The 56,852-nt window shown below is 65.1% G+C and carries 46 protein-coding genes and 6 pseudogenes (1 of these 52 running past the window's edge); 18 read left to right on the top strand and 34 right to left on the bottom strand.

Translation table 11 applies throughout. From position 1 onward, the window contains the following. The 5 genes from AC1Q6V_RS33355 to AC1Q6V_RS33335 form a co-directional block, all read right to left on the bottom strand. Positions 1-429: the 5' portion of a 2-hydroxychromene-2-carboxylate isomerase gene (locus tag AC1Q6V_RS33355; protein ID WP_011615384.1), read on the bottom strand. 171 nt of this gene lie to the left of the window's left edge; only the first 429 of its 600 coding nucleotides appear in the window; it begins with the start codon at positions 427-429; its stop codon lies beyond the left edge, outside the window. Beyond that, positions 426-1,733, bottom strand: a complete 1,308-nt coding sequence (locus AC1Q6V_RS33350) for an MFS transporter (protein WP_011615383.1) — start codon at positions 1,731-1,733, stop codon at positions 426-428. Before AC1Q6V_RS33350 ends, AC1Q6V_RS33355 begins: the two co-directional genes overlap by 4 nt. 355 nt (positions 1,734-2,088) lie before the next feature. Then, entirely contained in the window at positions 2,089-2,841 is a 753-nt protein-coding gene (locus AC1Q6V_RS33345) for an aldolase (RefSeq protein WP_010812098.1), read from the bottom strand. 199 nt (positions 2,842-3,040) lie between these two features. After that, complete coding sequence (locus tag AC1Q6V_RS33340; RefSeq protein WP_058698774.1) at positions 3,041-3,913, bottom strand: LysR family transcriptional regulator; 873 nt, start codon at positions 3,911-3,913, stop codon at positions 3,041-3,043. A gap of 173 nt (positions 3,914-4,086) precedes the next feature. Further along, complete coding sequence (locus tag AC1Q6V_RS33335; protein WP_439671755.1) at positions 4,087-4,323, bottom strand: hypothetical protein; 237 nt, start codon at positions 4,321-4,323, stop codon at positions 4,087-4,089. Between the two features lie 152 nt (positions 4,324-4,475). On the opposite strand from AC1Q6V_RS33335, the gene AC1Q6V_RS33330 reads away from it, so the two are divergent. Further along, positions 4,476-5,807, top strand: coding sequence for a mechanosensitive ion channel family protein (locus AC1Q6V_RS33330; protein ID WP_010812095.1), 1,332 nt, complete (start codon positions 4,476-4,478; stop codon positions 5,805-5,807). A gap of 14 nt (positions 5,808-5,821) precedes the next feature. Here AC1Q6V_RS33330 and purT read toward each other — a convergent pair whose 3' ends face one another. The 6 genes from purT to AC1Q6V_RS33300 form a co-directional block, all read right to left on the bottom strand. Further along, on the bottom strand, positions 5,822-7,027 hold the full coding sequence (purT, locus tag AC1Q6V_RS33325; protein WP_010812094.1) for a formate-dependent phosphoribosylglycinamide formyltransferase: 1,206 nt from the start codon (positions 7,025-7,027) through the stop codon (positions 5,822-5,824). A 262-nt stretch (positions 7,028-7,289) separates the two neighbouring features. Beyond that, positions 7,290-8,534, bottom strand: coding sequence for an MFS transporter (locus AC1Q6V_RS33320; RefSeq protein ID WP_010812093.1), 1,245 nt, complete (start codon positions 8,532-8,534; stop codon positions 7,290-7,292). A 181-nt stretch (positions 8,535-8,715) separates the two neighbouring features. Beyond that, positions 8,716-9,708, bottom strand: coding sequence for a Bug family tripartite tricarboxylate transporter substrate binding protein (locus AC1Q6V_RS33315; RefSeq protein ID WP_011615377.1), 993 nt, complete (start codon positions 9,706-9,708; stop codon positions 8,716-8,718). Between the two features lie 118 nt (positions 9,709-9,826). Next, on the bottom strand, positions 9,827-10,591 hold the full coding sequence (locus AC1Q6V_RS33310) for a crotonase/enoyl-CoA hydratase family protein (RefSeq protein ID WP_011615376.1): 765 nt from the start codon (positions 10,589-10,591) through the stop codon (positions 9,827-9,829). 43 nt (positions 10,592-10,634) lie between these two features. Continuing rightward, the gene (locus AC1Q6V_RS33305; protein ID WP_010812090.1) at positions 10,635-11,399 is read right to left on the bottom strand and encodes an SDR family NAD(P)-dependent oxidoreductase; all 765 of its coding nucleotides are present in this window, start codon (positions 11,397-11,399) and stop codon (positions 10,635-10,637) included. A 39-nt stretch (positions 11,400-11,438) separates the two neighbouring features. Continuing rightward, positions 11,439-12,617: a thiolase family protein gene (locus AC1Q6V_RS33300; protein WP_010812089.1), complete on the bottom strand. Its 1,179-nt coding sequence runs from the start codon at positions 12,615-12,617 to the stop codon at positions 11,439-11,441. A 216-nt stretch (positions 12,618-12,833) separates the two neighbouring features. Between AC1Q6V_RS33300 and AC1Q6V_RS33295 the strand changes: the two genes are divergently transcribed. Further along, complete coding sequence (locus AC1Q6V_RS33295; RefSeq protein WP_010812088.1) at positions 12,834-13,649, top strand: IclR family transcriptional regulator; 816 nt, start codon at positions 12,834-12,836, stop codon at positions 13,647-13,649. A 32-nt stretch (positions 13,650-13,681) separates the two neighbouring features. Here the strand turns inward: AC1Q6V_RS33295 and AC1Q6V_RS33290 are convergent, their stop codons facing one another. Next, entirely contained in the window at positions 13,682-14,479 is a 798-nt protein-coding gene (locus AC1Q6V_RS33290; protein WP_010812087.1) for a crotonase/enoyl-CoA hydratase family protein, read from the bottom strand. A gap of 298 nt (positions 14,480-14,777) precedes the next feature. On the opposite strand from AC1Q6V_RS33290, the gene AC1Q6V_RS33285 reads away from it, so the two are divergent. Further along, complete coding sequence (locus AC1Q6V_RS33285; RefSeq protein ID WP_058698768.1) at positions 14,778-16,937, top strand: PQQ-dependent dehydrogenase, methanol/ethanol family; 2,160 nt, start codon at positions 14,778-14,780, stop codon at positions 16,935-16,937. Positions 16,938-16,952: 15 nt separating this feature from the next. Here AC1Q6V_RS33285 and AC1Q6V_RS33280 read toward each other — a convergent pair whose 3' ends face one another. Together AC1Q6V_RS33280 and AC1Q6V_RS33275 are read right to left on the bottom strand one after the other, a co-directional pair. Continuing rightward, positions 16,953-17,906 carry a Bug family tripartite tricarboxylate transporter substrate binding protein gene (locus tag AC1Q6V_RS33280; protein ID WP_011615374.1) on the bottom strand — a complete coding sequence of 318 codons (954 nt, stop codon included), beginning with the start codon at positions 17,904-17,906 and terminating at the stop codon, positions 16,953-16,955. A gap of 68 nt (positions 17,907-17,974) precedes the next feature. Further along, the gene (locus AC1Q6V_RS33275) at positions 17,975-19,402 is read right to left on the bottom strand and encodes an amidase (protein WP_011615373.1); all 1,428 of its coding nucleotides are present in this window, start codon (positions 19,400-19,402) and stop codon (positions 17,975-17,977) included. Positions 19,403-20,048: 646 nt separating this feature from the next. Between AC1Q6V_RS33275 and AC1Q6V_RS33270 the strand changes: the two genes are divergently transcribed. The 7 genes from AC1Q6V_RS33270 (at position 20,049) to AC1Q6V_RS33240 (ending at position 26,795) form a co-directional block, all read left to right on the top strand. Beyond that, complete coding sequence (locus tag AC1Q6V_RS33270; protein WP_010812082.1) at positions 20,049-22,853, top strand: monovalent cation/H+ antiporter subunit A; 2,805 nt, start codon at positions 20,049-20,051, stop codon at positions 22,851-22,853. After that, positions 22,853-23,221: a Na+/H+ antiporter subunit C gene (locus AC1Q6V_RS33265; protein ID WP_011615371.1), complete on the top strand. Its 369-nt coding sequence runs from the start codon at positions 22,853-22,855 to the stop codon at positions 23,219-23,221. Before AC1Q6V_RS33270 ends, AC1Q6V_RS33265 begins: the two co-directional genes overlap by 1 nt. Continuing rightward, positions 23,218-24,759, top strand: coding sequence for a monovalent cation/H+ antiporter subunit D (locus tag AC1Q6V_RS33260; RefSeq protein WP_439671752.1), 1,542 nt, complete (start codon positions 23,218-23,220; stop codon positions 24,757-24,759). Before AC1Q6V_RS33265 ends, AC1Q6V_RS33260 begins: the two co-directional genes overlap by 4 nt. A gap of 3 nt (positions 24,760-24,762) precedes the next feature. Next, positions 24,763-25,266, top strand: a complete 504-nt coding sequence (locus AC1Q6V_RS33255) for a Na+/H+ antiporter subunit E (protein WP_010812079.1) — start codon at positions 24,763-24,765, stop codon at positions 25,264-25,266. Next, the gene (locus AC1Q6V_RS33250; protein WP_010812078.1) at positions 25,251-25,523 is read left to right on the top strand and encodes a K+/H+ antiporter subunit F; all 273 of its coding nucleotides are present in this window, start codon (positions 25,251-25,253) and stop codon (positions 25,521-25,523) included. The genes AC1Q6V_RS33255 and AC1Q6V_RS33250 overlap by 16 nt, the downstream gene beginning before the upstream one ends. A gap of 10 nt (positions 25,524-25,533) precedes the next feature. After that, positions 25,534-25,878: a Na+/H+ antiporter subunit G gene (locus tag AC1Q6V_RS33245; RefSeq protein ID WP_010812077.1), complete on the top strand. Its 345-nt coding sequence runs from the start codon at positions 25,534-25,536 to the stop codon at positions 25,876-25,878. 89 nt (positions 25,879-25,967) lie between these two features. Next, on the top strand, positions 25,968-26,795 hold the full coding sequence (locus AC1Q6V_RS33240) for a class I SAM-dependent methyltransferase (protein WP_439671751.1): 828 nt from the start codon (positions 25,968-25,970) through the stop codon (positions 26,793-26,795). Positions 26,796-26,879: 84 nt separating this feature from the next. On the opposite strand, the gene AC1Q6V_RS33235 is transcribed toward AC1Q6V_RS33240, so the two are convergent. Beyond that, on the bottom strand, positions 26,880-27,116 hold the full coding sequence (locus tag AC1Q6V_RS33235) for a hypothetical protein (protein WP_454750682.1): 237 nt from the start codon (positions 27,114-27,116) through the stop codon (positions 26,880-26,882). Positions 27,117-27,186: 70 nt separating this feature from the next. Between AC1Q6V_RS33235 and AC1Q6V_RS33230 the strand changes: the two genes are divergently transcribed. Continuing rightward, entirely contained in the window at positions 27,187-28,830 is a 1,644-nt protein-coding gene (locus tag AC1Q6V_RS33230) for a c-type cytochrome (RefSeq protein WP_454750683.1), read from the top strand. 6 nt (positions 28,831-28,836) lie between these two features. Here the strand turns inward: AC1Q6V_RS33230 and AC1Q6V_RS33225 are convergent, their stop codons facing one another. From AC1Q6V_RS33225 to AC1Q6V_RS33205, 5 genes are read right to left on the bottom strand one after another with little or no spacing between them, the layout of a single operon-like run. Further along, positions 28,837-29,928: a nitroreductase family protein gene (locus AC1Q6V_RS33225; protein WP_439671749.1), complete on the bottom strand. Its 1,092-nt coding sequence runs from the start codon at positions 29,926-29,928 to the stop codon at positions 28,837-28,839. Beyond that, positions 29,849-30,958 (bottom strand): GNAT family N-acetyltransferase, encoded by a 1,110-nt coding sequence (locus AC1Q6V_RS33220; protein WP_011615365.1) that lies wholly within the window; start codon positions 30,956-30,958, stop codon positions 29,849-29,851. Before AC1Q6V_RS33220 ends, AC1Q6V_RS33225 begins: the two co-directional genes overlap by 80 nt. Next, positions 30,955-32,178 (bottom strand): hypothetical protein, encoded by a 1,224-nt coding sequence (locus tag AC1Q6V_RS33215; protein WP_454750684.1) that lies wholly within the window; start codon positions 32,176-32,178, stop codon positions 30,955-30,957. The genes AC1Q6V_RS33220 and AC1Q6V_RS33215 overlap by 4 nt, the downstream gene beginning before the upstream one ends. Positions 32,179-32,181: 3 nt before the next feature. Further along, positions 32,182-33,066 carry a HesA/MoeB/ThiF family protein gene (locus AC1Q6V_RS33210; protein WP_439668995.1) on the bottom strand — a complete coding sequence of 295 codons (885 nt, stop codon included), beginning with the start codon at positions 33,064-33,066 and terminating at the stop codon, positions 32,182-32,184. After that, positions 33,063-34,016, bottom strand: a complete 954-nt coding sequence (locus AC1Q6V_RS33205; protein WP_454750685.1) for a hypothetical protein — start codon at positions 34,014-34,016, stop codon at positions 33,063-33,065. Before AC1Q6V_RS33205 ends, AC1Q6V_RS33210 begins: the two co-directional genes overlap by 4 nt. Positions 34,017-34,445: 429 nt before the next feature. Here AC1Q6V_RS33205 and AC1Q6V_RS33200 point away from each other — a divergent pair. Both AC1Q6V_RS33200 and AC1Q6V_RS33195 read left to right on the top strand, forming a co-directional pair. Beyond that, positions 34,446-34,586: pseudogene (locus tag AC1Q6V_RS33200) on the top strand (IS5/IS1182 family transposase); the annotation flags it as partial. Between the two features lie 157 nt (positions 34,587-34,743). Continuing rightward, positions 34,744-35,019, top strand: a pseudogene (locus AC1Q6V_RS33195) (PDDEXK nuclease domain-containing protein); the annotation flags it as partial. Between the two features lie 213 nt (positions 35,020-35,232). Here the strand turns inward: AC1Q6V_RS33195 and AC1Q6V_RS33190 are convergent. After that, positions 35,233-36,324 carry an acyltransferase family protein gene (locus AC1Q6V_RS33190; protein ID WP_010812067.1) on the bottom strand — a complete coding sequence of 364 codons (1,092 nt, stop codon included), beginning with the start codon at positions 36,322-36,324 and terminating at the stop codon, positions 35,233-35,235. A 448-nt stretch (positions 36,325-36,772) separates the two neighbouring features. Here AC1Q6V_RS33190 and AC1Q6V_RS33185 point away from each other — a divergent pair, with 448 nt between their 5' ends. Beyond that, complete coding sequence (locus AC1Q6V_RS33185; RefSeq protein WP_454750686.1) at positions 36,773-38,029, top strand: right-handed parallel beta-helix repeat-containing protein; 1,257 nt, start codon at positions 36,773-36,775, stop codon at positions 38,027-38,029. 54 nt (positions 38,030-38,083) lie between these two features. Here the strand turns inward: AC1Q6V_RS33185 and rfbA are convergent, their stop codons facing one another. The 11 genes and pseudogenes from rfbA to AC1Q6V_RS33130 all read right to left on the bottom strand — a co-directional run bounded on the left by rfbA (position 38,084) and on the right by AC1Q6V_RS33130 (position 51,893). Next, positions 38,084-38,971: a glucose-1-phosphate thymidylyltransferase RfbA gene (gene rfbA, locus AC1Q6V_RS33180; protein ID WP_454750687.1), complete on the bottom strand. Its 888-nt coding sequence runs from the start codon at positions 38,969-38,971 to the stop codon at positions 38,084-38,086. Next, positions 38,968-40,254: an oligosaccharide flippase family protein gene (locus AC1Q6V_RS33175; RefSeq protein WP_010812064.1), complete on the bottom strand. Its 1,287-nt coding sequence runs from the start codon at positions 40,252-40,254 to the stop codon at positions 38,968-38,970. The genes rfbA and AC1Q6V_RS33175 overlap by 4 nt, the downstream gene beginning before the upstream one ends. A gap of 23 nt (positions 40,255-40,277) precedes the next feature. Then, positions 40,278-41,561, bottom strand: coding sequence for an oligosaccharide repeat unit polymerase (locus AC1Q6V_RS33170; protein WP_010812063.1), 1,284 nt, complete (start codon positions 41,559-41,561; stop codon positions 40,278-40,280). 13 nt (positions 41,562-41,574) lie between these two features. Then, a complete protein-coding gene (locus AC1Q6V_RS33165; protein WP_454750688.1) occupies positions 41,575-42,849 on the bottom strand; it encodes a glycosyltransferase family 4 protein in 1,275 nt (424 codons plus the stop codon). Then, positions 42,831-43,943, bottom strand: coding sequence for a glycosyltransferase family 4 protein (locus tag AC1Q6V_RS33160; RefSeq protein WP_058698753.1), 1,113 nt, complete (start codon positions 43,941-43,943; stop codon positions 42,831-42,833). The genes AC1Q6V_RS33165 and AC1Q6V_RS33160 overlap by 19 nt, the downstream gene beginning before the upstream one ends. Before the next feature lie 12 nt (positions 43,944-43,955). Beyond that, on the bottom strand, positions 43,956-44,999 hold the full coding sequence (locus AC1Q6V_RS33155; RefSeq protein WP_454750689.1) for a glycosyltransferase family 2 protein: 1,044 nt from the start codon (positions 44,997-44,999) through the stop codon (positions 43,956-43,958). Positions 45,000-45,023: 24 nt separating this feature from the next. Then, positions 45,024-46,034 (bottom strand): glycosyltransferase, encoded by a 1,011-nt coding sequence (locus tag AC1Q6V_RS33150; RefSeq protein ID WP_058698751.1) that lies wholly within the window; start codon positions 46,032-46,034, stop codon positions 45,024-45,026. A 40-nt stretch (positions 46,035-46,074) separates the two neighbouring features. Further along, entirely contained in the window at positions 46,075-48,285 is a 2,211-nt protein-coding gene (locus AC1Q6V_RS33145) for a GNVR domain-containing protein (RefSeq protein WP_058698750.1), read from the bottom strand. Between the two features lie 43 nt (positions 48,286-48,328). Further along, positions 48,329-49,531: a polysaccharide biosynthesis/export family protein gene (locus AC1Q6V_RS33140; RefSeq protein WP_010812057.1), complete on the bottom strand. Its 1,203-nt coding sequence runs from the start codon at positions 49,529-49,531 to the stop codon at positions 48,329-48,331. Beyond that, positions 49,512-50,105: pseudogene (locus AC1Q6V_RS33135) on the bottom strand (sugar transferase); the annotation flags it as partial. The gene AC1Q6V_RS33140 and the pseudogene AC1Q6V_RS33135, both read right to left, overlap by 20 nt. 258 nt (positions 50,106-50,363) lie before the next feature. Further along, positions 50,364-51,893, bottom strand: a complete 1,530-nt coding sequence (locus tag AC1Q6V_RS33130; protein ID WP_058698748.1) for a mannose-1-phosphate guanylyltransferase/mannose-6-phosphate isomerase — start codon at positions 51,891-51,893, stop codon at positions 50,364-50,366. Positions 51,894-52,437: 544 nt separating this feature from the next. Between AC1Q6V_RS33130 and AC1Q6V_RS33125 the strand changes: the two genes are divergently transcribed. The 4 genes and pseudogenes from AC1Q6V_RS33125 to AC1Q6V_RS33110 form a co-directional block, all read left to right on the top strand. Continuing rightward, positions 52,438-53,481: a GlxA family transcriptional regulator gene (locus AC1Q6V_RS33125; RefSeq protein ID WP_010812054.1), complete on the top strand. Its 1,044-nt coding sequence runs from the start codon at positions 52,438-52,440 to the stop codon at positions 53,479-53,481. Between the two features lie 20 nt (positions 53,482-53,501). After that, positions 53,502-54,305, top strand: coding sequence for a 2OG-Fe(II) oxygenase (locus AC1Q6V_RS33120; protein ID WP_011615356.1), 804 nt, complete (start codon positions 53,502-53,504; stop codon positions 54,303-54,305). Between the two features lie 83 nt (positions 54,306-54,388). Continuing rightward, positions 54,389-55,249: pseudogene (locus tag AC1Q6V_RS33115) on the top strand (phosphomannomutase/phosphoglucomutase); the annotation flags it as partial. Positions 55,250-55,352: 103 nt separating this feature from the next. After that, positions 55,353-55,589 (top strand): annotated as a pseudogene (locus AC1Q6V_RS33110) (NAD-dependent epimerase/dehydratase family protein); the annotation flags it as partial. 121 nt (positions 55,590-55,710) lie between these two features. Here the strand turns inward: AC1Q6V_RS33110 and AC1Q6V_RS33105 are convergent. Beyond that, entirely contained in the window at positions 55,711-56,007 is a 297-nt protein-coding gene (locus AC1Q6V_RS33105; protein WP_058698745.1) for a hypothetical protein, read from the bottom strand. Positions 56,008-56,423: 416 nt separating this feature from the next. Next, positions 56,424-56,852 (bottom strand): annotated as a pseudogene (locus tag AC1Q6V_RS33100) (ISNCY family transposase); the annotation flags it as partial.

Here is a 56,852-nt window from a genome sequence, read left to right as displayed (position 1 = left end):
CTCGCCATCCAAGTCCAGCGAGCGGGCGATGGTTTGCAGCGTCTCTGGTGAGGAGATGTCCTGGTCCTCCAACCATTCGGCATGAAGAATCGCTTGGGCCAAGGTGCCTTCGCAAAGTCCCGCGTGCTTCGCAGAAATGACCATGCACGAAGCGAGATCACCGTTTGGGCACATGTATCTAGGCTGCGGATTGACCGGAATCCCTAGCCGCTTGCACCAACGGGCGAGTTCGGTGATCCGGTAAGCCTGCCTTTCCTGAGAGCGCTGCCCAAGCAAAATGCCCCCCGTCTGCGAGTAAACGTACGGCAGGTCCACAGGCATATAGTTGATCGCGGCGCCTTGGCGTTTGGCAAGTTCCACAAGACGGCCGTGTCCGAGATAGGCCCAGTCCGAATTGATCCAAAAGTAATAGTCAATTGCCTTGGTCATTGCTCAGTTGCCTTCATGCGAGATACACAGAAGATCGACAAGCACCCCAGGGCAGTGAGGTAGCCGGCGAGATACAGCGGACTACCTTGGCCGAGCTTAAGCAGCCAGGTCGCCACCAGCGGGGCCAGTCCGCCACCGATAGCACCCGAGACTTGCACGGCAAGGGAAATACCACTGTAGCGAACTTCCGGGGGAAATTGCACAGAAAATAGGCTACCTTCGGGGCCGTACAGCATGGCGTAGATAAGGCCGATGGCGATCACCATGGCGAGATATACCGCGCCGACGCTTCCCGAGCCAAGAAGCTTAAAAAACGCGAACCCGAAGAGGCAAATTCCGACCGATCCGACCACAAAGATCTTCCTATGCCCGATCTTATCCCCGAGCAAGCCAGTGAGAGGCATTGTGAACAGTGCGACGGCAGCACCCGCGATCACGGCATTCAGCATCATCGTCTTGGGTAAGCCAAGTGTTACCGTACCGTAGGTCAGGGCAAAGGTAGCGACCGTGTAGAACCACGTGACTTCCGCCATCCGCGCGCCTGATACCTTGAGCAACGACAACCAGTGGTGTTTGACGACATGGACCACCGGCACCTCGACCTCATGGCCTCTTTGCTTGACCTTTTCAAAGTCAGGGGACTCGGCGACGCGGATGCGGATGAACCATCCGACAGCCAGAAGCAACACACTGGCCAGGAACGGAAGGCGCCAGCCCCAACTCAACATATCCGCCTCAGGCAGTCTCGCAACGCTTGCCATTGCCAACGATGAGAGGATAAGGCCAGGAGCGACGCCGGTTTGAGGAAGGCTACCGAAGAAGCCTTTCTTACCTTCGGGGGCATGTTCCACGGCCATGAGAACGGCGCCGCCCCATTCGCCACCGACGGCGAGCCCCTGGAGAAGGCGCATCAATACGAGGATCACGGCGGCCCAGTAACCAATTTGCTCATAGGTCGGAATGAGGCCGATGATGATGGTCGGGATACCCATCATCATCAACGTGATCAGCAGCATGGATTTTCGCCCAACCTTGTCACCAAAGTGGCCGAAGACAATGCCTCCAAGGGGCCGGGCGAAGAAGCCGACGGAGTAGGTCGCGAACGCGGCGAGGGTCCCGCTGATCGGATCGAAGCTGGGAAAGAAGATCTTGTTGAAAATTAACGCGGCGGCAGTTCCGTAAATGAAGAAGTCGTACCACTCGATAGTCGTGCCGAGCATGCTGGCAATGCCTGCGACGGTGTGCTGCTTGGCCGTCCCGGCATTTGCGCTGGCGATGCCTGCTTGTGAATTGGCGGGATACATAGAATGCCTCTGTGACTTGCTTGATGGGGGCGATGTGCTCGAGCGTGGTCACTCAAATGCACGCTTCTTTGCTGGGGGGATATGTACTGCGCCGGTGGTGGTCGATGTTTGCCTTACGGGGTTATTCATTGCGTCTCCGGTGGTGACTAGCGGCATCTGTGCGTGCCAATCTCGGTATGACCCTGTCCCGCTTCCGAAGGACCAGCCGCTCGCTACCGAAAAAAATCGGGTTGGCTGGTAGTGCCAGTCGGGCCAAGATGGCCATGGGAACACTTGCCACCTTTGCTAACGGGGCAAAATCATGCTGGAGGTCGTCGGCTCGTCTTTTGGGACCGAAGGCTGAAGGTGGTGCGACTCAACGCTCCGTCTGACGGCACCAGTAATCAAAAGTACCGTTGACGATCGAAGGCTTGAGCAGGTAGTCGTGAGCTTCACGGGCGAGATCGTCGGGTAGCGAGGTAAGCGGCCCGAAGGTGCGGGCGCGCACCTGCATGCGGGCAGCGCGCTCCATGTAGACAGAAAGATAGGTCGCTTCTTGCACGCTACAGCCGGTGCTCAACTGACCGTGGCTGGCCAGCAGGATCGAGCGGTTGCTGCCCAGAGCGCCGGATATGATCACGCCCTCCTGGTCAGCGATGGGAACGCCAGGCCATTCCGCAAGGAACGCGCAATCGTTGTGAAACGGCGTCATGTCCATTTGCGAGACGATTAGCGGTTGCTTGGCCGCGGCAAGTGCCGACACATACGGAGAATGCGTATGAATGATGCTATGGGTGTTGGGGCGATCGGCATAAACCCACAGATGGAACCGCGTTGCCGGATTAGCCATCCCAGTGCCGCTGAGGGTATTCAGGTCTTGGTCGACTTCTATAAAGTCGGCTTCGGTGGCTTCGTCAAAACCCAGACCGAAGCGCAGGGTCCAGTAGGCGCCTGGGCGCTCCGAGCGTGCACTGATCTGGCCAGCCAAGCCAGCTTCCTGCCCGGTCATGGCCAGGATGCGGCAAGCATAGGCCAGCGTTTGCTGCAGCGTGCGCTTGCGAGGCTTGAGATGGGCACGCATCTCCTGCGTTGCGCGTTCGTCGAAGTATTCCTTAGAGCGAAGTTCCATTTTGTTTCCAGTCGTATTGGTTGCCGGGCGTAGACTGGGCCCGGCGACTCCAGAACGCCTCTGCTGCCCCCCGTGGGGAGCACACTTTGGCGCCATCCCGACTTGGCCGGTGGGATGTCGGTACGACTGGATTATGGGAAGTCAGAAGGGGCTGAGATAGCGCGGAGCGCTCATACTTCCTATGACTGGGCGTACTACCTCAGACTGTTTGAGCGATCTTCAGCATGTGTTTTATCAGCGCTGTTTGAGCTCTTTCTCGCTTGGTAATGGCGACAACGCGCCGACTGAGACGAGGGTTTATTATGCGCACTCGTGACAGCCCATAGTTCTCGAGCAGTTGCGTCGGTACTCGGTCTGGCAAAACGCACTGACCGCCGGTTGATGCGACGAGCCTGAGCATCGCATCGACCGTGTCCACTTCCGCCACGACATTTGTGTCCAATCTCTTCCTGTGCAGCATTCGTCTTAGCGCATAGTGCTCAGGAAAAGCGACAAGCGGTACTCTTTGCGCCTCTAGGTCGACCCCTTCGAGTGCGGCCAAGGGCGAATTTTGGCTGACGATCAACGTCATGACATCGTCGAATAGCGGCACGATTTCCACGGCATCCGAGGCTACCGCTACGTCGTAAACAAAGCCTATATCCGCTTTGCCCGTCTCCACCAGCTCTACAACTTCCGGTGAACTCCGCCCCATGAGCGAGACGTTGGCATTTGGGCGCTGGCTCATGAATCGGGAGACAACATCTGGCATGAAGTAGTAGCTGAGGGTATGAATAACAGCCACTCGGAGGTTGCCTTGGCTGACTCCCTGCTCCTCGCACAACTGGAGAATCGTATTGTCGATAACGTCATATGCGGTCTGGGCGGCAGCCTGCAGTTTGTGGCCTGCGTCAGTAAGGGCGACCCCGCGCCCGTGGCGTTCGCACAATTTTTGACCTACTGCTGCCTCGAGGTGGGCCAGCTGACGGCTTAAGCCGGATTGGGTTAGACCAAGCGTCATTGCAGCGCCTGAAATGGAGCGGGCCTGCGCTATCGCCAGGAATAGCCTTATCTGAGCATCTAAAGCCTTCATAATTTTGGGGGTGTCCCTCTTCGGCTAGTTATGACGTTCAACCGTTCCGCCATTTCGAACCGACGTGGCTTCAGCGCTTTCCCGGTCGGAGCCCGCCATCCACCAGACTTTGGGCGTCAATGGATCCCGCTGTGGAGATCTTGCTGGATCCATCGCTCAACAGGCATCCGGCATTAACGCAAGTTCCGCACCATATGTGTATTGGTACTATGCCCGGTTTGATAGTCGACGACGGCGATGTATCCCGGCATGTTCCATTCCTTGCCGTTCGATCCGATCAAGGACTTCGTGCCAGTCGGCATCTTCGTCATTGCGCCGATGGTAGTGGTCGGGCCCGGCTCGCCCATCGCCAGCTTCAAGGGCATGCGCGCGAACGCCTCTGCCTTGCGGCCGTGCAGCAGCGCATGCATGCCTACTGCGTCGAGCCGAGCAAGCTGACGGGGGGCCGCGAGACACGCCGTGTGCGGGGCGATTCGCGGTGCCGGTAGAGGCGGAACGAGCAGGGTGTCAGGCGCGTTTTGTACACTATCAGGTCGATTCACCCGGCTGCAGACGCCCCCCTATGAGTTTCGATGCCCTGCTGGAGTTGTTCCAGCAACGTATTCCAGCCCATCCGTGGGCCCAGATTGCCTCGTACCTGCTGGTGCTGGTGCTGATCGCCGTGGTCGCGCAGTGGCTGTTCGGCCACGTGATGTCGCGCATCGCCCATCGCTTGCTGACGGTCTGGGGCAAGGCGCCCTGGAGCAAGGCGCTGACGCGATATCGTGCCTATCGGCGCTTCGGCTATGCGGTCGGGTTCGGGGTGATCACCGTCGGCATCGGCGAAGTGCCGCACATGGGCCGCTATGCGCTGGCCATCGAGCGCCTGGCCCATGCCGGCCTGTGGATCTGCTTCTTCCTGATGCTTGGCGGCGTGCTGAGTGCCTGGCAGGACGTATACGCCAGCAGCCGCCAGGCGCAGACGCGCTCGATCAAGGGCTATATCCAGGTGGGGCGCCTCGGGCTGGGGCTGGTGTGCTCGGTGCTGGTGCTGTCGATCCTGATCAACCGCTCGCCGCTGTGGATGCTGTCTGGCCTGGGCGCGCTGTCGGCGGTGCTGCTGCTGGTGTTCAAGGACACGCTGCTGTCGCTGGTGGCCAGTACTCAGCTGACCTCCAACGACATGCTGCGCATCGGCGACTGGATCGAGATGCCCCAGTGCAATGCCGACGGCTACGTCAAGGACATCGCGCTGCATACCGTCAAGGTGCAGAACTGGGACAACACCGTGACCACGGTGCCGACCTACAAGCTGTTCTCCGAGAGCTACCGCAACTACCGGCAGATGTTCGAATCCGGCGCGCGGCGCATCAAGCGCACGTTGCGGCTGGATGCGGGCAGCGTGCGCTTCCTGGAGGACCGGGAAGTGCAGGCGCTGATGCGCTTCCGGCTGCTGCACGACTACCTGGAGGAGAAGCAGGCCGAGGTCGACGAGGCCAACCGCCTGCTGATTGCCGCCGGCAATGACCCGGTCAACCGGCGCCGGCTGACCAATGTCGGCACCTTCCGCGCCTATGGCATTGCCTACCTGAAGGCGCACCCGGAGATCCACCACGATCTGCTGCTGAACGTGCGCATGATGGAGCCCGATTCGCAGGGCATCCCCGTGGAGATCTATTGCTTTACCGCGCTGACCGCGTGGATGGACTATGAGCGCATCCAGGGCGATGTCTTCGACCACCTGCTGGCGATCCTGCCCGAGCTGGGCCTGCGCCTGTACCAGGCGCCTTCAGGCGCGGACCTGACCGGCGTGCGCATCTCGCCGGTGCTGGCCGCGGCGCAGGTGGCGGCGGCACAGGCCGCCGTCCATCATGCGCCTGCCCACGGCGCCGCCGCGAGCAGCCATCCGATCTGAGCTGCGCCTGACGCTCAGCCGACCGCGCGCGGACGCACGCGGCTGGCGGCTTCCTTGGCGCGGGTGCGGGCGGTGTCGACATCGTCGGCGTACGCCAGCGCCACGCCCATGCGGCGCTTGACGAAGCTCTCGGGCTTGCCGAACAGGCGCACCTCGGTCTGCGGCACGCTCAGTGCCTGGTCCACGCCATCGAAGACCACCCCCTGGGCATCCACGCCGCCGTAGATCACGGCGCTGGCGCCGGGGCTGCGCAGCGTGGTGTCGACCGGCAGGCCCAGGATGGCGCGGGCATGCAGCTCGAACTCGTTCTGCCATTGCGTGGCCATGGTGACCATGCCGGTGTCGTGCGGGCGCGGGCTGACTTCGCTGAACCAGACCTGCTCGCCCTTGACGAACAGCTCCACGCCGAACAGGCCCATGCCGCCCAGGTCTGCCGTGACCGCCTGCGCGATGCGCTGGGCGGTTTCCAGCGCGGCGGGGTGCATTGGCTGCGGCTGCCAGCTTTCGACGTAGTCGCCGCTGACCTGGACGTGGCCGATCGGAGCGCAGAACTGCGTTTCCACCTGGCCGCTGGCGCCCATGGCGCGCACGGTCAGCAGCGTGATCTCGTAGTCGAAATCGATAAAGCCTTCCACGATCACGCGGCCGTGGCTGACGCGGCCGCCGGCCATGGCGTAGTCCCAGGCCGCCTTGACGCCCTCGGGGCCGTCGATCTTGCTCTGGCCCTTGCCGGAGCTGCTCATCACCGGCTTGACCACGCACGGGTAGCCGATGCCGCCGTCGATGGCAGCCTGCAGTTCATCCAGCGAATCGCAGAACTTGTACGGGCTGGTGGGCAGGCCGAGCGATTCGGCGGCCAGGCGGCGGATGCCTTCGCGGTCCATGGTCAGGCGCGCGGCGCGGGCGGTGGGGATCACACGCACGGTGCCGGCGGCTTCCAGGGTTTCCAGCATGGGCGTGGCGATGGCCTCGATCTCGGGCACGACCAGGTGCGGCTTTTCCGCCTCGATCAGCGCCTTGAGCTGGTCCGGGTCGCTCATGGCGATGGTGCGCGCGTGGTGGGCTACCTGCTGGCCGGGGGCATTGTCATAGCGGTCGACGGCGATGGTTTCCACGCCCAGGCGCTGCAATGCAATCAGCACTTCCTTGCCCAGCTCGCCGGAGCCGAGCAGCATCACTTTGGTGGCAGAGGGGGAGAGAGGCGTTCCGAGTGTGGTCATGGCAGCGGATGGGGCGGGAAGGAAAGCCGAGATTGTACGTGTTAGGGGACTGTCTTTGGCGCCGGCGAGCGCGCATATTGGTATGGGCCAGGGAAGGGCGCCTGGCGCGCGTGCCACCCAATTCAGCGACGAACCATAAAAAAACCCGCGCGGGGGCGGGCTTGAAAAGGCCTGAGGATCCAAGACCGGACCGCTCAGTGTTCATGCTAGGTGCTAAGCGCGCGCTCCGCATCCCCCGTTCGGGGCGGCCCGGCACAGTGTTTCAGGACGTGGCCATCAGCGGCGGGCGCCGCCGCGTGGCCACGGCAAATGCAATTTGCGCCAGACCCGCGGCCAGCCCCAGCGTCACGCCGACCTGCCACGCCACGGTGTAGGAACCCAGCGCGTCGTAGACCAGCCCACCGCCAAAGGCGCCGAAAAAGCTGCCGATCTGGTGGCTGAAGAACGCCACGCCGCCCAGCATGGCCTGCCAGCGCAGGCCGAAGGTCTCGGCGATCCAGCCCGATACCAGCGGCGCCACGCCCAGCCACAGGAAGCCCATTACCGCGGCGAACACCAGCGTGCTCTGCGGCGTGGGCGCGGACGTGAAGTACCAGGTCAGCGCCAGCGAGCGAATCGTATAGATGCCGCCCAGCAGCATCAGCTTGTTGAAGCGGCCGCCGGCCCAGCCGAAGAAGATGCTGCCCAGCACGTTGAAGCCGCCGATCACGCCCAGCGCCTGCGCGCTCAGCATCGGGTCCATGCCGCACACGTCCAGATACGACGGCAGGTGCGTGGTCAGGAAGACCAGCTGCATGCCGCAGACGAAATACGCCAGCGCCATCACCACGAACGGCGCGTGCCGCAGCGCGGTGCCCAGCGCTTCACGCGCGCTGTCCTGGCCGCGCCCTGCGGGCGACACCAGCGGCAGCCGGTCCACGCGCCCGGCAAACCACGCCGCGGGCAGCATCACCAGCGCCAGCAGCACGAACGCTGCCAGCCCGGCGCGCCAGCCGTAGGCCTGCGTCACCATCTGCCCGATCGGCGCCGCCAGCAGCGCGCCCAGCGAGCCCGCGCCAGACACCAGCCCCAGCACCGTGCTGCGCAGCGCCGCCGACACCGGCCGCGCCGCCACCGCCATCGCCAGGGCGCTGCCGGTGCAGGCCATCGACGCGCCGATGGCCACGCCCGCGCCCAGCGTGACGCCGACCATGCTGTGCGCGGTCGCCAGCAGCACCAGTCCGGTCACATAGAGCAGCGAGCCGGCCAGCATCAGCGGCCGGAAGCCGATCCGCGTGGCCCAGGCCCCGGCCAGCGGCTGCAGCAGGCCCCACGCCAGGTTCTGTACCGCGATGGCGATGGTGAAATCCGATACCGAGATGCCGATGTCCCGCGTCAGCGGCGGCATGAAGATGCCAAGGCTCTGGCGCAGGCCCATGGCCAGGCTGAGCATCACGGAGGCGCCGATCAGGATCGGCAAGGCCGGGCGCAGGGCTTCGTAGCGGGAAGGCGCGGTGGGGGTAGGCACGGTGTGGTCTCGTCGCTTGTCGTTATCGTTGTGAGCCCCGGGGCGCTTTCCATGTCTTTACATTTAAGCGTGCGCTGAATATACCGCAGGGTAGGGCGAGCGTATGCGCCAGGCCCAACCGTGTCAATTTGGCTTTGGGCGGGTCCGCCTTCCGCTTTGCCAAAGGCGGCCCCACACCTCGCTAGTCCAGACTGACCTTGGATGCCCGGATGGTCTCGCCCCAGCGCTTGATGTCGCCGCTGACCAGCGCGGCGAACTTCGGCTGCGGTTCGCCGCCAGGGATACCGCCCATGTCGCGGAACCTGGCCACCACCTCGGGGTCGCGCATGGCCTTGCCCAGCGCTTCCTGCAGCGTGGCGGCAATGGCCGGCGGGGTCCTGGCCGGCGCAAAGAAGCCCAGCCAGCCCATCACCACGAAATCCTTCACGCCGGCCTGCGCCATCGTCGGCACGTCCGGCAGTGCCGGCAGGCGTTCGGCGCTGGTCACCGCAAGCGCGCGCAGCTTGCCGGCGCGGATCTGCGGCAGCGCCTGCGTCAGGTTGTCGAACATGAAGGTGGTTTCGCCCGCCAGCACCGAGGTGGTGGCGGGTGTCGACCCCTTGTATGGCACGTGAATTACTTCGGTGCCAGTGCGCAGCCGGAACAGTTCCGCCGTCAGGTGCGTGGTCTGCCCGATGCCGGCCGAGGCGTAGGAATACTTCCCCGGGGACTGCTTGAGCTGCGCCACCAGCTCGGACACGCTGCGCACCGGCGCCTGCGCGCCGACCACCAGCACGTTGGCGAACGAGATCAGGTCCGTCAGCGGCATGAAGTCCTGTGGCTGGTAGGACAACTGCTTGTAGGCGCTGTAGTTGATTGCGTGCGAGCCGGTATTGCCGACCAGCAGCGTGTAGCCGTCCGGCGCCGCGCGCATGAAGGCCTGCGTGCCGATGATGCCGCCGCTGCCGGGCTTGTTGTCGACCACCACCGGCTGGCCCAGGATGGCCGACAGCTTCTGCGCCACCAGGCGCGTCGGGATGTCGGTGGTGCCGCCCGGCGCGCCGGGCACGATGATGGTGATGGGGCGCTCAGGCCAGGACGCGGCGCTGGCGGGCAGCGGCAGCGTGGCGGCGGCGGTCGCCAGCAGCAGGGCCGCGGACGTGTTGAACAGCGATTCTGGCAGCTTGTGTTTCATGGGTCTCCTCCATGTTCTGGTCTGTGTGCTGCTTGGCATGTGCGAACGGCCGGCTTGCGGCCGGCCGTTCTCTAGCCCAGGGCGGATGACATCGATGCCCTCGGTCTGGCGTGGGCCATCACTTGCCCGTCCACACCGGCCTGCGCTTCTCGGCGAATGCGGCGGCACCCTCGCGGGCATCGGCCGAGGTGAACACCGGCGCCAGCAGCGGGCGCTGGCGCTCGAACATCTCCTCGGCGCTCCAGTCGGCGGACTCGGCCACGATCTGCTTGCTGACCGCAACCGCCAGCGGGCCGTTGGCGCCGATCTCTTCGGCCAGCGCCAGCGCGCCTGCCAGCGCCTGGCCTGGTTCGGTCAGGCGGTTGATCAGGCCATAGGCGTGGGCCTGTTCGGCGCCCAGCATATTGCCGGTCAGCGCGTATTCCATGGCGATGTGGTACGGCACGCGGCGCGGCAGGCGCATCAGGCCGCCGGCGCCGGCCACCAGCCCGCGCTTGACTTCAGGCAGGCCGAACCTGGCCGCGTTCGACGACACGATCAGGTCGCACGCCAGCGCCAGCTCGAAGCCGCCGGCCAGCGCATAGCCTTCGACGGCGGCGATCAGCACCTTGCGCGGCGGCTTCTCGGTCAGCCCGCCAAAGCCGCGGCCAGGCAGGCTGGGACGCTTGCCTTCCAGGAAGCCCTTCAGGTCCATGCCCGAGCAGAAGGTGCCGCCCGCGCCGGTCAGGATGGCCACGCTCAGGTCGTCGCGGCTTTCCAGCTGGTCGATGGCGGCGGCCAGCGCGGTCGCGGTCTCGAAGTCCATGGCGTTTTTCGCCTGGGGCCGGTTCATGGTGATCAGCAGCGTATTGCCGCGGGTTTCCAGTTGCAGCGTGTCGCTCATGCGGGATTCCTTGTCAGAAGTCGGTATCGGTGCAGCGCGCGGCTCAGCGCGGTGCCATGCGGATGGCGCCGTCCAGGCGGATGGTTTCGCCGTTGAGCATGGGGTTCTCCAGGATGTGCAGCGCGGTGGACGCGTATTCATCCGGTGCGCCCAGGCGGGGCGGGTGCGGCACCATGGCGCCGAGCGAGGCGCGCACGTTCTCCGGCAGCTTGGCCAGCAGCGGGGTGTCGAACAGTCCCGGGGCGATGGTGCAGACGCGGATCGCGCGCTGTGCCAGGTCGCGCGCGGCCACCAGGGTCATGCCGACGATGCCGGCCTTGGCCGAGGCATAGGGAATCTGGCCGATCTGGCCTTCGTAGGCGGCCACCGACGCGGTCAGCACGCACGCGCCGCGCTCGCCGTCGATCAGTTCGTTCTTGGCCATGCGCGCGGCCCCCAGGCGCAGCGCGTTGAAGGTGCCGATCAGGTTGATGCGCACGATCGACTCGTACTTTTCCAGCGAACCCGGCGAGCCGTCCTTCTCGACCACGCGCACCGGGCCGCCCAGGCCGGCGCAATGGATCAGCGCGCGCAGCGGGGCAATGGCTTCGGCGGCGTCGTAGACGGCGTTCATCTGGTCGGTGTCGGTCACGTCGGCCTTGAGGAAGCGGACCTTGCCGCTGAACTCGTCGACCGCGGCATTGCCGCGCTCTTCCGACAGGTCGGCGATCACGACGTCGACGCCGCGTTCCACCAGGCGCCGCACGCAGGCCAGGCCCAGGCCGGAAGCGCCGCCGGTCACGACGGCGGACATATTGGTCAGTTTCATGCTGTGTCTCCTTGACTGGATGTCTGGTTCAGGCGCCGCTTACAGGCGCTCGATGATGGTGGCGTTGGCCATGCCGCCGGCCTCGCACATCGACTGCAGGCCATAGCGCTGGCCGCTGTCTTCCAGTGCATGCAGCATGGTGGTCATCAGCCGCACGCCGGAGGCGCCCAGCGGATGGCCCAGCGCAATGGCGCCGCCGCGCGGGTTCAGGCGTGCCGGGTCGGCGCCGAGCGCGCGCTGCCAGGCCAGCGGCACGCAGGCAAAGGCTTCGTTGATCTCGTAGTGGTCGATCTGGTCCAGCTTCAGGCCGCTCTTCTTGATCGCGCGCTGGCTGGCGGGGATCGGGGCGGTCAGCATCATGACCGGATCGTCGCCGCACACGTCGAACGCCACGAAGCGAGCGCGCGGCTTCAGGCCCAGGCGCTGCGCCATGGATTCGCTCATCAGCAGCATGGCGGAGGCGCCGTCACTGATCTGCGAGGCATTGCCCGCGGTCACGTTCCAGCCGATCTGCGGGAAGCGGGCGCTGAGTTCGTCATTGCGGAACGAGGCCTGCAGCGTGCCCAGCTTCTCCACCGAGGTGCCCGGGCGGATGGTTTCATCCTGCTCGACCAGCCCGTTGGGCGTGCTGATGCCCAGGATCTCGCGGCGGAAGGCACCGCTTTCGCGCGCGGTGGCGGCCAGCTCGTGCGAGCGGGCCGAATAGCTGTCCATGTCGTGGCGCGACAGTTCGTACTTGGCGGCCACCAGCTCGGCCGCAACACCCTGTGACACCAAACCCGGCGCATAGCGCGCTTCCATCGACGGGCCGTACGGGTTCTGGCCAATGCGGGCCGAGCCCATCGGCACACGGCTCATCGACTCGATGCCGCAGGCGATGACGATGTCATAGGCGCCGGCCATGATGCCCTGCGCGGCGAAATGCACCGCCTGCTGGCTGGAGCCGCACTTGCGGTCGATGGTGGTGGCCGGCACGTGATCAGGAAAGCCTGCCGCCAGCCACGCCACCCGGCCCGGGCCGGCGGACTGCTCGCCCGCCTGGGTCACACAGCCGGTGATGACGTCGTCGACCAAACCCGGGTCCAGCTTGTTGCGCTCGACCAGGCCCTTGATGACCTGGGCCAGCAACTCGGTGGCATGGAGTTCGGTAAAGGCCGAGCCTGGCTTGGAGCGGCCCATCGGGCTGCGGATGGCGTCGACGATGACGGCTTGTTGCATGCGGTGTCTCCTGAAAAGGCTGAACGTTGCGAGTCGTGGCTGGGATATTGAGACGTCTGTACCGAAATGTGATCGTCCAATACGATGAATTGGGATTCTGGCTTCGGAAAAGCGTCGTGTAAACCCAAATAACCCGGTTTGACTTTGGAAAAAACGAAGGGCAACATCCGGGTTTTGAGACGCACGTATCAAAAAACCTTGAATCAAGGCAATAACATGACGAATGCACCACACGCCTCCCTGACCCCGCCGCCCGCCGATGCCGACGGCGAGGCGCGCCTTGTCAGCGCGCTGGCGCGGGGCATTTCGATCCTCAACTGCTTTTCCCCGACGGTGCAGGAGCTCAGCAGCCGCGAACTGATGGAGCGCACCGGCCTGGCCAAGCCGACCCTGTTCCGGCTGCTCGACACCCTGTGCGAACTGGGCCTGCTGCACTATTCGGAGCGCTTGTCGCGCTACGTGCCCGGGGTCGGGCTGATCAACCTGGCCGCACCCGCGCTGGCACGCATGACGATCCGCCAGCTGGCGCGGCCGGCCATGCAGGAGCTGGCGGACCACATCGCCGGGCAGGTGGAGCTGATCGTCGGCAGCGGCAATGCGCTGACCTACGTCGAAATCGCCCAGGGCGTGGGCAGTCATGTGTTCCGGCCCGAGGTCGGCACGCGCGTGTCGGTCTCGCGCACGGGTTCCGGACGCGGCTACCTGATGCTGTTGACCGAGGCCGAGCGCGAGGCGTACCTCGCCCAGCTCCGCGCTGCCGATCCGCAGCGCGCCGACTGGCTGCAGGAGCGCCTGGCCGATGCCGCCCGCGACCTGCAAGACCACGGCTTCTGCCGCGGCCACCGCGACCTGCACCGCGAGGTGGAGTCGGTTGCCGTGCCGATGCGCACCCGCCGCGACGGCGAGGCGTGGATCTTTGCCGCCTCGGTGCCGGTATTCAGCCAGCAGAGCAAGCAGATGGAGGAAGACATCGGCCCGCGCCTGGTGAGCCTGGTGCGCAATGTAGAGGGAGCGCTGGGCGTGGCAGGCTGAGCGGCACAGCAGTCCGCCTGACGCTCAGCTGGTCAGTTGCCTGTGAACACTGGCGTGCGCTTGTCCAGGAACGCCTGCACTGCCTCACGGTGGTCGGCGGTCTGGTGCGACAGCGCCTGGAAGCCGGCGGACAGTTCCAGCAGCGTATCCAGGCGGGTATGCATGGCCTCGCGCATCAGGCGCTTGGCCAGGCGCACCGCGTGCGGCGGGTTGGCGGCGATGCGGCCGGCCAGCTCATAGGCCGTGGGCAGCAGCGCCTCGGGCGCGACCACGCGCGACACCAGGTTCCATTCCAGCGCCAGCCTGGCATCGATCGGCTGGCCGGTGAAGGTCATCTCCGCCGCCCGCGACAGGCCGATCACGCGCGGCAGCAGCCATGCGCCGCCGTCGCCGGGGATGATGCCGAGCTTGACAAAGGACTCGGCAAACTGCGCCCGCTCCGAGGCAATGCGGATGTCGCACATGCACGCCAGGTCCAGCCCCGCGCCCATGGCCGCGCCATTGACCGCGGCGATGACCGGCACTTCCAGGTTGAACAGCGCCAGCGGCAGCCGCTGGATGCCGCAGCGGTAGTCCTGACGGATTTCCATGCCCGGCACTGCGCCGGAGGCCTGGCGTTCCATGTCCTTGATATTGCCGCCAGACGAGAACGCCGTGCCCGCGCCGGTAATGACCACCGCGCGCACGCTGCGGTCGCCGTGGATGCGGTCGATCGCGGCCAGGAACTCCGCCACGGCGGTATTGCCGGTCAGCGGGTTGCGGCGCTCGGGCTCGTTCATCGTCAGGGTGACGATATGGTCCTGCTGCTCGTAGAGAAGGAAGTTGCTCATGGTGGTGTCTCCGGATGCGCGATGCAGGCTGGTTGCCTGCCTTGGCGCCAAGGCTAAGCCACCGGCGCCCGCACCGTCCAATATTCATTTCTTCATCAGCAATATCCTGCACATATCGCTGGGCAGGCCCGGGACGCCAGCCATCTTGCGCCGGCGGCGCGACTTTCTGCGGGTAATCCCTGTACCCATAATCGAATCGCTCACCGATTATCTATAGGCCCCGGCCACCGCCCGGCATCGCGCAGTTCCGTAATCCTGCAGTCCCGAATTCCAACAAGAATGCCCTACAGGAGACGATATGAGCCATGCGTTGACGCAGGCGACGGACCCCGTTGCCCCCGATGTTGCAATGCACCCCCACCGCACCATGAGGCGCGCCACAGGCTTCCTGGCAGCGGCCCTGGCGCTGGTGATGCAGGTCTTGCCCGCCGGCGCCGCGGCGCCGCGCAATGCGGCCGCCAAGGTTGACGGCGCCTTTATCAGTGCCAACGCCAGCACCGCCCGCGACTGGCCCAGCCACGGCCTGGACTATGCCGAGACCCGCTTCAGCCGGCTCAGGCAGATCGATGCCGCCAACGTGCGCGACCTGGGGCTGGTGTGGACCTACAACCTGGAGTCGACCCGCGGCGTGGAGGCAACCCCGCTGGTGGTGGACGGCGTGATGTACGTCACCGCGTCATGGAGCGTGGTGCATGCGGTCGATGCGCGCACCGGCAAGCGGCTCTGGACCTTCGATCCCAAGGTGGACCGCTCGCTCGGCTATCGCGGCTGCTGCGACGTGGTCAACCGCGGCGTGGCGCTGTACCAGGGCAAGGTGTTCGTGGCCGCCTACGATGGCCGGCTGATCGCGCTGGATGCCGCCAGCGGCCGCAAGCTGTGGGAGAAAGACACCATCATCGACCGCAAGTACTCGTACACCATCACCGGCGCGCCGCGCGTGTTCAAGGGCAAGGTCATCATCGGCAACGGCGGCGCCGAATATGGCGTGCGCGGCTACATCACCGCCTATGACGCCGGCACCGGCGAGCAGAAGTGGCGCTGGTTCACGGTGCCGGGCGACCCCTCCAAGCCGTTCGAGGATGAGTCGATGGCTGCGGCGGCCAAGACCTGGGACCCCAGCGGCAAATACTGGGAGGCGGGCGGCGGCGGCACGGCCTGGGACACGCTGGCCTTCGACCCCGAGCTGAACCTGATGTACGTGGGCACCGGCAACGGCGCGCCATGGTCGCGCAGCAAGCGCAGCCCGGCCGGCGGCGACAACCTCTACCTGGCATCGATCGTCGCGCTCGATCCCGACACCGGCAAATACGTCTGGCACTACCAGGAGACCCCGGGCGACAACTGGGACTACACCTCGACCCAGCCGATGATCCTGGCCGACCTGAAGCTCGATGGCCAGATGCGCAAGGTCATCCTGCACGCGCCCAAGAACGGCTTCTTCTTCGTCATCGACCGCACCAACGGCAAGTTCATCTCGGCAAAGAACTTTGTCGACGTGAACTGGGCCACCGGCTATGACGCCAATGGCCGCCCCATCGAGCGGCCCGAGGCGCGCGCCACCGACAAGCCTTATGACTCGGTCCCCGGTCCGTACGGCGCGCACAACTGGCATCCGATGTCGTTCAACCCGCAGACCGGGCTGGTCTACCTGCCGGCGCAGAACGTGCCGATCAACCTGATGGACGACAAGGCCTGGAACTTCAATGAAGGCAAACCCGGCACGCCGCATGGCAACGTGGGCTGGAACACCGCCAAATTCCTGAACGCCGAGCCGCCCAAGGGCAAGCCCTTCGGCCGGCTGATTGCGTGGGACCCGGTGCAGCAGAAGGCCGCGTGGACGCAGGAACATGTGTCGCCGTGGAACGGCGGCACGCTGACCACGGCCGGCAACCTGGTGTTCCAGGGCACCGCCGACGGCCGCTTTGTCGCCTATGACGCGCGCAGCGGCGACAAGCTGTGGGAGTCGCCCACCGGCACCGGCGTGGTGGCGGCGCCGGTCAGCTTCGAGTTGAACGGCAAGCAGTATGTGTCGGTGGCAGTGGGTTGGGGCGGGGTCTACGGGCAGGCCCAGCGCGCCACCAACCGGCAGGGGCCGGGCACGGTCTACACCTTCGCCCTCGGTGGCAAGGCACCGCTGCCGGCCTTTGCCGAGTACCGCACCGCCAAGCTGCTGCAGGGCGTGAAATATGACCCGGCGCAGGTCAAGGCGGGCACCGGCCTGTACGTCAGCAACTGCGTCCTGTGCCACGGCGTTCCCGGCGTGGACCGCGGCGGCAATATCCCCAACCTGGGCTATATCGATGCCGCCTATATCGAGAACCTGGACAAGGTGGTCTTCAAGGGGCCGGCGATGGCGCGCGGCATGCCTGACTTCACCGGCAAGCTGACGCCGGACGATGTCGAGAAGATCAAGGCCTTCATCCAGGGGACCGCTGACGCGGTGCGGCCCAAGCCCTGAGGGCAGGGCCGGGCCTCAGTCCTCGGCCTGGAAGCCGGTCGCCTCCACGATCGGCTTCCAGGCGGCGCGTTCCAGCTGGATGCGGCGGCGGCCTTCGTGGCCGGGGCGCGCCACCACTTCCAGGCCCAGCGCTTCCAGCTTGGCCGCGGTGGCGGCGTTGGCCGAGGCCGCGAGGAACATCTTTTCCACTTGCGCCACCACGTCAGGCTGGGTGCCTGCCGGGACGAACACGCCGTACCAGCTGGTGGCGTGGTCGTACTGGCTGAAGCCCTGTTCCTTCATGGTGGGCACTTCGGGCAGCGCCTTGGCGCGGCGCGTGCCGCTCACGCCAAGGAAGCGCAGCTTGCCGCCCTTGTACAGCGGCATCATGCTGGCCACGGCATCCCAGCCGATCGACACATTGCCGCTGACCACATCCACCAGCATCGGCGATGCGCCGCGATACGCCGCGGGCGTGATGGCGATGCCTTCGGCCTTGCCCAGCGCCACCGTGCCGAGGTGGCCGGCGCTGCCGATGGTGGCCAGGCCCAGGCTGGCGCCGCCCGGGTTGCGCCTGGCCCAGCTCACGTATTCCTTCATGTTCTGGTAAGGCTGCTGCACGCCGGTCGCGACCGCGGTCGGCACATCGGTCAGTACCGCTGCGGGCACCAGGTCCTTGTCGGCGTCGTAAGACAGCTTCTTGTAGGTCAGCGGAAAGATCGTGAACAGGGGCGAGGGGCCGATGAACACGGTCTTGCCATCGGGCCTGGCGCGCTTCACGTAGTCGAGCGCCAGGCGCGCCGACGCGCCGGGGCGGTTTTCGACCACCACCGTGCCGTGGCCGTCCTGGCGCAGCTGCTCGGCATACAGGCGGGCAAGGCTGTCGGCGGCGCCGCCGGGGGCGTAGCCGACGATGATATGCATCGGCTCGGCATCGGCCGCGCTAGCCGGAGCGGTCATGGCGAAGGTGGCGGCAGCGACGGCGGTCATGGCCAGCAGCCGGCGCGTCAATCGGACTTGATCAGTCATGGCAGTCAGGGAACGATGTTGAGAGAGTGTCAGGGCAGGGTGGGCCACTGGCCCGTGAGGTCATGGACCGATTCGTACAAGGCCGCCACACGCAGCAGCTGCGCGTCGCCGCGGAACTGCCCGACCAGCTGCAGCCCGATCGGCAGCCCGTCGCCACCAAAGCCGCAGGGCAGGCTGATGGCCGGATGCCCAGTCATATTGAACGGCATGGTCCACGGGAACCAGTTCGCGCGCACATCGGGATAGTCCTGGCCGTCGATTTCGATCTGGCCGAACAGGTCTTGCTCCAGCGGCAGCGCGGTGCGTGTGATGGTGGGCATGGCGAGCAGGTCGGCGCGTCCCAGCAGCGCCTGCACGCGCAGGAACAGTTGCGAGCGCTCGAACATCGCCTGCTGGTATTCCACTGCGGTGAATGCGGCGGCGGATTCCACCTGGCGCACGAAGGTCGGGCTCAGCGCCTCGCGGTGCTGGGCCACGATCGGCGCAAAGCGCGTGCGCCATACGGTGTGGTTGATGGCACGCCAGACGGGCTCGACGTCGAACCCCTCGCCGCCGAACGGCTCCAGTTCGGCGCCCAGTGCGCGCAGCTTGTCCAGGCTGGCCTCGAACGCGCGCGCCACGTCCGCCGACACCGGACGGCCCGGCGGCGCCAGGCAATACAGGATGCACCGGCCACGCAGGTCGCCCTGCGGCTGCGCTGCGGCCACGTAGTCGGCGGCGGGCACTCCGATCGACCACGGGTCGCACGGGTGTTCGCCGGCCATGGCCTGCAGCATCAGGCCGGTGTCGGCCACCGTGCGCGTGGTCGGCGTCACGTAGGTCTGGTTGCCGAACAGGTCCTGCGCCTGGCTGTGCGGAATCACCCCCTGGCTCTGCTTGATGCCCACCACGCCATTGCAGGCGGCAGGAATGCGCGTGGAGCCGCCGCCATCGGTCGCCACCGCCAGCGGCGCCATGCCGCTGGCCACTGCCACCGCGGCGCCGCCGCTGGAGCCGCCACTGGTGCGCTCGGCGTGCCAGGCATTGCGGGTGCGCCCGAACAGCGGCGAATCGGTCAGGCTTTTGGAGCCGAATTCCGGCGTGGTGGTCTTGCCGACCAGGATCGCGCCCTGCGCGCGCAACCGCGCCACCGCCACGGCGTCTTCGGCCGGCACGTTGTCGCGCATCGGCACGGCGCCAAAGGTCGTGCGCACGCCGCGCGTGTTGACGATGTCCTTGGCGGTAAACGGAATGCCGTGCAGCGGAGGCAGCGGCCGGCCGGACATCACTTCCGCTTCCGCCGCGCGCGCCGCGGCCATGGCCTCGTCCGCGCACAGCGTGATAAAGCAGTTCAGCACCGGCTGCAGCCGCTCGGCGCGCGCCAGCACCGCAGCGGTCAGTTCCACCGGCGAGATTTCCTTGCGCCGGATGCGCTGCTGCAGTTCGGCGGCGCTGGCAAGACAAAGCGCTTCGCTCATTGGACGGGCGTCTCCTGAAGATGGCCGCGCGTGCCGGTATCGGCGCGCGCAGGCGTGATGGCGATACGCTGGCATCTTACAACCGGCCCGCGCACGCGGGGACTATCGCCGCCAAGTGCCGTCGGCGAGGAAGCGTTCGGCCAGCTACGCGTTGCCGTTCAGGGGCGCGCCGGCGATGACAGGTAGGCCTGCAGGCCGTCTGCCGGCAAGGCGCGTGAAAACAGCCACCCCTGGCCGAACTGCGCGCCGCGCTCTCGCAGGAAGCCCGCGCCTGCTCTTCATGCTCGATGCCCTCGGCCACGACCTCGAATCCCAGCGCCTCCGCCATGGCGATGATGTGCGGCGCCACCGAGCTGGAAGCCGCCTCGCGGCCGATGGTACTACGCGGCGGCGCTGCTGCGCAGCACGCGCCGTCGCCGCGCGTATTCAGATTCCTTTTGCAAGGCGATGAATTTTTTCGTGCGCCGCGCAATAAGGCACGCATGACTTGCGCAATGCCGGCAGAATCCGGAAAGTAGGGGGAACGACTGCCCGCACAGAGGACCTGGCCCATGACCACCGCCCCATTTGCAAGACCCACACCATCGGCCCGGCTTGCCGCCCGGCACACGCCGGCCGTGATCCCGGGCAACGGCTAGGGGGGCGCATGGCGCTGGTGCTGCTGATCGCGCTGCCTCTGCTGGCCGCGGCGCTGACGTGGTTGATCGGCATGCGTGCCGCGCGCATGCTGGCGCCTGTCATCATCGGCTTGCCGCTGGCCGCGCTGGTGCTGCTGCTGAGCCTGCGCGGCGCGGTCTTCGAGCAGCCGGGGCATGCGCTGGGCTGGCGCGTGGCGTGGCTGCCGCAGCTCGGGCTGGACCTGTCGCTGCGGCTGGACGGCCTGTCGTACCTGTTTGCGCTGCTGGTGCTCGGCGTGGGCCTGCTGGTGATCCTGTACGCGCGCTACTACCTCGCGCGCAATGAATCCGCGGTGCGCTTCTTCTGCCTGCTGCTGCTGTTCATGGCGGCCATGCTGGGCGTGGTGCTGGCAGGCAACCTGCTGCTGCTGGTGGTGTTCTGGGAGCTGACCAGCATCCTGTCGTTCCTCCTGATCGGCTTCTGGTCATGGCGCACCGATGCGCGCCAGGGCGCGCGCATGGCGCTGGCGGTCACGGGCGGCGGCGGGCTGGCGCTGCTGGCCGGGGTGCTGCTGCTGGGCCATATCTGCGGCAGCTTCGAGCTGTCCGTGGTGCTGGCGCAGGCCGGCAAGGTGCAGCACCACCCGCTCTACCTGCCGATGCTGGTGCTGGTCCTGCTGGCAGTCTTCACCAAGTCAGCGCAGTTCCCGTTCAGCTTCTGGCTGCCGCATGCCATGGCCGCGCCCACGCCGGTCTCGGCCTACCTGCACTCGGCCACCATGGTCAAGGCCGGCGTGTTCCTGCTGGCGCGGCTCTATCCGGTGCTGGACGGCACCAACAGCTGGTTCTACCTGGTCAGCATGACCGGGCTGGCCACGCTCATCGTGGGCGCCGGCCTGGCGCTGCTGCAGCGGGACCTGAAAGGGCTGCTGGCTTATTCCACCATCAGCCACCTGGGCCTGATCACGCTGCTGTTCGGGCTCGATACCCAGCTCAGCACGGTGGCGGCCATCTTCCATATCATCAACCACGCCGTGTTCAAGGCGTCGCTGTTCATGGCGGCCGGCATCATCGACCATGAGACCGGCACGCGCGACCTCGACCGCCTGCACGGGCTGGCGCGCTACATGCCGCACACCGCAGTGCTGGCCATCGTGGCATCGCTGTCGATGGCGGGGGTGCCGTTGTTCAACGGCTTCCTCAGCAAGGAAATGTTCTTCGGCGAGACCCTGGCGCAGGGCCTGCTGGGCGACTTCAACTGGGTGATCCCGACCGCGGCGACGCTGGCGGGGGCGCTGACGATGGCCTATTCGCTGCGCTTTATCTACGGCGTGTTCTTCGGCGCCCGGCAGCCCGACGTGCCCAACTACCCGCCGCACGAGCCGCCGCGCTTCATGAAGGTGCCGGTGGAGTTCCTGGTGGTGATCTGCCTGGTGGTCGGGCTGGTGCCGGCCTATACCGTGGGCGACCTGCTGGCGGCGGCTTCGCTTGCCACGCTGCGCGCGCCCCTGCCAGAGTACAGCCTGAACCTGTGGCACGGGGTCAATTTGCCGCTGCTGATGAGCCTGGTGTCGATGGCCGGCGGCGCGGCGCTGTTCTTCCTGCGCCGCGACGCGCTGCGGCGCCTGCAGCAGGCAATCGACCACCTGAGCGCGCGCCAGTCGTTCGAGCGTGGCATGCATGCGCTGGAACGCTTTGCCGCTGCCGTCACGCGCTGGCTCGAGAACGGCTCGCTGCAGACCTATGTCGCCTGGATGCTGCTGGCGCTGCTGGCCGTGCCGGCATACTTCCTGGCCGACCTGGAATGGCTCGGCGGCAGCGTGCCGGCGGGCGCCATCGACCTGATCGGGGCTGCCACGCTGGCGCTGCTCGGGCTGTGCGCGGTGGGCGTGGTGGTGACGCACCGCCAGCGGCTGCTCGCGCTGGTGCTGCTGGGCGGCTGCGGGTTGATGGTGTCGATGGCGTTCCTGCGGTTCTCCGCGCCGGACCTGGCGCTGACGCAGATCTCGGTTGAGGTGGTGACGATCCTGCTGCTGGTGCTGGCGCTGTTCTACCTGCCGCGCGAGACGCCGGAGCGCGCCGGGGCTGCGCGCCGCGGGCGGGATGCGGTGCTGGCGTTCGGCGGTGGCACCTTGCTGGCAGTGGCGGCTTACGCCGTGATGACGCGGCCGTATGACCCGGTGTCTGCCTTCTACATCGACCAGTCCGTGCCCGGCGGCGGCGGGCACAACGTGGTCAACGTGCTGCTGGTGGATTTCCGGGGCTTCGACACCATGGGCGAGATCTGCGTGCTGCTGATTGCAGGGCTGGCGGTGCAGGCGCTGCTCAAGGGCATGCGGCTGGACACGCCGTCGGCAGCGCCCGATGGCCTGCCGTGGAGCAGCCAGGCGCATCCGCTGCTGCTGGCCATGCTGGCGCGGCTGATGCTGCCGCTGACGCTGCTGGTGGCGGTCTTTATCCTGCTGCGCGGGCACAACCTGCCGGGCGGCGGCTTTGTCGCGGCGCTGATCACATCGGTGGCGCTGCTGCTGCAGTACGTTGCCAGCGGCGTGCGCTGGACCGAAGCGCGCATTGCGCCGGACTATCGCGCCATTGCCGGCGGCGGCATTCTGCTGGCGGGTCTGACCGGACTGGGCAGCCTGGCCTTCGGCTATCCGTTCCTGACCACCGCCTTCGGGCATTTCCACATACCGGGCATCGGCGAGGTGGAACTGGCCACGGCGATGATCTTCGACCTGGGAGTCTTCTGCACCGTGACGGGAACCACGCTGGTGATCGTATCGCACCTGGGCGTGCGCAACCTGCCGCCGGCACAGGCCGCGGAGGACGCCTGATGGCCGCGCTCTACGCCATCACCATCGGCATCCTTGCCGCGGGCGGCATCTACCTGCTGCTGCGCGAGCGCGTCTTCACCGTGGTGCTGGGGCTGACGCTGCTGTCGTATGCGGTCAGCCTGTTCCTGCTGGGCATGGGGCGCCTGTCGATCGGGCGGCCGCCGGTGATCGTGGCGGGCGCCAGCTATGCCGATCCGCTGCCCCAGGCGCTGGTGCTGACCGCCATCGTGATCGCGTTCGGCATGACGGCGTTCGCGGTAGTGCTGGCGCTGCGCTCGCTGGGGCTTACCGGCAGCGACCATGTCGACGCCGCCGGCCAGCCCGACGAGCGCGCCGCCGATGGCGGCAAGCAGGATCCGCGGCCATGAACCACGCCGTGCTGCTGCCCATCCTGATCCCCATGTTTGCCGGTGCGCTGCTGACCGCGATGCCGGCCCAGCAGCTGCGCGCGCAGCGCATCGTCTGCGCCGTGGCCACGCTGTTGCTGGCGCCAGTGGCAGTGCACCTGCTGCGCCAGGCCGCTACCGGCGAGATCGTGGTCTACGCGATGGGCAACTGGTCGGCCCCGTTCGGCATCGTGCTGCAGCTGGACCGCACCGGTGCGATGATGCTGGCCCTGACCGTGGTGCTGGCCGTCGCCGCGCTGGCGGCGGCGGGAGAGGGCACGGCCCGGCAGGGCCGGCATTTCCATGCGCTGTTCCAGTTCCAGCTGATGGGCCTGAACGGCGCCTTCCTGGCGGGCGACCTGTTCAACCTGTTCGTCTTCTTCGAGATCCTGCTGATCGCGTCCTATGCCCTGCTGGTGCATGGGGCAGGGCGGGCGCGCATCGGCGCCGGGCTGCACTATGTGATCCTGAACCTGGTGGCGTCGTCATTCTTCCTGGTGGCGGTTGGCGTGCTGTACGGGCTGTCGGGCACGCTGAACATGGCGCACCTGGGCCTGCGCCTGGCCGGCTTGCCGGCCCAGGACCTGCCGCTTGCGGTGGCCGCCGGCGCCATGCTGATGCTGGTCTTTGCGCTGAAGGCGGCGCTGTTCCCGCTGTATTTCTGGCTGCCGCGCGCCTACGCCAGCGCCACCGGCCCGGTCGCGGCGCTGTTTGCCATCATGACCAAGGTCGGCATCTACGCGATGCTGCGTTGCGATGCGCTGATCTTCGGCGGCCCGCAAGGGCTGCTGGGACCGTTCCTGCATGACTGGGTGTTCTTGCTGGCGCTGATCACGCTCGCGGTCGGCGCGCTGGGCGCCGTCGCCGCCGGCACGCTGCGCGCGATGACCAGCTACCTGGTGGTGGCATCGGTCGGGTTGCTGGCCGCCTGCGTATCGATGCAGACGCAAGCCGGCTGGGCCGCGGCGATGTTCTACCTGCTCAGCACCACGCTGTGCACTGCCGCGCTGTTCCTGCTGGCCGACGCGCTGGAGCCGGAGCCTGGGCGCGAGGACGGGGCTCCGGTCAGTGCCTCGCGGCTGGCCGGGCTGCTGTACCTGGTGGGCGTAGTGGCAGCGGTGGGGCTGCCGCCGCTGTCGGGCTTCCTCGGCAAGGCCATGGTGCTGCGCGCGACCCCGCCGCCGTGGGTGCCGGCGCTGTGGTCCGCGGTGCTGGTGTCGGGCCTGCTGCTGCTGGTTGCCGTGTCCCGCACCGGCACGCGGCTGCTGTGGCGGCTGCCGCATGAGGCCGAGCACGTGCCGGAAGGGAATGAGTACTTAGACGAAGACCATCCCGGCGCGGCACGCGTGCGCGTGCGGCCCGATGCGCGCAAGCTGGCCTGCTGCGCACTGCTGCTGGCGGGCAATATCGCGCTGACGGCATGCGCGCGGCCGGTCAGCGACTATGTGGCCGACGCGGCGGCGCAGTTGCTGGACCGCGCCGCCTATCTCCGGGCAGTGCTGCCCGGGCAGCCGGGGTAAGCCATGCTGCAGCGTCTGCTTCCCCATCCGTGGCTGAGCCTGATCCTGATGATCATGTGGCTGTTGCTGACCAACAGCCTGGCCCCCGGGCACTGGTTGCTGGGGGCGCTGCTGGGCTGGGCCATCGGCCGGCTGGCCGACCGCTGGCTGGTGCTGGGCGCGTTCCGCCTGTCGCGGCCCGACCTGATCCTGCGGCTCAGCATCCATGTGCTGTTCGATATCGTGAAAGCCAACGTGGAAGTGGCCATCATGGTGCTGGGCCCCACCGCGCGCCTGCGCCCCGCCTTTATCGTGGTGCCGCTCGATGTCGAGCACGAGCTTGCCACCACCGCGCTGATCAGCATCGTCTCGCTCAGCCCCGGCACGCTGTGCGCAGAACTGAGCGACGACCGCCGCGCCTTGCTCGTGCACGTGCTGGACCTGGAGGAAGAGGCCGCGCTGGTCGAGCTCATCAAGTCGCGCTATGAAACCCCGCTCAAGGAGATCTTCCAATGCTTGCCATCGTGATACCGGTCTGCCTGGTGATCCTGGGCCTGGCCTTCCTGCTGACCCTGGCGCGGCTGCTGCGCGGACCCAGCCTGCCGGACCGCATCGTGGCGCTGGACACGCTGAATATCAACGCCATCGCGCTGATCGTGGTGCTAGGCATCAGCCTGGATTCGGCGCTGTTCTTCGAGGCCGCGCTGCTGATCGGGGTGATGGGCTTCGTCGGCACCGTGGCGCTGTCCAAGTACCTGCAGCGCGGCGACATCATCGAATACTAGGGAACGCCAGATGCTGCATCCTGTTGCGGAATTCATCGTGTGCGCGCTGCTGCTGGTGGGCAGCGTGTTCATGCTGGTCGGGGCGGTCGGGCTGTTCCGGCTGCCGGACTTCTTCATGCGGCTGCATGGGCCGACCAAGTCGACCACGCTGGGCGTGGGCGGGGTAGTGCTGGCCTCGGTGGCGTACTTCAGCTTCCGGGGCGATGCCAGCCTGCATGAACTGCTGGTGACCGCCTTCCTGTTCCTGACCGCGCCGATCAGTGCCCACATGCTGGCCAAGGCCGCGCTGCAGCGCCAGCTGCCGGTGGATCCGCGCACGCGCGGCAGCGGCTGGATGCCGCGCATCCGCGACTAGGTATGGCCGCGACGGTTTACTTTCGCCGCAATGTGTCCTACACCCAGTCAGGCGATGCCGGCATCTTCCACGCCAGGGCAGGGGGTTTCATGGACTTGCAACACTCGGACAAAGTCTTCGCGGGCGCGATTCCGGAAGTCTATGAGGCCCTGATGGTGCCGATGATCTTTGCGCCATACGCTGCCGACATGGCTGCCCGCATCGCCGCGCTGCAGCCGCGCCGGGTGCTGGAACTGGCCGCCGGCACCGGCGTGCTGACCCGGGAAATCGCCGGGCGGCTGCCGGCCGATACCCTGATCGTTGCCACCGACCTCAACGCGCCGATGCTGGCGCGGGCGGAGCAGGCCGGCACGAGCCGCCCGGTGCACTGGCGCGAGGCCGACGCCATGGCGCTGCCGTTCGCCGATGCCAGCTTCGATATGGTCGCCTGCCAGTTTGGCGTGATGTTCTTCCCCGAAAAGGGCCGCGCCTTCGCCGAAGCCCGCCGCGTGCTGGTGCCGGGCGGCACCCTGATCTTCAATGTCTGGGACCAGCTGGAATTCAACGCCTTTGCCCGCGATGTCACCGGGGCACTCGCCACGCTGTTTCCCGACGCACCGCCCGAGTTCATGGCCCGCGTACCGCATGGCTACCACAGCCAGGCCGCGATCGAGCAGGACCTGCGCCTTGGCGGATTCCAGTCCTCCCCGGTCTTTGAAACCGTCGCGGCAACCAGCCGCGCCAGCGCCGCCCGCATCCCGGCGGTGGCATTCTGCCAGGGCACGCCGCTGCGCGCCGACCTGGAGCGGCGCGGGCCGGATGCGCTCGGCCGGGCAACCGACCATTGCGAACAGGCGCTCCTGGAGGCTTATGGCGACGGGCCATTGGCCGGTCCGATGCAGGCGCACGTGGTGATGGTAACGGCGCCCGCCGGATAAAGCTGCCCGCCAGTTTGTCGCAGGTCATCGCTGGGCGTGCGCAAATCGCCGCTTGCGCCGATACTGTAGCCAGGCTCATGACGACTACAGGACCCTTGGGCGGTGGCCATGGACTCTATGATCATTTCCGCATCGGTGGCACTGGGCATCGGCCTGGCGATCGGGCTGGAGCGCGAGCGCAGCCAGGCCGCCGCCGGGAAAGATCGCGGCATCCGCGGCGGGCGGCCTGCGCTTCACCGTGCCGGTCGCGATCGGATTGGTGCTGTCGACCAGCGCCACCTGGGCAGTGGCCTGGCTGCAGCGCTTGGATTGAGGCAGCATGCATGGTCGGCTACCATCAGCGCGGCGCGGTCCGGATTCCCCTGGCGCGCATTGTCGGACGATGACTACGATGCCCCTTGTACGCGTGCTCGCGATCGGTCTGCTGATAGGTTTGCTGGCGGGATGCGATTTCCTGCGCGGCTACGCTGAGGGCGAATCCGAGGTCATGCGGGACTTCCGGGCCGGGGATCGTGCCGATGACCTCGGGGCGGCGCGCTTTGTCTTCGATGACTTCGGCGGCCTGAGCACCGATACCCTTGAGACCAATGCGCTACCGTGGAAGCTGGCAACGACCGCACTGCTGCTGGCCGGCGGCCCCAACGTTCCGGTCACTCAGGACGCCTTGCGCCGGGCCCTGCGCGAGTTTGGCTTCATCTATCCCGATGCGATCCGCAACTGGCCGCGCCAGCAACAGCCCAGGTTCGACAAGCCCCTGGGCGTGGTCAGCGGAGTGATCGGCCGGGATCTCCCGAAGATCCGCCTGGAAGTGTCCAACCTGGGATGCGCATCGTGCCATGCGGGCATCACCTACGACATGGACGGGCGTCCCACCAACGATGTCTGGCTGGGCCTGCCGAATACCTCCCTCAACCTCGATGCCTTCGTCACCGCGGTCTATCAGGCGGTGAAGCAGGTGAAATCCGATCCGGAAAAGCTCCTCTCCGCCATCCACCAGCTTTACCCCGAAACCAGCAACGAGGAACTGGATACCATCCGGAAATTCGTCTGGCCGCGGCTGGTAAAACGGGTGGCGGAACTCGAAGCCAGCGGTGACGAGCCGCTGCCGTTCAGCAACGGCGCGGCCGGCAGCACCAATGGGGTCGCGGCACTCAAGTTCCAGTTTCATCTGCTCTCGGCGGGCACGGCCGCCAGTGGTTCCACCTCGATTCCGGAACTGGGCTACCGCAGCCTGCGCTCATCGCTGCTCTATGACGGCGTCTATACCAGCAAGGGCGCGCCGCGCTTTGCGCCAGTGGCACCCGGTGCCGCCAACGATGCCGGGCGGCTGGCGCATATCGTGGCCTTCTTCACCGTGCCGACCATGGGCATGCCACCGGATCGCGCCGTCCGTGCGATTCCGCAGGTGGAAGACGTCATGCGGTTCATGGCGGGCTACACCCCGCCGCCGTTTCCGGGGCCGGTTGACCGCTCCCGCGCCGCGCGCGGCCGCGCCGTCTTTGATGCCAACTGCGCCCAGTGCCATGGCAGCTACAGCCAGGACCCAGAGCGCCCGCGCCTTGTCAGCTTCCCCAACCGGCTGGTGGCACAGGCGGATATCGGGACTGACCCGACGCGCTGGCAAGCAATCGATCCCGGCCTGCTGCAAGCCATCTCGCGCTCCGAGCTGGGCAGGCATATCGACGCGGCAAACACCAGTGGCTATGTCGCGCCCATCCTCTCCGGCGTGTGGGCGACGGCACCATACCTTCATAACGGCTCCGTGCCCACGCTCTGGCATCTCATGCATCCGCAGGCGCGGCCCAGGCGCTTCTGGGTCGGAGGCCATGCCCTGGACTACGGCAAGCTGGGCATCGCCGGCAGGCTCGATGCGGCCGGTACCTGGACCTATCCGGCCAGCTACCGGCCGTGGTCGAAACCCGTGCTCTACGACACGGCGACGGCGGGGCGCGACAACCGCGGCCACGAGAAGGAATTCTCGACCCTTGCCGAAAGCGACAAGGATGCGCTGCTGGAATTCCTGAAATTGCTCTAGCTGCCGTCAGGAATCCTGCAGCAGTTCCGCGACTGGGAGCCGGGCGCTTTGCGCAATGCCACGGTCCGGCACCGGCCCGAAGCGCATCACATTGACGAGCCGATTCCCCCGCGGCAAGCGCTGGCTTTCGGCAAGCATGGCGGCATGGCCAGGTGAATCGGCCAGCGCCGACATCGGCACGCCGGCAAAGCCCCTGGCAGTCATGGCCAGCCAGAACCGGTACCAGCGGCGCCCGATATCAAAGCTCGTGACCTCGGGTGCGGCATGGATCAGGACGATCCGCGCCGCGCTTTTCACTTTTGCGCTTTCCGATATCAGCAGGCGGGTCAGCGAAAGCGCCGAGAGCAGCCGGAGCACACGAGGTCTCAGCGCAATTGACGCGCCCCAGGCTTCCCACCGCGACAGTGCCATGCATTCGGCCGAAAGCCCGTCGCGCGGCCAGCCTGGATCGTGCGGTGACAAGCGCAGCCACTGGTAAAGCTCCTCGGCAAACCGCGGGTCATTCAATCCCGCAGCCGCGGCGTCGTCATACCATCTGGCGATTTGCGCCGTGCTGTTCTCGCTGGCCAGCGTGACGAACTCCGCGTGGGCCGCAGCGCATTCGCCCAACGACTTGATCTGCGCCGGGGTCGCACGGAGAAACTTGCCTCGATAGGCGCGGCGCGCGTCCACGAAGGCGGCAAGGGGATCCGGGCTTGCGCCAGATGTGATCAGGCCGGATGCGGCCGGGCGCAGACCCTGGGCAGCGGGAGGGTAGGGCAGGCCGGAGACCACGGGCTGCGTGAGCCCCAACCCGAGCGTCGACAACGCCATGGCCATGCCTTCCCAGGCCATGCCCAGGGCGATCTGGTTGTCCCGCCCGGTGGGGTCGCCCACGGACAGCCATCGCGCAGGGTCTTCAAGCAGTTCAACCTTGTCGCCGGCAAAGCGCCAGCGCGCGGGCTGGATATTGTGCGCGCTGGGTGCGCGGCCAGCCTGTGCAAGCAGGGTGAGATGCTGATCGCGCGTGAGCATGTCGCTAGATGGCCTTTTTGAAGAGATGCAGCCGATGCAGTGGCCTGGCGCCCATCTTCTCCATTTGCTTCTGGCTGGCGCCATTCGAATCCGACACCCAGCTGATGCCCAGGTGCGAGTACCCGGCACCGCGCATCGCCGTGAGCAGATGGTGCAGCATGACGCCGTTGACGCCGCGGCTGTGGTAGTCCCTGCGCACGGAAAAGAAGATGATCGCCGCACGCTTGCGGCTGGCGCGGAACCTGATCAGATGCCAGAGCGTGGACAGCTTCAGGCGGAAGCCGGTGGCGCGCAGAAACGGGTTGAGATCCGGCACGCACAGCAGCACCCCGACCGGCTCCCCGTTGAAATAAGCGGTATAGGACAGCCGCTCGTCGATGATCCACATCATGCCGGCGCAGGGAAACAGGAATTCCTCCTCCGTCAGCGGCACGAACATCGGGTTGCCGGAGAAACCATCGTTCAGGACAGCGCATGCCTCCAGCAGGCGCCGGTCAAAGCCGCGTCGCCGGATCGGCTTGAATTGCCAGGCGGGATCATCCAGCAGCGCGCGTTGCTTGTTGCCGATCAACTGCTGCGGATCGTAGCTGCGCACGTCGAGCTCGAACGTGCGCATCGGAAAGAACGGCTCGAAGCCGCATGCCCGGAGCAGCCTGGCAATATGCGGCGGCGTGTATTCCTGGTAGGTGTATGGCGGATGCTCGAAGCCCTCGGTGACGATGCCGATCATCTGCGTGATCGTCAGGTTGAAGCTGCCAGCCAGTTCGTCACAGCCGTTGCGCTTCACCCAGGCCGCCGCCGCGTCGAGCAGCGCTTGCGCGACCTCCACGTCATCGACGCAGTCGAACATGCCGAAGCAGCCGCGCTTCTGAGCGTATTGCTGGTTGGACGCATCGTGGATATGGGCCAGGATACGGCCCACGATCCGCCCGTCCCGATGGGCGGTGAACCAGGTGCGGCGCGCAAACTGCCGGAACAGCGGGTTCTTCGCCGGGTCCAGCGCGCGCGCAAGATCCCCCTTCATCGGCGAGACAAAATGCGTATCGCGGCCATAGCAGGCAAACGGCGCCTCGAAGAACGCGTCGAAATCGCCTTCACGCAGCACGGTTGTCATGCCGCCTCCCGCTGCCCGAGATGGCGCGCCAGCCGCAGGATCACCGCCGCGCGCAGCTCGCCGATCGCCGCGTTGGCGCCTTGCGGCAGGTTCAGCAGCACCACCTGCGCGGGCTGGCGCGCGATCAGCAGGGCATGGGTCATTTCATGGCGCTCGAGCAGGTCTACCAGCTGTTCCGCGGCCTCGACCCGATCGCCTTCCCGGATCCTGGTCCACGCCCTGGCGTCGCCGATCGACACAGGCTCGCGCCGCCTTCCTGCCAGGTCGAACAGCGCGTCCAGCGCGTAGCCAGCAAGCTCCGCGTTGCCGAGCACCACATGGTCGGCGGTCTGCGGCAGGCGCCTGAGCGAATGCAGGAAACCCTCTGGCGTATCCAGCCGGGCATGGAGCAGCCAGCGCAGGAACGCGTTGCCATCACCGGCCAGCGAAACGGCGCGAATGCGGACAAAAATGGCCGTCAGCAGCACCCATGCAATGGCAACCGGCAAGCTGCGCAGGCCCGCCTCGGCAAAGCCCGGGCCGGGCCCGCGCGAAGCCAGCGCCATCACGCTGGCCAGCACGACGGCGAAGAGCAGGGCGGCTGCGATATGCACCAGCAGCCCGCGCACGACCCGCCGCGATTCCGACAGGTTCAGGAACACATAGACGAATGCCAGCGCCCCGAGCGCCCCCAGGCGAACCGGCACATGGCCGAGCTCCTCGCGGAAGTCGGTGGCCGCGAGCGGGACGGCCAGGGCCACGACCACCACTACCGCCCGGGCCAGGCGTGCCTCGTTGTCGGACAGCTCGGCATCGCGCAGCCACAGCAGGAGCCAGCCATTGCTTGCGGTCACCACGGCGAAGCAGCCAAGGAACATCAGCAGCAGCGGCGTATTGCCCGAAAGATCGGTAAAGAGATTGATGACGAAGAACACCACCGACACGCCCAGCGCCAGCAGCTTCAGCCACAACGGGTGGTGGCGCCGCACCAGGTGCTCGGCAAACAGGGTCATGGCAATGGGCAACAGGGTTGCCGCTGCAAACACCAGTTGCGCCAGCAGCGTGCCGCCAAACAGCCAGGAAAAGCCCCGGACTGCCAGCAGTGCCGTCAGCACCCCGAACAGGAACAGGCCCGTGCCGGCCCCGGCCTCGCGCCGGGACCAAAGGAAATGCAGGCAGAGCCCGCAGCCCACCGCGCCGAGCCAGGTAACGGCGACATCGCTTGCCAGGGCGTCAATCACGCGTCAATCCTCATCTCGCATCAACCTCGCCATGAAGCGCCGTACCAGCGCGCGCACGGCCCATGCCGTCAGCGCATTGCGCGGCGTCTCGACACGCATGGTCCAGGGATTGAAGAAATAGCCGCGCACACCGGCTAGCCGCGGCCGGCCGAGCACCAGCTTGATCGCTTCGAACGCCATCAGGTTGCCCGTGGTGATCACCATCGGCGCAAACGACATGCGCTTGCGCTTGCCGGTCAGCAGGTCCTTGGCGATGCCAAGCTCAACATGCCGGACGGAACTCGAGTTGACCATCACATATTCCAGTTCCTTGCCCAGGCATTCCTGCCGGATTTCCGGCGTCAGGGACTTCCAGTTCATGCCGGCCGTGGGATAAGAAAGACGCTCCTCGGGCCGGGGATCTTGCGGACGGACGACCGTGACGGAGGGCAGGGGAGCGGTATAGGCGTCGATGACGGTCGCACCATGCTCGCGCGCCTTGCGATAGAGCGCGATGCTCGCGGCCATGTCATCCATGCCGTTGACCACGATCTTGTAACGGCCCAGCAGGTCGTCGAGCCTGTCGGTCCACTCGGCGCCGAAGGTCTCGATGGCAAGTTCCGGGTTGATGCGCCGGATCTGCGCCACGGTGGCCTCGACCTTGTTCACGCCAACGGTATCCAGGCTGGCAAACACCTGGCGGTTCAGGTTCGACACGTCGAACGCATCGAAGTCCGCCAGCGCAAAGCCTCCAATGCCCACCCGTGCCAGCGCCTGCAGGCAGGCGCCGCCCATGCCGCCGACGCCACAGATCAGCACCCGTGCATTGCGCAATTGCTGCTGTTCCGCGTCGGTCACGAAACCGATGTTGCGGGTCGTGAATTCCTCGTAGGAGAACGGTGGAATCATTGACTCTTCCTAGCGCGCAGGTCTCCCAGCGGCTCGCGCGGATTCAGCCAGTGGAACAATGGCAGGACGATCCGACCGACAGCCAGGAACGCAATCTGATAAAGGATGGCGGGCAACGAGTCCCGAGGCACTTCCCGCAACAGGTATTTCCGCGCGCTGGCCAGGTCCAGGCAGGCGACCTGCAGGAAATCGTCGCCGCGCTGGTAATCGAGTTCCCGCCGGCAGAGTTCGTTGGCGCGCTCGTCCCGATGCTTCGGCGCCTGCTCGAACGTTTTCTTGAGATTGTCCGAGCCGCCGGTATAGGCATCGGTAATCACGAACCGCGCCTCGTCAAATCCCGCCGCCCCGTCAACGCCAAAGACATGCCGATGCGATTTCATGATCTCGCGGGCCACGCTCAGGTGTTCAAAGCTGCGCCGCGACGGCTCAAAGGGATTGGGATAGGCCGTGACAAAGACCTCGGCGACCTTGCCGATAATGGCCGGCACCTGGGTCACATTGCTGATCCAGATCGGGCGCAGGCCGCGGCGGAAGAAAAGCAGGATGCAGGTCAGCCCGTACAGCACCCAGGACAGTCCTTGCGTGCGATAGCCCGGATCGACCATCACCAGCCCAAGGTGAATCGCCTCGACCGGGCGGCCCTTGACCTCGATCGGCATGACTGACAGCGCATTGAACGCAATCGGCTGGCCGCTGTCCCGCTGATAAAGCAGCGTGATCACGGCCCGCCGCAGCCTTTCAGGGTCGCCGGAAAGCACCCCGTAATCGAGATCCTTGCCGATTCCCCGCTGCACGATGCCGCGCATCTCGGCCAGCATGGCTTCGAGCTGCCGGGCATTCATCCACAAGCCGGGCCGCTCGACGACCCGGATCCGGACGGACCGGCTGGCCTTCAGGCTCAGGTCCAGGTAGCGCAGCCGTTGTCGAAAATGCCCGATGAATTTGAACATGCAGGTTTGACTGGTGCCTTGTTCTTGTGTGGCCGGCCTGAAAGGCAAGTGTGGCTTGGAGCATATAACAGCACGTCCCCGGTGTCACGGGCGGGACAAAGCAAGCGCAGGGGGGGGCGGGCGTTCGCCTTTAGAACTCCGAGGGGCGGATCAGCGGCGTTGTGCGTCCACGACAACCCCACTTTCCGCTGAGGTTTCCGGCATAAGCAGCAATGCTAAGCTCACACGCCCACCGACGTGCGGCCCTACGTGGTGGTAAAGACCACGCTGAAGGATGCATCGGGCGCTCAGGTATGGAGCACCCGGTATATCTCCGCTAGCGCCGAGGCAAAGCCCTTCACCGGTGACAACGGCTGCTTCAAGGATGATGCCCGCCCGCTCAGGCTTGCCCTCGAGCAATCGCTCAAGCGCAGCATCGACGTAATGCTGCGCGACGTCGGACGGCTTCGACAAACTGTATATCGTGGCCTCGAACGCGTGGACCAACACTTCAAGCTGACGATGATCGCCAGCAATTTGACCCGAATTGCACGAATACTGGCTGCGGTGCCGCGAGGAGCGGTGCAATGAGCGGCCAAAGCGGGGCTGCCGCACGGCGCCATGCTGGCGCGCCTCGGAATTGGGGCACCCAATTGCATGGCATGGTAGGAATTCAGCGGCCATTTGCATGTTGAGTCGTGTTTAGCTGCGCTGCGCCCTTCGTGACGGAGTGCTTTTCAACAGCCTGCTAGAGCGCGACCTGGAGGACGCCATCCTGCGCGAGCTGGAGCATTTTCTGCTGGAACTCGGAGCAGGCTTCACCTTTGTTGCTTGCCAGAAGCGGCTGCAGATTGACAACGACGACTTCTATATCGACCTGCTGTTCTACAATCGCCGGCTCAAACGCCTGGTGGCGATCGAGATGAAGCTGGGCGAGTTCAAGGCCGCCGACGAGGGACAGATGGAGCTCTACCTTCGCTGGCTCGCCAAGCAGCGCAAGCCGCAGGCCATCGAAGATCCACCAGCCCACGCCCTTGTCAACACGGCCTGGGCGCCAGAAGCTGGCCAGAATACCGGCCAGAAAGCCGTGCGATACGAAAGCAAAGAAACGGGTGAGACGCGTTCATATAGATTGCCCCATGACGGGCGCGCTGATACCCCTACCCGGGGCAGTGCAGGAGATCTCTGGCTCGGCTGGGCCTCAACTTGACTTTCGGAGATGCTCAGCCGCGGCCCATCATGACGCCTGCCCCAGCGCGCGCATGGTCGCCCCGACCAGAGGGGCCTTGAGCTTGAGCGCACGATTCTCTACCAGATGCCACGACAGCACCGCAAGCGCCAGCGTCACGACACCGGAAGACAGGAGCAACATCATGACTGAGATGCCTGGAAACAAGGCGACGATCGACTGCTGGATCGGGAAGGCGTAGATATAGATGCCATACGAAAAGTCGCCCAGGCGGTTGTAGCGGAACAGGGCAGGTAACTGAACAAACGCTGCAAAAAGCACCAGGTATGGCATTGCCAACAGGTACATCAGCGCGAACACATGGTGATTCGGCACGAAGGCGCTGCCGACGACGGCGGCGAGCAGCAGCCCCGCGACGGGAGCGGACAGTTCCACGTGCGCGCTTAGGATGAACAGGCTGGCGCCCGCGAAGAACATCAGCGGCAATGCTGTCTTCTGCATTGCAGAGCCGCCGAGGATTGCGAAGACGCAATACAGGAACGAGGCCGCCGTGACCACCAGTACCGCCGCACGGAACGCGCGCTGGTGAGCGTGCCATGCGACCATGGAGATGACCCATATCGCGGCCAGTGCGAAGTACATTCGGATCTCGTACATCATGGTCCACAGCGAGCCATTCACCGTATCCGGATACGGATTGATCGCGAATACACCGGGCAAGGGATAGACTGCGCCGGCGACCAGCGTGGTCGTCTTCAGCAAGAACTGGCGCGTTGCCGGATCGATGAGGTATGCAGAGGCCGGCAGCGCCGTGAACACCATGCCCAGGCCGAACACCACCAGCGTGACCATGACAAGCAGCGCCGGATAGATCCGCAGGAAGCGCGCCCACAGGAACTCGAGCACGCTTCCGCGCGTCAGCAGGCTTTTGGTCACGAGGAAGCCGCTGGTGACGAAAAACACGTCGACGGCAATCGTTCCGGGGGTCACCCCGATCAGCCTGCGCAAGGGCTCGTCATTGACGTCGCCGGAGACCAGTGAGTAACTGTGGGTGACAAGCACAGCGAGCGCGGCTGTGATCCGCATCAGGTTGAAATTGTTTTCGTCCTTTCTTCCCCCGGCGACGTGCGCGAGCCTCATATGCCCCCCTTTTTCATTAAGCCGGCCTCGGTTGACGGAACGACGCCGACAGCTTCCGCTAGCTTCCGGCAAGCATAGACCGCAGTCTGGGCAGAATCAGGCGCATGTCCGATAGCGCCGAGGGATTGGCGGAATAGCCAGTGAGGCGAACGGCGGTGTCGTATCGCGCCGACACGGCAACCGTTGCTGCCGATGCGACTCTCGGCCGACTTTCTTACCCCGCGCATGCGCGCGACGTCCGTCAATATCCGCCAAGTTCTCGGCACTTCCGGACAGGCGGCCGTTCCTGTCAGCCTTAGAAGCTATGATGCAAGCGGAAAATCGACCAGCACTGGATGGAGGCGGCAGCGATGAAACATCCCGGCAACCCGTTGAAGGCCGTGATCGATGCTGAGCCAGGCAGGCCATCGTGAAGTCATCCCTACGCAGAGCCTGCGTCGCAGGCACCATGCTGGCAGGTCTGGCCGCGGGTACTGTCGCCGTATTGACCGGTAGTCCGCGAGCTTCGGTCCGCGCGTTCGCCGCGGTAGGCGCGACGGCCGATGTATCGGTGCAGCCTGCACCCGGCGGCGCAGACCAGGCAGATAGCCTGCAGGCGGCGCTCGACAACCTGCAGGCGGGACAGCGCCTGGTGCTGGCGCCGGGCACCTATGTGGTGGGCCACGTGCTTGCAGTGCGCGGCGAGCAGGTTGTGGTATCGGGCTATGGCGCGACGCTGGTCGCCACGAACCCTGACGAGCAGGCCATCATGATGACTGGCGCGAACTCGACGCTGGTTGGCGTGACGCTGACGGGCATCGGCACGCAGCGGCTCGAGTCGGCCACGTCGACCAAGGTCGCCGTGGACGGACAGGGCATCCAGGTGCTCGATGTCAACATCAATGGCGGTGCGAGTGTCGGCATCTTTGTCTCGCGCGGCAGCAGCATTGCGCTGGTCGGCAACAAGGTCCATGGCACGCTGGCCGACGGCATCCACATCACAGGCGGTTCACGCGACGTGCTCGTGCAGGACAACGCGGTCACCGCCACCGGCGACGACATGGTGGGGATCGTCAGCTACCAGCGGGACGGTGTGCTCAGCCAGAACATCTACGTATCGGGAAATTATCTGGCAGGCAACGCGTGGGGCAGGGGCGTTGCTATCGTCGGCGGTGCCGACGTGACGGTCGCCGGCAACCGGATCGAAGGTGTGCAGAAGGCTGCGGCGGTGCTGGTGGCGCAGGAGGATGGCTACCGTACGGCCAGCGTGACCAATGTCCTGGTCGCGAACAATATCATCTCCGACGACCAGAACGCGACACAACCTGGGAACGACCGTCCCGCCGCAGGCCATGCAGCTATCGACATCAACACGGGCAGCGGAGCAGTGACGCAGGTACTGGTGACGGGAAACCAGGTAACGCGCGCGAGGTTCGACGGATTCCGGGCCATGAACAATGTTTGCGGCGTCCGCGTCTCAGGCAACCGCTTTGCTGCGATCGGTGGCCTCGCCCTGTCGCTGCAGTACCGAAACTGTACGGCGACGCAGTTTATCTGCGACGCCAATACGCTCGATGGTGTGAGCCTCGCAGCCCCACCAGGATGTTCCAGCGCGGGCACCATCCCGGTTTCCGGCGCGGACGCGGGCCGCCTGCCGCCGGTGCGTACCTCCCTGCGCCAAGGCCTGCAGGCCTCGATGCCAGCGTGCCCGGCACGCTCGGGTTGAGGGAAGCCCACGCACAGCGCTTCGCCCCCGGTTGGCGCGATCTGCGCAGGATGGTCACCTGACCCGCGGCGTTTCCGCCAACAGTTGCAGCAAGTATCTGCCGTAGTGGCTGTTTACGAGCGGGGAGGCGAGCCGACTCAACTGCTCTGCATCGATCCAGCGATGACGGTACGCGATTTCTTCCGGGCATGCCACCATCAGCCCCTGGCGCTTCTGCAACGTGGAGACCAGCAGCGCCGCCTCGATGAGCGAATCATGCGTGCCGGTGTCGAGCCAGGCATAGCCGCGGCCCATGATGTCGACGCTTAGCTTGCCCGCTGCGAGGTAGCGCGAATTGATGTCGGTAATCTCCAGTTCGCCGCGGGCAGATGGCCGGATATCTGCCGCAATGTCGCACACCTCATGGTCGTAAAAGTACAGACCGGTCACCGCATAGCTGGACCGTGGCGAAGCGGGCTTTTCCTCGATCGACAATGCGCGGAAGTCTTCATCGAATTCGACCACGCCATACCGCTCGGGATCGTGGACGTGATAGGCAAATACCGTGGCGCCTTCCTCGCGTCGGCTCGTCCGGGTCAGTTGTCTGGCGAGATCGTGCCCATAGAAAATGTTGTCGCCGAGGATCAGCGCCGATGGATCCCGGCCGACAAACTCACGTCCGATGATAAATGCCTGCGCCAGCCCATCGGGCGAAGGCTGTTCCGCGTACCGGATGTCGAGACCCCACTGGCTGCCATCACCGAGCATGCCGGCAAAGCGAGGGGTGTCCTGCGGGGTGGAAATGACCAGCACGTCGCGAATGCCGGCAGTCATCAACGTTGACAGCGGGTAGTAGATCATCGGCTTGTCGTAGACCGGCAGCAGTTGCTTGGAAACGCTCTGCGTGACCGGATACAGTCGGGTGCCGGATCCACCGGCCAGAATGATGCCTTTTCGGGTCATGCCTGAATCTCCGTCGTGGATGGTCTTTCCTGTATCTTCAGGATCGATGCGCTGGAAGCTGTTTCGCGGCGATAGCAGACCGCGAAGGCCGCGGCTCCGAACGCTTCAGTCAGGATGACGGAAATCACCGTCCCTTCGGCGCCCAGGTACCACACAAGTGGGACCACATAAACGAGATGGAGCAACGTCGCCGCCGCGTAGATGTTCTGCACGAGGCGGTGGCGCCCCAACGCGAGCAGGCCAAGGTTGCCGAAAACAAAGGCAATGCTGGTAACCGGCAGCAGCACGCCCTCCAGCCGCAGCAAGAAGATCGCGGCGTGGAACGGTTCGCCCAGCCACATCCGGATGCCAAGATCCGCGAACAGCTCGATCGCGATGAACATCGCCACCGAGCTGCCGAACACCGCCAGCATGGCCTTGCGCATCAGCGCCTGCGCTGCGGCAGCATCCGTGGCGTTGTACTGGCTGATACGCGGGAAGAACGCGGTGCCGATGACGGTAAAGACAGTCTGGCCCGCAATGCGGATCTTGTCCGCCATGGAGAATTGCCCGACCGCGACCGGGCCGTGGAAATAATTGAGCAGGATCGCGTTGAAGTTCACGTAGAAGCTGACCAGCACAAGGGAAAGGAACACTGGATACCCCTCGCGCAAGGACGCCACGATCGCGCGCATTGGCACGGCGACCAGCGTGGCAATGCGCTGCCGGTGCACCTCCCATAGCGCTGCGGCGGCCAGGATGGCAGTGCCGATGCTGATCCCCAGCGCCGCCAGCGCTGCATCGCCGGGCCCCCGAACCCACGCGATGACGCATGAAAGACTGACCGCCTTGGAGATGAAATTTGGCAGCACGAGCGACTTCATGCGCTCCTGCCCCTGGTACAGCCAGAACGGAGTGATCGCGTTGGCGACGACGCCTACGAACGCCGCGGCCAGGATCTCCCAGTGCTCCCGCAAGCTTGGCACCATGCCCACCGCGCCCAGCATGAGCAGCGCCGACACAAGGGTCAACAGCAGTTTGGCGCCCATGGTGGCTGAGTACACCTCGGCTACCGCTTGCGGATCGTCGCGTTGCAGGGACACCAGGCGGGTCGCCGTGAGATTGTGGCCATAGTCGGTCAGCAGAATCAGGTATTGCGCCAGCGCCTGGCAGTAGGCCAGGACGCCAAACTCCTTGACGCCAAGCACTCGGCCCAGAAACGGTAAGAGCAGTAGCGGGAACAGGTAGTTGCCTGCCTGGATGAGGAGAAGGTAGGCAGCGGTCGCACGGATCGATGGGGGCATGGGCTTGTTGATATATGGAGACGTCATGGTGGGCCCGGTAGCGGGGCGCTGCGCCTGGCATGGTGCGGGGGCACCTTGTGCGAGATCCGGTGTCGGGCCGGCTGGCCGAAGCATTGGAAGACCAGCCAAAGCAGCGCGAGCGGCACGAAGTTCCGCCCGCTGAACAGGTTCGGCACGCGCAGTATCTCCATCAGCGACACCAGCAGCACGGCATGGGCGCAACACCAGAAGCCATCGCCCGCCCTCCAGCCGGCGTAGCTGCGTGCCAGCATCCAGCCCATGAGCGCTGCCAGCAGCAGTGCGAACCATCCCCACTCGTAGAAGTGCACGAAGATACCGGACGGATTGTTGAACTCGGGATCGCCAAAGTTATTCAGAAACAGCCCGTAGCCGTTGCCGCCACCCACTAGCGGCCGGAAAAACTCCCCGAGTACGGGAAATCTGATGAGCCAGTCGAACGTAAAGGTTGGCTCGCCGGTTCCCCAGCCCATGATCGTCAGCAGGCCAGCGCCGTTGTTCAGCGCGGTCGAGTAATACATCGCCAGCCGCTCAAGGGCGAAGTCGAGGATGTTGTCGTAGATGTTGACGTAGTAGGTTTGCCAGGAGCGGCTGTATTCGTTCGCGATGAAGAAGCCGATCATCGGCACGATCGCGGCGAAGGGTCCTAGCGCGAGCAGCACCGAGTGCCTCGGGAGGTTGCTGAAGCGGGCAGCCATCAGAGCCCAGGGAAGGAGTACCTCTACCAGCGCGAGCCGCTCGGCAAAAATGAAGCTGCGCAACAACGTCAGCACGCCCAGCACGACCATGTAGGCCTTGTAACGATTGAAGCCGCGCACAGGCGTGCGGAAGACATAGAAGTACAGCGGCACGTAAGCCACGGTGGCTTGCGTGAGCGTGCTGATGCCGGCAATGCGGCCCTTCAGTTCAAGGACGTCGTAGGTATTTGCTCCGCCGTTCAGGAAGGACAGGAGGATGGCAGGTTGGGCGATCACGCCGCCCATCATGACCAGGTAACCGGCCAGTGCGAGGCCGAACATGGCATCAAGGACTCGTACCGGAATTTCGGGGGGCTCGGCGCGGGCGGGCGGCACGAGGATACGTTCGGCGTATGCCGCGACGGTGAGTACACCGAGAAAGAGGGCCCCGGCAAGAGCATGGAAGCTGGTGAAGTAGACTCGCTCGATGGCCTTCTGTTCGCCAAGCAGGTCCAGTGCAATCAGCATGTATAGCGGCAGGATGAAGTACAGCAGTAGCCTGGCGGGGTCTTCCCACCAATAGCCTTCATGGTGATCGGGCGTGTTGGGCATCGTAGCGGCTCCGTCAGCGCGGCAGCGATTCGAGCGTGTCGGCGATCACCGGCACCGGCAACGCTGCCACGTCGCGCTGGATGTCAGCCGAATGGCCAATCCCTGCGAGCGGCGTGGTCGATGCCCGCGCCATCGCGCTGCGCACCATGGCGAGAAACTCCCGCCGGAAACGCTCGGGTGAGAACTGGAGCGCATTGCGCCGGCATGCGGCAGGGTTGAATGGTCCGCTCTCCTCGAATCGGCACACGGCGCGCACGATGTCTTCTACGGTCTGGCGCGGAAAGAAGACGCCGGTGCGGATATTGCGGTCCAGGCTGTCAATGACCGTCTCGCGAGAACCGCCCCGTCCCAGGGCGATCAGCGGTGTCCCGCACGCCTGCGCTTCCAGGGCCACAATGCCGAAATCTTCTTCGGCTGCAAAGACAAAGGCACGGGCGCGTTGCATATGGTCGATCAGCACGTCCGTCGACTGATAGCCGAGCAGCTGGACGTTGGAGGGCGCCATGTCCCGGATGCGTGCGAGATCAGGACCGGCGCCGATGACAACCAGACGTTTGTCCGGCATGGCAGCAAAGGCTTCGACGATCAGCCCGACCTTCTTGTACGGCACCAGACGCGATGCGGTGAGGAAGAAATCCTCGCGGCGATCGCCCAGGCTGAACCGTTCAATATCGACTGGGGGGTAGATCACCGAGGCATCGCAGCCGTAGACCTTGCGGATGCGACGCGCGACGTAGGCGGAGTTGGCCACGAACAGGTCGACACCGTGTGCGGTCCGGTGGTCCCAGATCCGCATGTAATGCAGGATGGCGCGGGCCAGCCAGCTCTTGAGGCCACGGGTCAGGCGGGATTCTTCCAGGTATTGATGTTGCAGGTCCCACGCGTAGCGGATCGGTGAATGCACATAGCTGACATGCAGCTGGCCGGGGCCGGTGATCACGCCCTTGGCCACGGCATGGCTGGACGAGATCACCAGGTCGTATCCGGACAGGTCGAACTGCTCCACCGCCAGCGGCATCAAGGGCAGATAGGCGCGAAACGACTGCCGGGCGCGCGGCAGGTGCTGGATGAAGGACGTCCTGGCATGCTTGCCTTGCAGGACGGCCCGCTCTGCGTCCGGGAAAAAGTCAACCACGCTGAACAGGTCGGCATCAGGCCAGATCTTCAGAATCTGTTCGAGGACGCGTTCGGAGCCGGCGTAGGTAGTCAGCCACTCGTGTACCACCGCGACCCTGCCGAACTCGTCTGCGGTGCGCAATGGGGGAGGATTCATCGCCGTGGGAGCCATGGAGTGATCTCGCTAAGTAGCTTGGCGGCAGTGGTGCGCCATGAATTCCGTTCCACGTGGGCATAACCTTGCGCGCGCAATCTGTCTCGCAAGGTGCTGTCACGCATGACGTAAGTCAGCAGCTCGCCAAGTTCGCGAGCGCTGGTCGGGCGGAAATAGAGCGCGGCGTTGCCGCAGGCCTCGCGCACCGAAGGCAGATTGGACGCAAGGACCGGACAGCCAAGCGTCATGGCTTCCACGGGGGGCAAGCCATAGCCTTCATAGAGCGACGGGAAAACAAAGCAGGCAGCATGGCGGAACAATGCCTTGAGGTCGTCGTCATCAACATAGCCCACGCGTTTGACGAAATCTGGCGCTACCTGCTGCACCGACTGGAACACGGGCAACGTGGCCCCCACGATGACCACTTCGTATTCCGTCGTCTTGAGCAGCCCGATGGCCTCTACCACGAGCCTGAAGTTCTTGTGGTGGCTGGCACTACTGACAGCCAGGACGTAGGGCCGGCCCGATAGCTGGAACTTTCTGCGGACGTCCGGGGCTTGCGGCAGGCGCTGCATGTGATCACCGCTCATTGGCAGCACGCCGATCTTGCGGTCGGGAATGCGATAGGCCTGGGAGAGTTCGCGGCGTGAGAACTCCGACACAGTGAGCACACGCCGCGCGATGCGTCCGACCCACGGTGCCATGATGCGGTACCAGGCGCGGAACGCGCGTGTGTAGGCTTGCGGAATCCGTACTGGCGCGGCGTCATGCATGACTGTGACCTGGTTCGGAAACAGCAACGGCGCCGCGTTGCAAAGGTTCAGCAGCAGCGTGCCGCGGGCAGCGAGCGCCAGGCTGACCTGCTCCCAGTATTGGCCCGTGCCGCCATGGACCGTCCGGATCCGCAAGTGCGGGAACTGCTGTGGATCCACCTTGACGGATGCCGGCACCAGAATCTCGAACGACAGCCCGGCAGTAATAGGGTCGTGGTCCGCAACGAGTTGGTCGATGCCGCGTACGACTTCGTAGGCAAAGCGGTCGACGCCGGTCGCGCGCCTGCCCAGGAAGCGGCCGTTGATGGAGACGGTTGCGGAGGCGGACACGGTGGCCATTTCCGATACGGTTCAGTACCCCGCACGGGCGAGGGGATTGGCGATGTAGCGAACCGCCCGATTGCTGATGGATGCCACCGGCACCAGGCAAAGTGCGGTCAGGCACCATACGGCGAGCTTCTTGCGCGCGCTCCAGAAGGGATTGGCGGCAACCGTATGAAAGTAGCGGCTGGACTCATGACGGAACCAGCGCCATCGCCGAGTCAACGGCGCGCCATGGAGAAGGGTGGCAAAGTGGGCCTTCTCCGCGGAGAAATCCAGAAATTCGGCAGGCAGGACGACGCCAAGCCGTTCCCAGGCCAGCCCGCGCAGGATGGCCCAGCGCCGGGCAGACTGCCTGGCTCCCGCCAGTGCATCTTCGGCATTGGCGAGCGACAGGTTGGCGCTGCCCGCATCGCCTGCTTGCGCCGTGGTATGCCGGTGCACGCGATAGCGGCCGAGCGCACGATCGAGCGAGCCAACGCTGCCGACCAGCGCAATGCCATAGATGGCGTAGAAGTCGGCACCGTGTATGTTGTCTGCGGTGACCGGGACAGGAAAGATGCGCCGGAGTGCATCCACGCGATAGGCGTTTCCCGACCCGGGCGGTGACGGGTACAGCCATCCGTCCCGCAGCCGCATGCCGCAGTCTGTCACGTCGCTGGATTGCGGAACCTGCACCCCGGTGAGGGTCCCGTCCTCGGTCACTACCTCCAGTCGGAACTGAACCTTGACATAGTCGCCGGCTGCGAAGGCGGCCAGCACCGCCTCGGCGGCGTCCGGCTGCAACTGGTCGTCGGCGTCAAGGAAGATCACGCAGGGCGTATCGAGCCGACGCAGCGCGTGATTGTAGGCCGAGACCTGCCCGCCGTTTGGCTGGAACACGGCTTCTATCCTGTCGCCGTAGCCCAGGATGATGTCACGCGAACCATCGCTGGAGCCGTCGTCGATCACCATTACCCTGACCCCTGGCGCCGTCTGGCGTAGCGCGGAGTCAATGGCTCCCCCCAGGTACGGCGCGTAGTTGTAGTTGCAGATGACGATCGTCAGAAGGGCGGGGGAGGAGTTGGTCGGCATGACGGCCTCTGCGGTGGATGTTGGCTACAGGGAATAGTCGGCGTGCAAGCCGAGGCGGCATGCCTCGCCGTCGGCGATCGCGCGCTCCAGCAGAGCGAGCCTGGCAGCAGCACCATGACGCCTGCCGTAGATCCGCAGCAGGGCGAGGAAGACGAGGCGGTTCAGGCGGTATGTCAGGCTGGAGGTCGACCAGTAGTGCTTGTCGAACCATGCCTGGTTGCGGCTGCTGTAGTAGGCGCGGAAGTCCGACCGGCTCAACAGCAGGCACTCGAAATGATTCTTCCAGTCTCGCTTGACGTTCCACGATCCCTCCAGGTCTTCCAGGCGGGCGCCGGTTACCAGCGCAATGCGGCCGCCGCGCGCGGTCAGGCGCCATGTGTATTCGATGTCGTCCGCATACAGCACGAGCTGCCGTTCCGGCAAGCCGAGATCGAGGTAGAGATCGCGGTGCCCGAGGAAGCCGCCATACGGCGCAAAAGGCAACGGCAGGACTTCCGGCATGTCCGCCGGCTTCGGGCGGCCCCACGGCGTGCGGCGCCATAGCTTGTAGGGAATGCGGGCCACATGAAAGCCGAAGTAGCTGGAGCGCGGCGGCATCGCCAGCGCCACAGGCACACCCATCGCGATATCGGCCTGGTGATCCGGGCGGAAGCCAAGCACCGCCGCACGGTTGCGGCCAAATCCGCGCGTCAGCCGATCCAGCTGATGGCAGAGGACGTCGAGTGCGCCGGGGCACGGGGCATTGTCATCGTCCATCAGCCACAGGTAGTCCGTGTCGCGGCTGAGCGCTGCGTCGATGCCTACGGCATAGCCATTGGCCGACCCGGTGTTGGTCGGCAACCGGATCACGGTAACCCGCGCGCCCCAGTCGTCCTCGAGCCGGCTAAGGTCGGACGAGGAATTGTTGCTGACGACCACAGCGTGCGCCACGCCCTCGTGCTCGAACGCCCGCTGCAAGAGTTCGGCGCAAAAGTGCAGGCGCGCGCCGTAGGTTACGGTGACCAACGTGATGCGCTTGTGATGGGTGTATTTCATAACTGCCTTTTTTCTGCTGATTACCGCTCATTTCCGCTGATCATGCAGGCGCGCCCGGGCGGGACGCGTCGGCACCGTAGGCATAGCTGTAGCGGTGCAGGTGGCCGGTGAAGTCGTTGAAGATCACGCCCCGTACGGCGACGTCGGCCTGCGCCAGCCGGCGCGTGCTTTCGTCGATCTGTTCCACCGTGGTGACCCGGTGCCGTGCCACGATGAAGACAGTGCCCGCCATGCGTCCCAGCACAAGCGCATCTGCCACCGGCAGCAATGGCGGTCCGTCAAGCACCACCATGTCGTACTGGCCGGCAACGCGTTGAACAAGTGTGGCCAGTTCTGGCTGCAGCAACAGCTCGCTTGGCCCGGACATGTGCCATCCGGTGGCCAGGAAATCGAGACCGTGCGATACATCGTGGCGAAGCACGTCCTCGTACCGGCTCGTACCAGCGATCACCTCGGCCAGTCCCGGACCGCGGTCCACATGGAATCGCTTGTGCAGCACGCCATTGCGCAGGTCGGCGTCAATCAGCAGCACCCGCCGCTTCGAGGCACCCGCCAGCGTGGCGAGATTGGCGGCTACGAAGGACTTGCCAACCCCGCCCGTAGGGCCGGTGATCAGCACCACACGGTTGGGTGCATCGTTCAAGGCGAAGTGCAGCGTGGTGCGGACGGCGCGCAGGCTTTCGATCGCTGCATCGGGCAACAACGTGCGGTCTGTGCTGCCCGCGAGCATGCGGGGCCAGGCAGGGCGGAAATCGGAAGTCAGTCGGCTGCGCGGCACCGTGGCATAAACCGGCAGCCCCGTGCCTGCCTCGATCTCCTCGCGGTCCTGGACGGTACCCGCCACGCGGCGGCGGAGGACGGCCAGGACCACGCCTGCCAGCAAACCGGTTAGCAGCGAACCGCCCACTGCGACGCCGCGCCGCGGCATGATCGGCGTCTCGGGTGGCGTCGCGGGGTCGATCAGTCGCACATTGGCGACCTTGCCGGCGCGCACCAGGGTAAGCTGCTGGCGGGCGTTAAGGCGGCTCGTGTAGAGCTCGGTGTCCACCTGCATGTTGCGCTGCAATTGGAGGACCTTCTGCTCGATCAGGGGCAGTCTGCGCGTACGCGCCTCGATGACAGAGAGCTCTGCCATGGCTCCCTGCAACTGGCCGTCGAGTGCCAGCAGTGCGGGATGCTTGTCCGTGTAACGGATGGACAGTTCCTGGCGCTTCTGCCGCAGGTCGACGACGCGCGTTTCGGCTTCCACGGATTGCTGGAGCAGGGCGCGCGCCTCCTGGCTGGTGTCCACGGTGCCCTGTTGCGCACGAAACGCGTTGTAGCGGCTTTCCGATTCCTCCAGTTGCCGCTTGAGCTGCGGCAATTGCTCATCCAGGAAGCGAATGGATTTGTCGGCCTCTTCCGAGCGGCGTCGCACGTTTTGCTCGACGTACTCCTTGCCCACCTCATTCAGGATCTGGCTGGCGCGGACCGGGTCGACGCTGTCCAGCGCCACGCCGATGATGCTCGATTGCTTGCCGCGTTCCCCGATGGCCATGGTCCGTTGCAGCCATTCGGTGGTGGCGATCTCGGAGTAGCGCCTGATCGAAAAGCTCGCGCCCGGCTCGCCGTCGGCGGCGCGGACCAGCAGGTCGATCGGTCCATGCGGGGTTTCGGCATGTAGCGGCATACCGACCTTGCCGTGAAGCATTAGCAGCGGCGCGTCCCACGAGCCGGGCAGGGAGAGGACATAAGCACCCTCATGACCGAGCGTCAGCACGAAGGCCTTGCCCTGCTGGGAAGCCGGCACGTCGAACATCGCCACGTCGATGCGTTCCGCGCCGTACACGTAGCCACCGAGCGGATGCGACAAGCCATCCGTGCGCGCGGCGAGCCACCACCCAATCACCGGCACATAGCGGGGACCGGCCTCGATATACAGCTTGAGCTTCTCGACCGCGCGTGATACCACCATGCGCGAGTTCAGCACCTGGATTTCAGAAGTCGTGTCCGGCTTGATCTCGGAGGTCAGCTTGGGGTCATCGGACGTGGACCGGGTCCCGATGGAACTGGGTTCGACCTGGATCAGGATGTCGGAGCGATAGAGGGGGCGCGTGAACAATGCATACGCGATTCCGGCGAGCAGGCACACGGAAGTGGCGACCACGATCAGCCACCTGCCGGCGTACAGTGTCGTCAGATTGTTCAGGGCTCGGGCCGGTGCGCGACCGGGCAGTTCATAGACCGGGTTCGCGATGTAAGGGCTCTTCATGCCGCACTCCTGCGTGGGTATCGATCGTGCATAGGCGCTGATTTCACGGGACAAGCGCCCGGCCGACGGTCGCAGTCTGGGCGGTGGGCAACAGCAGGTTGACAACGCGGCTCCAGCGAACCAGCGCCGACGCATCGACGAACACCACATCGTTGGCCTGCAGCGAAAAGCCGTCTGCCAACGCCATCGCCGATGGCGTACTCGCGTCGAGGTGGTACACCACTGGCTTGTTGCCATTGTCCCCACGCACGACATACACGTGTCGCGCGTCGCCAGAGTACTGGCTGACGCCACCGGCATCGCCAAGCGCCTGGTTCAGGCTCAGCTTGCCGTTATTAAGCGTCAGTGTGGACGCCCGTGCCACTTCGCCAAGTACGAAAACCTTGCTGTCGGTGGCGGCGTAGAAACGTACCAGGTCGCCGTCGCGCAGCAGGATGTCGGATGGATTCCCGCCCTTGGCGATGAGGTCTGGCAGGTTGATGCGTACGGTCTTGTCGCCACGTGTCAGGGCCACCCAGGAGCGGTCCGCTGTCGCGGTGAAGCCACCGGCGCGATTGATCGCCTCGGGTAGGGTCATTGGCACATCATTGATGATCTGCAGGCCGGGGCTCTGCACGGCGCCGTCCAGATAGACGCGCTTGCTGCGATATGCCTGGATGCGCAGGGTGATCTGCGGATTGCGCACGTACTCGGACAGGCGCCTGGCGAGGAGCTCGCGCGCATCAGCCTCGGTGAGGCCCGCTACGGGGACCATGCCGACGAAAGCGAACTGCACCATGCCGCGAGCGTCCACGGTATAGCCGGTTACCACCGCGTTGGAGCCGGCAGTATCCACGCCGCTAGTGACCTGCAGCGCCGGCATGTTCAGTTCCGGATGGCCCCACACCACGATGCTCAGCACGTCGCCGGGCCCCAATACATAGGCGCGTGGCTTGTCGAACAGCGCGCGAACCTCCTGCGGCACACCCTGGGGCCGGGCGGCTTGCTGTGCATCGATCAGGGTGCCGGTAATCTCGACCAGGTTGTCGGGAGTGACCGACTGCACGCCTTTTATCGATGGCAGCTCGGGTACGGTCCCCACGGACGACGGCTGCGTCGCGCGAGCGGCATCGGGCAGAGGACCGGACTGGGACTGGAACGACATCCCCGGCGCCATCGTGCAGGCGCCGAGGAGGGCCGCCAGGCCTGGCAGCAGCGTCGCCGCCAGGATCCGGCCACGCAGTTGGTCAGTACGCGCCGCGGCCATGCAGGACCACCCCGATCGTCTTGAACAGGATTCCGATGTCACCCAGGAACGACCAGTTCCTGACGTAGGCGACGTCGAGCGAGACGCGCGTCCCGTAATCCGTTTCATTGCGGCCACTGACCTGCCAGGGGCCGGTAATGCCGGGAAGGACGCGGAGGTAATACGCCGCAGCGTCGCCGTACCGCTCGAGCTCCTCCTCGACGACGGGGCGCGGACCGACAAGGCTCATGTCGCCGCGCACAACATTCCACAGTTGTGGCAATTCATCGATGCTGGTACGCCGGATGAAGCGCCCGAGCGGGGTGACCCGGACATCGTTCCTGAGCTTGAAATCCTTTTCCCATTCGGCGCGCGCCGCCGGGTCGGTCGCCAGCAATTCCTTCAGCACGGCGTCTGCGTTGAGCACCATCGAACGAAACTTCAGGCACTTGAACTTCCTGCCATCCACGCCAACGCGGGTGTGTCCGAACACGCAGGGTCCGCCGTCACGCATCACCAGCATTGCCACCATGGCCAGCAGTGGCGACAGCAGCAGCAACAGCGCAAGCGCTGCAGCGACATCGAACGCCCGCTTGGCGCCCAGTCCCAGCGGTGACGGAAATCGCAGGTCCACGCCTGCTGGCAACGGCTGCGAGGGCGCCCCGAATGCCGCCATTGCGCCGGACAAGCCAGTCTCCATGCCCGGCGCGGCAGCAGAGGCAGCGGTCAGGCGGCTGGGGACGATACCGGATCTTGCAAAGAGTGATTTCACTGTAAACATGACGACGCTCCATGGTAGAGGTTGGACTGCAGTCGATCTCCCTTGGCGCTGGCTGCGGCTGTCGGACGGCCGTCAGCCGCAGCGCCCGTAGGTGTCGGCGATGCGGACAATGTCGTCCTCGCCGAGATACGCGCCGGACTGCACCTCGATGATCTCGAGCGGCAGCTTTCCGGGGTTCTCGAGCCGGTGCGTCACGCCGATGGGGATGTAAGTGGATTCGTTCTCGCTGAGCAGAAACTGCTCGTTCCCACGCGTGACCCGCGCGGTGCCGCGGACCACCGTCCAGTGCTCCGCGCGGTGGTGGTGCAACTGCAAGGAGAGAGCGGCGCCGGGATGCACCACGATGCGCTTGACCTGGAAGCGCTCGCCATGGTCGAGCGAGTCATAGCTGCCCCATGGCCGCTGAACCTTTCGATGGGTCTCGGCCTCCGGCCCATGCTGGCGCGCGATGCGCTCGACCAGGCCCTTGACCGCCTGGACCCGCGAGCGGTCCACCACCAGCACGGCATCGGCGGTTTCGACCACGATCAGATTGACCGTACCCACGCAGGCCACCAGCCGTCCCTCCGAATGGGCGTAGCACGAGGAGGCGCCCTCGAACATCACGCGGCCGCGCGCGGCATTGCCGTCGTCGTCCTTGTCGATGGCATCCCATACGGCATCCCAAGAACCGAGGTCAGACCAGCCCGCCTCCAGCGGGACCACAACGCCTTTGAGCGCGTCGGCGCGCGCCAGGTGCTCCATCACGGCATAGTCGATCGAGTCCGATGGCACCTCGGTGAACGACGCCGCGTGCGGATAAAAGAACGCGCCGTCGCTGCGGCCGGCCGTGCAGGCGCTCACGCAGGCTACGTGCATCGCCGGCTGAAGCTGTTGCAGCGCGGTCAGCCAGGTGCTGGCGCGCACCACGAAGATGCCGCTGTTCCACCAGTATTCGCCGGACGCGAGGTACTGCGCCGCAAGTTCGGCGGCGGGCTTCTCCACGAACGCGTCGATCCGGCGTGCCATGCCTTCGAGCTGCGCACCGAGCCGGATATAGCCGTAGCCCGTGTCGGCGCGCGTAGGCGGCACCCCGAGTGTGGCGATGGCCCCTTGTTCTGCAAAGCGTGCCGCGCGCAGTACGGCGAGGCGGAACGCCTTGCCATCGGCAATCACGTGGTCCGCGGGCATGGCGACGAGGATGCTGTCGTTGCCCTGCTCGCAGGCCAGCAGCGCGGCGAGCGTCAGTGCCGGCGCCGTATTGCGCCCGACTGGCTCAACGACGATACGCGCGTCCACCCCTGCCTCGGCCAGTTGCTGCGCAGCCATGAAACGGTGTGCTTCGCCGCAGACGATGATCGGCGCGGCGTCAGCGCTGGCACTGCCATGGAGGCCGGCCAGACGGCGTACGGTGGTCTGCAGCAGGGAATCGCGGCCAATGATGTCGATCAGCTGCTTGGGAAAGTGCTTGCGCGACAGGGGCCACAACCGGGTGCCGGAGCCCCCGGCAAGCACCACCGCCGCAAGCCGCATGCCCAGGGCGGGCGGCGATGCCCGGTCCTGCCCGGCGAGCGCATCGGTGGCGGTGTCATCCACTAGATCCAGCGGGTCCGTTGTGCGCATGATCTGCTCCTGTCCGGCGTGGGCTGCAGCAAGGAAACGGGGAAGCCGTCTTTGTTGCAGCGAAGCATAGACGCGCCGAAAAGCCTCAGAAGCGGACTGGCGGAAAATGCAGAATGATTGGCCGATTAACCTGAAAATCCATTATCAAAAGTAATGCGTGAGCCACCTATAGCTACGGGAGAAAATGCTGAAATATATGGAATGGCAACGGCGCCACTTGGAATTCGGTCGCAATGCCCATAATTCTGGCGATCCGTTACTTTCTGTAACGACTTGCCCAATCCCAGTGCAGGGGCCACTCTATTGGACATTCAGTCATTATCTTTGCCGAATTTAAAATCCCAGAATTAGGGAAAGTGGCTCAAATCAGATACATCACATGATTGGCACGCCGCATTTTTGCAGAAAACCAACTAGTGCCAAGTAATGATCCGCCAACATAGCGGAACTTTCAGCCAGTCGACCCTGCGCGGCGTCCAATTGCCGTTATGATGCAATGCAACAGATTTGATTTTTGGATTGGACGCAAGGGGGTAGTGATGCCATGGAGCACCTTGTCGATATGCCGCCGCCGGTCCGGTCCCTCGGTCCGCTACCGGTAGCCGGCCAACGGGAAATTCAGCGCATCGGGTTGCTGTTGTTTGAAGGCTGCTCGCTGCTGACTGCCGGCATCATCGCGGAAGCCTTCCGCGTGGCCAACGAACTCGAACTCCTGCGTCGCAGGCGACCTGTCTACCAGCTCTCCCTCTTGTCTTACCGCGGCGGCAATGTCGCGTGCTCCTCTTCCATCCGGATCTGGACGCAGAGCCTGGACGCGCTGGGTCAGCGAGGCTTCAATGCGATCTTTATTGCCTGCAGCGAGCGCGAGCCGGTCGTTGAGCGCGATGCGCGGCTCATGACCGCCATGCTCGAGATCAGCGCAATGGTGCTGGAGCGCTCCCGCGCGGGACGGGAGCCGATCCTGCCCCGCGTCTCCCGGGCACATCCGCTGCGTATCGCCGAGAGGGACAACGTCGTCGGCACCAGCCATGCCGCGCCTTCCGTATTCTGGTGCCGGGGAGGCGTGGACTCCGCTCCGGACGTCATGCCCTCGGCCGTCGATATGGCTCTGGCACAGATCGAGTCGGACCTTGGCTTCGTCATGGCCCGGGAAGTTGCAAGGCAGCTCGCGCCGCAACGGGACATGCCGATGGTGCGCCCGGATGCCGAGGAAGCTGGCGACGCGCCCGACATCGCATCGTCCGAAACCAACGAAAAGATTCGCGCGTCGGCACGGTGGATCGCGGAGCATTACACGGAGGCGATCTCGGTGGCCGACGCGGCGCGCGTTGCCGCCATGAGCGAGCGCAACTACCTGCGGCGCTTCAAGTGGGCCTTGGGCGTGACGCCGTCGGAGTACTTGCTTCGCGCGCGGCTAGACATGATTTGTCGGCTGCTGATGGAAACGGACCTGCCGGTCGACAAAATAGCGCGGCGCTGCGGGATGGGAAACGGAGACCGGCTCGCCAAGATTTTCCGCAAGCGCTTCTCGCTGTCGCCCACGGCGTACCGCAATCAGGGCAAGACAAAGCAGTGCGAGACAACCTAGCTACTGGGGGAGATCTGAGCATGCGCCACGACCTGCTGGATGTCGCGAAACTTGAGTGGATGTCGCGTGAATTGTCGGAAACCTACCGTTGCGCCGACCCGTTTCCCCATATCTGCATCGACAACTTTCTTGACGAAGACGTTTATCGGAAAGCCAGCGATGCGTTTCCAGGCGCCACGGAGCGCGTCTGGTTCAAGTTTCACTCGGCCACCGAGAACCTGAAGCTGCAAAGCCAGGACTTTTACGCCATCCCGCCTGCGCTGCGGGCGCTGATCATGGAGTTCAATGCGCCCGGATTCACCCGCTTCCTGGAGACGCTGTCCGGCATCCAGGGGCTGGTGCCGGACCCTCACCTCCATGGCGGCGGCTTGCACCAGACGCTGCCTGGAGGCCACCTGGGCCTGCATATCGACTACAACTACCATCTCGAATGGAAGCTTGACCGGCGGCTCAATGTGCTGCTGTATCTCAATGACAAGTGGGAGGACAGTTGGGCCGGCCATCTGCAACTGTGGGACAACGAGGTCCAGCGCTGCGTGCGGAAGATCGCGCCGATCGGAAACCGGCTGGTCGTCTTCAATACCAATGAGTGCTCATGGCACGGGCATCCCGAACCCCTTGCGTGCCCGCGAGGCGTCACGCGACGGTCGATCGCGCTCTACTACTACTCCAACGGCCGGCCCGAGCCGGATGCTGCCGATGAGCATTCCACACGCTTCCAGACGCGGCCGGGCGAGCGGTACGGCTTAACCGCACGGGACATCCTGCATGGCATTACGCCGCCTTATGCGAAAGCGTTGGCCAAGCGGATTGTTGGGCGATAGCGGGGGCCGCAAATCTTGCGATGGAGGGATCATGCCACGATACGGCCAAGCCGCTATCACAAGGCCGCACCGCGCTGACGAGGGACGCCGGCAACGGTGTCGCCGGCGCCTTCGTGGGCGACCTGTTTCGTGGCCTGGGCTGCGAGGTGACCGAGCTGTTCTGTGAGGTCGACGGCCATTTCCCCAACCACCATCCGGACCCGGCCCACGTCGAGAATCTGCAGGACCTGATGAAGTGCCTGCGCGAGACCGATTGCGAGCTGGGCCTGGCCTTTGATGGCGACGGCGACCGCCTCGGCGTGGTGACCAAGGACGGCCAGGTTATCTTCCCGGATCGCCAGCTGATGCTGTTTGCCGAGGAGATCCTGTCGCGCAACCCCGGCGCGCAGGTGATCTACGACGTCAAGTGCACGGGCAAGCTGGCCCCGTGGATTCGCCAGCATGGCGGCGAGCCGCTAATGTGGAAGACCGGCCATTCGCTGGTGAAGGCCAAGCTCAAGGAAACCGGCGCACCGATCGCCGGCGAGATGAGCGGGCACGTGTTCTTCAAGGATCGCTGGTACGGTTTTGATGACGGCTTGTACACGGGCGCGCGCCTGCTGGAAATCCTGTCGCGTCATGCTGACCCCAGCGCCATGCTGAATGCGCTGCCGAACGCCAACAATACGCCAGAGCTCCAGCTCAAGTGCGCCGAGGGCGAGCCGTTCACGCTGCTGGACAAGATCAGGGCCAACGCGAAGTTTGAGGGCGCTCGTGAGGTCATCACCATCGACGGCGTGCGTGTCGAGTACGCCGATGGCTTCGGTCTGGCCCGTCCGTCCAATACCACCCCGGTGGTGGTGATGCGGTTCGAGGCGGACAACGACGCCGCGCTGGCGCGGATCCAGGCTGAATTCAAACGTATGATCCTGGCCGAGAAGCCGGATGCGCGGCTGCCCTTCTGAGTATGTGCTTGCCCATTGAACATGGCAGGCTTGCGCACCTGCGCCGATAGCAAGGGCTGTATGAGGCTTCCTTAACCCATCTTCTTCAACCTGAAAAATCCTCATGTCTGAGTCACTGCTGCTGACTGGCGCCACCGGATATATCGCATCGCATATGTGGATGGCGCTGCTTGACGGCGGGGCCGATGTCATCGGCCTAGATAATCTGTGCAACAGCAATCAGATAGTGGTCGAGCGAATTGCCGCAATTTCGGGAAAAACCCCGCATTTTGTCAAAGGTGATGTGCGCGACCGCGCGCTGCTCGACCGCCTGTTTGCGGAGCATCGCATCACCGCAGTTCAATGCGTACCCGCAACATAGTGGTTCCTTGCTTGATTGGTTCACCGGATGGACACCTTTATGCGCCGTGCCTTCCGTCGTGACACTGAAGGCGGCCAAAAAAGGGGGCGCGAAGGCGTTGCTACTGGGCTTGCTCCATGTCGTCAAGCTTGGCTCGAAGTGTTTCGACGAGCCAGCAGAGGAAACTTTCCCATCCTTCCCGAGTAATGGCTAAACCCTTGCCACCCTCGACCAGAACGCAGGTTGAGAGATCTCTGTCTGTAAGCTCAGGCCGGAGCAGTAGCCAACGAGCAAGGATGCTCTCCAATTCGTACGGGACGTCGTGCAGGTAAAGGTAGGAGCCGACTTCAGTCTCGACGTAAGGAAGCCCGGCCGGCAGGCAGGCCGACAAAAGCCGCATTTTCTGTTGCAGTGACATAGCAGATCTGGCTAAGACGCCGTTCCGTTCCCATCTGTGATGGTAAAGCGGATTCCAGTGGGCGAGTCAGAATGTTGGCCGAAGTGACCTCAGTGGGAACTACACGTAGTCGCCAGAGCGCTGCCATCCAACGTGAGATGGCCAAAACCAAGCCGCCCAGGGACTCAAAGCCGAGGATTTCTTCCCGAGCGGGAAGATAAGCCGCGCCCGAACCCAAGTCGGGCAGCTAAACCGCGACGTAAAGCAGTACGGAAAAGATAAAAAGCGTCTCATAGATCAATGCATGACACCTTTACGTCGAGTTACCGGACAACTTTACGTTAGAGGACTGAATTCATCCCAAGTACGACATTAGAAAAACGGCCAACATCTGCTGCTGTCCAGCCGGTTTTGACTTGTCGGGATGTCAGCCAAATTCAAATGTCGGTGCGGGCGTGCTTTTTGTGCGGGGTTGGAGTCTTTTGCGGGTTTTTGGTGGGGCGGTGGTGCTGGCCTGAGACGACCGAGTCTGGCCGAGGGTGGGGCGGTGGCAGCGCGGTGGGCAACGTTAAAATGTCTGCCTTCTGATTGAGCGGGGCCGCAGCGAGCGCGCGCTCCAGATCGAGCCGGTTGATCAGCCGCTGGGGCTTGGTGTTCGGCGCCGGCTGGTGCGGGCGCGGCGGCTCGCCGGCCAGCGTGCGCGACGGCCCTACGGTTTGCCGGCTGTCGCGCAGCGCCTGCACTTTGGCGGCGAGGTCAAGCACGTGCCCGAGCCGCTTGTTGTCGACAATCGCGCCCTGGTCGATCTCGCCCAGCCGGTCATAGGTGGTGTAGGGCAGGGCGGCGCCATCGGCCCACAACTCGAT

The sequence above is a fragment of the Cupriavidus sp. GW823-FHT07B10 genome (assembly GCF_058794355.1).
This window is presented reverse-complemented; position numbering and strand designations above follow the sequence as displayed.

Bases quoted from the DNA above. Each gene is read 5' to 3' on its own strand.
- AC1Q6V_RS33275 (WP_011615373.1), bottom strand. From the start codon at position 19,402: ATGAGCGAAGCGCTTTGTCTTGCCAGCGCCGCCGAACTGCAGCAGCGC.
- AC1Q6V_RS33315 (WP_011615377.1), bottom strand. From the start codon at position 9,708: ATGAAACACAAGCTGCCAGAATCGCTGTTCAACACGTCCGCGGCCCTG.
- AC1Q6V_RS33330 (WP_010812095.1), top strand. From the start codon at position 4,476: ATGAGTTTCGATGCCCTGCTGGAGTTGTTCCAGCAACGTATTCCAGCC.
- AC1Q6V_RS33335 (WP_439671755.1), bottom strand. From the start codon at position 4,323: ATGCATGCGCTGCTGCACGGCCGCAAGGCAGAGGCGTTCGCGCGCATG.
- AC1Q6V_RS33290 (WP_010812087.1), bottom strand. From the start codon at position 14,479: ATGAGCAACTTCCTTCTCTACGAGCAGCAGGACCATATCGTCACCCTG.
- AC1Q6V_RS33225 (WP_439671749.1), bottom strand. From the start codon at position 29,928: ATGGCGCCAGCCAGAAGCAAATGGAGAAGATGGGCGCCAGGCCACTGC.
- AC1Q6V_RS33280 (WP_011615374.1), bottom strand. From the start codon at position 17,906: ATGACCGCCGTCGCTGCCGCCACCTTCGCCATGACCGCTCCGGCTAGC.
- AC1Q6V_RS33310 (WP_011615376.1), bottom strand. From the start codon at position 10,591: ATGAGCGACACGCTGCAACTGGAAACCCGCGGCAATACGCTGCTGATC.
- AC1Q6V_RS33255 (WP_010812079.1), top strand. From the start codon at position 24,763: ATGCTGCAGCGTCTGCTTCCCCATCCGTGGCTGAGCCTGATCCTGATG.
- AC1Q6V_RS33220 (WP_011615365.1), bottom strand. From the start codon at position 30,958: ATGACAACCGTGCTGCGTGAAGGCGATTTCGACGCGTTCTTCGAGGCG.
- AC1Q6V_RS33170 (WP_010812063.1), bottom strand. From the start codon at position 41,561: ATGCCCAACACGCCCGATCACCATGAAGGCTATTGGTGGGAAGACCCC.
- AC1Q6V_RS33145 (WP_058698750.1), bottom strand. From the start codon at position 48,285: ATGAAGAGCCCTTACATCGCGAACCCGGTCTATGAACTGCCCGGTCGC.
- purT (WP_010812094.1), bottom strand. From the start codon at position 7,027: ATGACCACACTCGGAACGCCTCTCTCCCCCTCTGCCACCAAAGTGATG.
- AC1Q6V_RS33295 (WP_010812088.1), top strand. From the start codon at position 12,834: ATGACGAATGCACCACACGCCTCCCTGACCCCGCCGCCCGCCGATGCC.
- AC1Q6V_RS33345 (WP_010812098.1), bottom strand. From the start codon at position 2,841: ATGGAACTTCGCTCTAAGGAATACTTCGACGAACGCGCAACGCAGGAG.
- AC1Q6V_RS33190 (WP_010812067.1), bottom strand. From the start codon at position 36,324: ATGAGGCTCGCGCACGTCGCCGGGGGAAGAAAGGACGAAAACAATTTC.
- AC1Q6V_RS33120 (WP_011615356.1), top strand. From the start codon at position 53,502: ATGCGCCACGACCTGCTGGATGTCGCGAAACTTGAGTGGATGTCGCGT.
- AC1Q6V_RS33300 (WP_010812089.1), bottom strand. From the start codon at position 12,617: ATGCAACAAGCCGTCATCGTCGACGCCATCCGCAGCCCGATGGGCCGC.
- AC1Q6V_RS33235 (WP_454750682.1), bottom strand. From the start codon at position 27,116: ATGCTGCCTCAATCCAAGCGCTGCAGCCAGGCCACTGCCCAGGTGGCG.
- AC1Q6V_RS33250 (WP_010812078.1), top strand. From the start codon at position 25,251: ATGCTTGCCATCGTGATACCGGTCTGCCTGGTGATCCTGGGCCTGGCC.
- AC1Q6V_RS33260 (WP_439671752.1), top strand. From the start codon at position 23,218: ATGAACCACGCCGTGCTGCTGCCCATCCTGATCCCCATGTTTGCCGGT.
- AC1Q6V_RS33165 (WP_454750688.1), bottom strand. From the start codon at position 42,849: ATGGCTCCCACGGCGATGAATCCTCCCCCATTGCGCACCGCAGACGAG.
- AC1Q6V_RS33340 (WP_058698774.1), bottom strand. From the start codon at position 3,913: ATGAAGGCTTTAGATGCTCAGATAAGGCTATTCCTGGCGATAGCGCAG.
- AC1Q6V_RS33245 (WP_010812077.1), top strand. From the start codon at position 25,534: ATGCTGCATCCTGTTGCGGAATTCATCGTGTGCGCGCTGCTGCTGGTG.
- AC1Q6V_RS33230 (WP_454750683.1), top strand. From the start codon at position 27,187: ATGCCCCTTGTACGCGTGCTCGCGATCGGTCTGCTGATAGGTTTGCTG.
- AC1Q6V_RS33105 (WP_058698745.1), bottom strand. From the start codon at position 56,007: ATGTCACTGCAACAGAAAATGCGGCTTTTGTCGGCCTGCCTGCCGGCC.
- AC1Q6V_RS33305 (WP_010812090.1), bottom strand. From the start codon at position 11,399: ATGAAACTGACCAATATGTCCGCCGTCGTGACCGGCGGCGCTTCCGGC.
- AC1Q6V_RS33350 (WP_011615383.1), bottom strand. From the start codon at position 1,733: ATGTATCCCGCCAATTCACAAGCAGGCATCGCCAGCGCAAATGCCGGG.
- AC1Q6V_RS33265 (WP_011615371.1), top strand. From the start codon at position 22,853: ATGGCCGCGCTCTACGCCATCACCATCGGCATCCTTGCCGCGGGCGGC.
- AC1Q6V_RS33160 (WP_058698753.1), bottom strand. From the start codon at position 43,943: ATGGCCACCGTGTCCGCCTCCGCAACCGTCTCCATCAACGGCCGCTTC.
- AC1Q6V_RS33140 (WP_010812057.1), bottom strand. From the start codon at position 49,531: ATGGCCGCGGCGCGTACTGACCAACTGCGTGGCCGGATCCTGGCGGCG.
- AC1Q6V_RS33285 (WP_058698768.1), top strand. From the start codon at position 14,778: ATGAGCCATGCGTTGACGCAGGCGACGGACCCCGTTGCCCCCGATGTT.
- AC1Q6V_RS33130 (WP_058698748.1), bottom strand. From the start codon at position 51,893: ATGCGCACAACGGACCCGCTGGATCTAGTGGATGACACCGCCACCGAT.
- AC1Q6V_RS33205 (WP_454750685.1), bottom strand. From the start codon at position 34,016: ATGTTCAAATTCATCGGGCATTTTCGACAACGGCTGCGCTACCTGGAC.
- AC1Q6V_RS33175 (WP_010812064.1), bottom strand. From the start codon at position 40,254: ATGCCCCCATCGATCCGTGCGACCGCTGCCTACCTTCTCCTCATCCAG.
- AC1Q6V_RS33240 (WP_439671751.1), top strand. From the start codon at position 25,968: ATGGACTTGCAACACTCGGACAAAGTCTTCGCGGGCGCGATTCCGGAA.
- AC1Q6V_RS33270 (WP_010812082.1), top strand. From the start codon at position 20,049: ATGGCGCTGGTGCTGCTGATCGCGCTGCCTCTGCTGGCCGCGGCGCTG.
- AC1Q6V_RS33125 (WP_010812054.1), top strand. From the start codon at position 52,438: ATGGAGCACCTTGTCGATATGCCGCCGCCGGTCCGGTCCCTCGGTCCG.
- AC1Q6V_RS33185 (WP_454750686.1), top strand. From the start codon at position 36,773: ATGCTGGCAGGTCTGGCCGCGGGTACTGTCGCCGTATTGACCGGTAGT.
- rfbA (WP_454750687.1), bottom strand. From the start codon at position 38,971: ATGACCCGAAAAGGCATCATTCTGGCCGGTGGATCCGGCACCCGACTG.
- AC1Q6V_RS33150 (WP_058698751.1), bottom strand. From the start codon at position 46,034: ATGAAATACACCCATCACAAGCGCATCACGTTGGTCACCGTAACCTAC.
- AC1Q6V_RS33210 (WP_439668995.1), bottom strand. From the start codon at position 33,066: ATGATTCCACCGTTCTCCTACGAGGAATTCACGACCCGCAACATCGGT.
- AC1Q6V_RS33155 (WP_454750689.1), bottom strand. From the start codon at position 44,999: ATGCCGACCAACTCCTCCCCCGCCCTTCTGACGATCGTCATCTGCAAC.